General features: G+C 31.9%; 53 protein-coding genes (2 of these 53 cut by a window edge). 31 read left to right on the forward strand and 22 right to left on the reverse strand.

Annotated features, from left to right (window positions below):
* The 17 genes from ACHRVX_RS22925 to ACHRVX_RS23005 form a co-directional block, all read left to right on the forward strand.
* Positions 1–1,153, forward strand: the 3' portion of a protein-coding gene (locus ACHRVX_RS22925; protein ID WP_395336694.1) for a hypothetical protein. The gene continues 683 nt to the left of window position 1, outside the view; the window shows 1,153 of its 1,836 coding nt (coding positions 684–1,836); the start codon falls outside the window, past its left edge; the stop codon is at positions 1,151–1,153.
* Positions 1,154–1,553: 400 nt separating this feature from the next.
* The gene (locus ACHRVX_RS22930; RefSeq protein ID WP_395336697.1) at positions 1,554–2,084 is read left to right on the forward strand and encodes a hypothetical protein; all 531 of its coding nucleotides are present in this window, start codon (positions 1,554–1,556) and stop codon (positions 2,082–2,084) included.
* A gap of 158 nt (positions 2,085–2,242) precedes the next feature.
* On the forward strand, positions 2,243–4,774 hold the full coding sequence (locus ACHRVX_RS22935; protein WP_395336699.1) for a PIG-L family deacetylase: 2,532 nt from the start codon (positions 2,243–2,245) through the stop codon (positions 4,772–4,774).
* 123 nt (positions 4,775–4,897) lie between these two features.
* Positions 4,898–6,622, forward strand: a complete 1,725-nt coding sequence (locus tag ACHRVX_RS22940; RefSeq protein ID WP_395336701.1) for a sodium:solute symporter — start codon at positions 4,898–4,900, stop codon at positions 6,620–6,622.
* Positions 6,623–6,843: 221 nt separating this feature from the next.
* A complete protein-coding gene (locus ACHRVX_RS22945) occupies positions 6,844–7,317 on the forward strand; it encodes a hypothetical protein (RefSeq protein WP_395336704.1) in 474 nt (157 codons plus the stop codon).
* 16 nt (positions 7,318–7,333) lie between these two features.
* Positions 7,334–7,729 (forward strand): type VI secretion system tube protein TssD, encoded by a 396-nt coding sequence (gene tssD, locus ACHRVX_RS22950; RefSeq protein ID WP_395336706.1) that lies wholly within the window; start codon positions 7,334–7,336, stop codon positions 7,727–7,729.
* Between the two features lie 29 nt (positions 7,730–7,758).
* A complete protein-coding gene (locus ACHRVX_RS22955) occupies positions 7,759–9,570 on the forward strand; it encodes a type VI secretion system Vgr family protein (protein WP_395336709.1) in 1,812 nt (603 codons plus the stop codon).
* Between the two features lie 5 nt (positions 9,571–9,575).
* On the forward strand, positions 9,576–11,072 hold the full coding sequence (locus ACHRVX_RS22960; RefSeq protein WP_395336711.1) for a hypothetical protein: 1,497 nt from the start codon (positions 9,576–9,578) through the stop codon (positions 11,070–11,072).
* Positions 11,069–11,662: a hypothetical protein gene (locus tag ACHRVX_RS22965; protein ID WP_395336714.1), complete on the forward strand. Its 594-nt coding sequence runs from the start codon at positions 11,069–11,071 to the stop codon at positions 11,660–11,662. Before ACHRVX_RS22960 ends, ACHRVX_RS22965 begins: the two co-directional genes overlap by 4 nt.
* Before the next feature lie 61 nt (positions 11,663–11,723).
* A complete protein-coding gene (locus ACHRVX_RS22970; protein ID WP_395336716.1) occupies positions 11,724–12,323 on the forward strand; it encodes a hypothetical protein in 600 nt (199 codons plus the stop codon).
* Positions 12,324–12,346: 23 nt separating this feature from the next.
* Positions 12,347–12,928, forward strand: coding sequence for a hypothetical protein (locus ACHRVX_RS22975; RefSeq protein WP_395336718.1), 582 nt, complete (start codon positions 12,347–12,349; stop codon positions 12,926–12,928).
* A gap of 65 nt (positions 12,929–12,993) precedes the next feature.
* Positions 12,994–13,587 (forward strand): hypothetical protein, encoded by a 594-nt coding sequence (locus ACHRVX_RS22980; RefSeq protein WP_395336720.1) that lies wholly within the window; start codon positions 12,994–12,996, stop codon positions 13,585–13,587.
* A 53-nt stretch (positions 13,588–13,640) separates the two neighbouring features.
* The gene (locus ACHRVX_RS22985; protein WP_395336722.1) at positions 13,641–13,904 is read left to right on the forward strand and encodes a hypothetical protein; all 264 of its coding nucleotides are present in this window, start codon (positions 13,641–13,643) and stop codon (positions 13,902–13,904) included.
* Positions 13,861–15,069, forward strand: coding sequence for a DUF2931 family protein (locus ACHRVX_RS22990; RefSeq protein ID WP_395336725.1), 1,209 nt, complete (start codon positions 13,861–13,863; stop codon positions 15,067–15,069). Before ACHRVX_RS22985 ends, ACHRVX_RS22990 begins: the two co-directional genes overlap by 44 nt.
* A 266-nt stretch (positions 15,070–15,335) precedes the next feature.
* Positions 15,336–15,803, forward strand: a complete 468-nt coding sequence (locus ACHRVX_RS22995; protein WP_395336727.1) for a hypothetical protein — start codon at positions 15,336–15,338, stop codon at positions 15,801–15,803.
* 515 nt (positions 15,804–16,318) lie between these two features.
* The gene (locus ACHRVX_RS23000; protein WP_395336729.1) at positions 16,319–16,456 is read left to right on the forward strand and encodes a hypothetical protein; all 138 of its coding nucleotides are present in this window, start codon (positions 16,319–16,321) and stop codon (positions 16,454–16,456) included.
* Between the two features lie 335 nt (positions 16,457–16,791).
* A complete protein-coding gene (locus ACHRVX_RS23005) occupies positions 16,792–17,421 on the forward strand; it encodes a hypothetical protein (RefSeq protein ID WP_395336731.1) in 630 nt (209 codons plus the stop codon).
* 1 nt (position 17,422) lies between these two features.
* On the opposite strand, the gene ACHRVX_RS23010 is transcribed toward ACHRVX_RS23005, so the two are convergent.
* From ACHRVX_RS23010 to ACHRVX_RS23040, 7 genes are all read right to left on the reverse strand, one after another.
* Complete coding sequence (locus ACHRVX_RS23010) at positions 17,423–17,836, reverse strand: DUF1348 family protein (RefSeq protein ID WP_395336733.1); 414 nt, start codon at positions 17,834–17,836, stop codon at positions 17,423–17,425.
* 2 nt (positions 17,837–17,838) lie between these two features.
* Positions 17,839–18,363 (reverse strand): TetR/AcrR family transcriptional regulator, encoded by a 525-nt coding sequence (locus ACHRVX_RS23015; protein WP_395336735.1) that lies wholly within the window; start codon positions 18,361–18,363, stop codon positions 17,839–17,841.
* 204 nt (positions 18,364–18,567) lie between these two features.
* Complete coding sequence (locus ACHRVX_RS23020) at positions 18,568–19,410, reverse strand: DUF2911 domain-containing protein (RefSeq protein ID WP_395336737.1); 843 nt, start codon at positions 19,408–19,410, stop codon at positions 18,568–18,570.
* A gap of 72 nt (positions 19,411–19,482) precedes the next feature.
* Entirely contained in the window at positions 19,483–20,145 is a 663-nt protein-coding gene (locus ACHRVX_RS23025; protein WP_395336739.1) for an HAD family hydrolase, read from the reverse strand.
* Positions 20,146–20,240: 95 nt separating this feature from the next.
* Positions 20,241–20,957 (reverse strand): ThiF family adenylyltransferase, encoded by a 717-nt coding sequence (locus ACHRVX_RS23030; protein ID WP_395336741.1) that lies wholly within the window; start codon positions 20,955–20,957, stop codon positions 20,241–20,243.
* A 73-nt stretch (positions 20,958–21,030) separates the two neighbouring features.
* Entirely contained in the window at positions 21,031–21,678 is a 648-nt protein-coding gene (locus ACHRVX_RS23035) for a TatD family hydrolase (RefSeq protein ID WP_395336743.1), read from the reverse strand.
* Positions 21,678–22,277 (reverse strand): DUF1684 domain-containing protein, encoded by a 600-nt coding sequence (locus ACHRVX_RS23040; RefSeq protein ID WP_395336745.1) that lies wholly within the window; start codon positions 22,275–22,277, stop codon positions 21,678–21,680. Before ACHRVX_RS23040 ends, ACHRVX_RS23035 begins: the two co-directional genes overlap by 1 nt.
* 98 nt (positions 22,278–22,375) lie before the next feature.
* On the opposite strand from ACHRVX_RS23040, the gene ACHRVX_RS23045 reads away from it, so the two are divergent.
* From ACHRVX_RS23045 to ACHRVX_RS23075, 7 genes are all read left to right on the forward strand, one after another.
* Positions 22,376–23,584: an MDR family MFS transporter gene (locus ACHRVX_RS23045; RefSeq protein ID WP_395336747.1), complete on the forward strand. Its 1,209-nt coding sequence runs from the start codon at positions 22,376–22,378 to the stop codon at positions 23,582–23,584.
* A gap of 561 nt (positions 23,585–24,145) precedes the next feature.
* A complete protein-coding gene (locus ACHRVX_RS23050) occupies positions 24,146–24,514 on the forward strand; it encodes a BlaI/MecI/CopY family transcriptional regulator (RefSeq protein WP_395336749.1) in 369 nt (122 codons plus the stop codon).
* Between the two features lie 6 nt (positions 24,515–24,520).
* Positions 24,521–26,101 carry a M56 family metallopeptidase gene (locus ACHRVX_RS23055; protein ID WP_395336752.1) on the forward strand — a complete coding sequence of 527 codons (1,581 nt, stop codon included), beginning with the start codon at positions 24,521–24,523 and terminating at the stop codon, positions 26,099–26,101.
* 121 nt (positions 26,102–26,222) lie between these two features.
* Positions 26,223–28,004, forward strand: a complete 1,782-nt coding sequence (locus tag ACHRVX_RS23060; RefSeq protein WP_395336754.1) for a M56 family metallopeptidase — start codon at positions 26,223–26,225, stop codon at positions 28,002–28,004.
* A gap of 28 nt (positions 28,005–28,032) precedes the next feature.
* Entirely contained in the window at positions 28,033–29,469 is a 1,437-nt protein-coding gene (locus ACHRVX_RS23065; protein ID WP_395336757.1) for a serine hydrolase, read from the forward strand.
* Positions 29,470–29,594: 125 nt separating this feature from the next.
* Positions 29,595–29,735 (forward strand): hypothetical protein, encoded by a 141-nt coding sequence (locus ACHRVX_RS23070; RefSeq protein ID WP_055092010.1) that lies wholly within the window; start codon positions 29,595–29,597, stop codon positions 29,733–29,735.
* A gap of 110 nt (positions 29,736–29,845) precedes the next feature.
* Complete coding sequence (locus tag ACHRVX_RS23075) at positions 29,846–30,691, forward strand: EamA family transporter (RefSeq protein ID WP_395336760.1); 846 nt, start codon at positions 29,846–29,848, stop codon at positions 30,689–30,691.
* A gap of 93 nt (positions 30,692–30,784) precedes the next feature.
* Here the strand turns inward: ACHRVX_RS23075 and ACHRVX_RS23080 are convergent, their stop codons facing one another.
* Positions 30,785–31,339 carry a fasciclin domain-containing protein gene (locus tag ACHRVX_RS23080; RefSeq protein WP_395336762.1) on the reverse strand — a complete coding sequence of 185 codons (555 nt, stop codon included), beginning with the start codon at positions 31,337–31,339 and terminating at the stop codon, positions 30,785–30,787.
* A gap of 210 nt (positions 31,340–31,549) precedes the next feature.
* On the opposite strand from ACHRVX_RS23080, the gene ACHRVX_RS23085 reads away from it, so the two are divergent.
* Together ACHRVX_RS23085 and ACHRVX_RS23090 are read left to right on the forward strand one after the other, a co-directional pair.
* A complete protein-coding gene (locus tag ACHRVX_RS23085; RefSeq protein WP_395336764.1) occupies positions 31,550–32,482 on the forward strand; it encodes a cation diffusion facilitator family transporter in 933 nt (310 codons plus the stop codon).
* Positions 32,483–32,582: 100 nt separating this feature from the next.
* A complete protein-coding gene (locus tag ACHRVX_RS23090; RefSeq protein ID WP_395336766.1) occupies positions 32,583–33,104 on the forward strand; it encodes an ExbD/TolR family protein in 522 nt (173 codons plus the stop codon).
* A gap of 286 nt (positions 33,105–33,390) precedes the next feature.
* Here ACHRVX_RS23090 and rpsA read toward each other — a convergent pair whose 3' ends face one another.
* The 8 genes from rpsA to lon all read right to left on the reverse strand — a co-directional run bounded on the left by rpsA (position 33,391) and on the right by lon (position 43,897).
* Positions 33,391–35,169 (reverse strand): 30S ribosomal protein S1, encoded by a 1,779-nt coding sequence (gene rpsA, locus ACHRVX_RS23095; protein ID WP_395336768.1) that lies wholly within the window; start codon positions 35,167–35,169, stop codon positions 33,391–33,393.
* Between the two features lie 325 nt (positions 35,170–35,494).
* Positions 35,495–36,319 (reverse strand): hypothetical protein, encoded by an 825-nt coding sequence (locus ACHRVX_RS23100; protein ID WP_395336770.1) that lies wholly within the window; start codon positions 36,317–36,319, stop codon positions 35,495–35,497.
* A gap of 352 nt (positions 36,320–36,671) precedes the next feature.
* Positions 36,672–37,391 (reverse strand): hypothetical protein, encoded by a 720-nt coding sequence (locus ACHRVX_RS23105; protein ID WP_395336772.1) that lies wholly within the window; start codon positions 37,389–37,391, stop codon positions 36,672–36,674.
* Between the two features lie 95 nt (positions 37,392–37,486).
* A complete protein-coding gene (locus tag ACHRVX_RS23110; RefSeq protein WP_395336774.1) occupies positions 37,487–38,863 on the reverse strand; it encodes a nucleoside permease in 1,377 nt (458 codons plus the stop codon).
* Positions 38,864–38,930: 67 nt separating this feature from the next.
* A complete protein-coding gene (cmk, locus tag ACHRVX_RS23115) occupies positions 38,931–39,623 on the reverse strand; it encodes a (d)CMP kinase (protein WP_395336776.1) in 693 nt (230 codons plus the stop codon).
* A 45-nt stretch (positions 39,624–39,668) separates the two neighbouring features.
* Positions 39,669–40,268: a murein L,D-transpeptidase catalytic domain-containing protein gene (locus tag ACHRVX_RS23120; RefSeq protein WP_395336778.1), complete on the reverse strand. Its 600-nt coding sequence runs from the start codon at positions 40,266–40,268 to the stop codon at positions 39,669–39,671.
* A 4-nt stretch (positions 40,269–40,272) separates the two neighbouring features.
* Complete coding sequence (gene porQ / locus ACHRVX_RS23125; protein ID WP_395336780.1) at positions 40,273–41,292, reverse strand: type IX secretion system protein PorQ; 1,020 nt, start codon at positions 41,290–41,292, stop codon at positions 40,273–40,275.
* Between the two features lie 151 nt (positions 41,293–41,443).
* Positions 41,444–43,897: an endopeptidase La gene (gene lon / locus ACHRVX_RS23130; RefSeq protein WP_395336782.1), complete on the reverse strand. Its 2,454-nt coding sequence runs from the start codon at positions 43,895–43,897 to the stop codon at positions 41,444–41,446.
* Between the two features lie 285 nt (positions 43,898–44,182).
* Here lon and ACHRVX_RS23135 point away from each other — a divergent pair, with 285 nt between their 5' ends.
* Genes ACHRVX_RS23135 through ACHRVX_RS23150 form a run of 4 tightly spaced genes read left to right on the forward strand, consistent with a single transcriptional unit; the run spans position 44,183 to position 47,097 of the window.
* Positions 44,183–44,737, forward strand: a complete 555-nt coding sequence (locus ACHRVX_RS23135) for an RNA polymerase sigma factor (RefSeq protein WP_395336784.1) — start codon at positions 44,183–44,185, stop codon at positions 44,735–44,737.
* Positions 44,734–45,270 (forward strand): anti-sigma factor, encoded by a 537-nt coding sequence (locus tag ACHRVX_RS23140; RefSeq protein WP_395336786.1) that lies wholly within the window; start codon positions 44,734–44,736, stop codon positions 45,268–45,270. Before ACHRVX_RS23135 ends, ACHRVX_RS23140 begins: the two co-directional genes overlap by 4 nt.
* Entirely contained in the window at positions 45,254–46,315 is a 1,062-nt protein-coding gene (locus tag ACHRVX_RS23145) for a hypothetical protein (RefSeq protein WP_395336788.1), read from the forward strand. Before ACHRVX_RS23140 ends, ACHRVX_RS23145 begins: the two co-directional genes overlap by 17 nt.
* A 47-nt stretch (positions 46,316–46,362) precedes the next feature.
* Positions 46,363–47,097, forward strand: coding sequence for a head GIN domain-containing protein (locus ACHRVX_RS23150; RefSeq protein ID WP_395336790.1), 735 nt, complete (start codon positions 46,363–46,365; stop codon positions 47,095–47,097).
* A gap of 88 nt (positions 47,098–47,185) precedes the next feature.
* On the opposite strand, the gene ACHRVX_RS23155 is transcribed toward ACHRVX_RS23150, so the two are convergent.
* From ACHRVX_RS23155 to ACHRVX_RS23180, 6 genes are all read right to left on the reverse strand, one after another.
* Positions 47,186–48,484: an MFS transporter gene (locus ACHRVX_RS23155; protein WP_395336792.1), complete on the reverse strand. Its 1,299-nt coding sequence runs from the start codon at positions 48,482–48,484 to the stop codon at positions 47,186–47,188.
* Positions 48,485–48,661: 177 nt separating this feature from the next.
* Positions 48,662–49,474: a M48 family metallopeptidase gene (locus tag ACHRVX_RS23160; protein WP_395336795.1), complete on the reverse strand. Its 813-nt coding sequence runs from the start codon at positions 49,472–49,474 to the stop codon at positions 48,662–48,664.
* An 87-nt stretch (positions 49,475–49,561) separates the two neighbouring features.
* Positions 49,562–51,961 carry a glycoside hydrolase family 31 protein gene (locus ACHRVX_RS23165; protein ID WP_395336797.1) on the reverse strand — a complete coding sequence of 800 codons (2,400 nt, stop codon included), beginning with the start codon at positions 51,959–51,961 and terminating at the stop codon, positions 49,562–49,564.
* A gap of 201 nt (positions 51,962–52,162) precedes the next feature.
* On the reverse strand, positions 52,163–54,067 hold the full coding sequence (gene glgB, locus ACHRVX_RS23170; protein ID WP_395336799.1) for a 1,4-alpha-glucan branching protein GlgB: 1,905 nt from the start codon (positions 54,065–54,067) through the stop codon (positions 52,163–52,165).
* Between the two features lie 54 nt (positions 54,068–54,121).
* Positions 54,122–55,402: a glucose-1-phosphate adenylyltransferase gene (locus ACHRVX_RS23175; protein ID WP_395336801.1), complete on the reverse strand. Its 1,281-nt coding sequence runs from the start codon at positions 55,400–55,402 to the stop codon at positions 54,122–54,124.
* Positions 55,392–56,819, reverse strand: coding sequence for a glycogen synthase (locus ACHRVX_RS23180; RefSeq protein ID WP_395336803.1), 1,428 nt, complete (start codon positions 56,817–56,819; stop codon positions 55,392–55,394). Before ACHRVX_RS23180 ends, ACHRVX_RS23175 begins: the two co-directional genes overlap by 11 nt.
* Before the next feature lie 136 nt (positions 56,820–56,955).
* On the opposite strand from ACHRVX_RS23180, the gene ACHRVX_RS23185 reads away from it, so the two are divergent.
* Positions 56,956–57,671: the 5' portion of an alpha/beta hydrolase gene (locus ACHRVX_RS23185; RefSeq protein WP_395336806.1), read on the forward strand. The gene runs 151 nt beyond the window's last position; 716 of the gene's 867 nt are visible here — the first part of the coding sequence; the start codon lies at positions 56,956–56,958; its stop codon lies beyond the right edge, outside the window.

Below are 57,671 nucleotides of genomic sequence, written 5' to 3' on the forward strand. Positions count from 1 at the left end.
TAATTCTAATGAAGTGACTTACACCATTCCTAATCTTACCAATACGTATATAGGAACGACACTATACTATAGAATGGATCTTGATCATAATTATACCAAAAGTGTAAATATCGAAAGGCTCTTTTATTCCCCCTTAACTAAATGGGCAGGTGGAGTTTATGTAGGACAGGTTTTTCGAAGAGATACCTTGCAGGCTCCTGATTTATCGTATGCATTTCAACCATTTAAAAATAATTTTCAGGATTTCTGGGCAGGTCATGCAAGTAAGGTATTTGAAGATCAAAACGGAATCACAAATTTAGTCGCAACGGCAAGGTTTTTAAATGTAGATTTTACAGAATCTCCTACTGCACTTTATGATCCTAATAATTTTTATTCTGATGAAAAAATACTACTTGCCGGAATTGGTCTGAACCGACGTAAATTTATCAAAGACAATTATATTTTCAGGAACGGACAAACGGAAGATGTTCCCATTGGGCGTATTTACGGTATTACTTTAGGCTATCAGTATAAAAATACTTTTTGGCGGCCGTACGTTGGAGGGCAGTTTTCTTTTGGAAATTATTACCGATTAGGATTCTTAAGTATGAATTTTGAGGCCGGGACATTTATTCAGCAATCTAAAACGTATCAAACCGCATTTTCAATCGAAACCAATTACTTTACAAAGCTTTATAAAATAGGAAGATGGAAACTAAGACAATTCGTTAATCCGAAAGTTGTTATTGGTGTAAATCGCGAAAATATTATTGGAGATCAATTGAATATCAATGAACAAAATGGTTTAGCGGGTTTTAATAGCGCCATATACGGAACAGATAAAATGCTTTTATCACTTCAAACACAAACGTACTCCCCTTATTCGTTGTGGGGATTTCGTATGAATCCGTATTTTAATTATACCATTGCCTCACTAGGAAATCCAAATGACGCAATTGCGCGAAATAAAACCTACTCAAAACTTACAATTGGTTTATTAATTAGTAATGACTACTTAGTATTCAGTTCTTTTCAACTTTCGCTGTCTTATTATCCAACAATTCCGTATCAGGGCGATAATGTATTTAAGACTAATACTTTTGAAACTACAGATTATGATGGAATGCAGAATTTTGAACTGGCTAAACCAAGAGTTGTTGATTATAGATAGAGAAATGATCAATCCCAAAATCTCCGGGATATTTTTGTTACTCCGCTAGGAGTTAAATATTGGTAGAACAAAAAGCAACCAGAAAAAATATCACGTAAGGATTATTTTTTTTTTAAGAAAACTTTTTTATTGAATTGCTAAACCATCAACTTGGTTTAAAAACTAATATCTTTTATGTTTTTCCACACCATTTATTTTGATCCTATAGAAAGTGGGTTATATTTTTCAAAATTTTAATAATTTCGGAACTTTTTATAAATCAAATATTTACAAAATAACCTTCTATAAAATACTCGTTAAAAAGTATTTTTTATCCGACGAGATACATTATGTTTTTATTTTTGGCACAGTATATGAATATCCCTAAACAGGAATAACATTAACATTAAAACTAAACAAAATGAAAACAATAAAAATAGCAATCGCAGGTTTATTTCTTTTGGTTGCAAGTGCCACACAAGCTCAGGTTTCAATTAACGTTAATATAGGGACGCCTCCTGCATGGGGACCTGCAGGATATGCTGAAACAGAATATTATTATTTACCCGATATTGAATCATATTATGATGTTAGAGCTTCTCAGTTTATTTATTTTGGAGGAGGAAGATGGATCAGAACAACTTATTTACCAAGACAATACAGAAACTATGATTTATACGGAGGTTATAAAGTATGTTTAAACGATTACCACGGCAGAACTCCTTACAACAATTTTAACCGTCACAGAGTAACGTATTATAAAGGATATCACGGAGCGCCTCAAAGACCTTACAGACCAAGAGCCGTTTACGGTTATAACGAGCCTCGTCACGATCATAAAGACTACAAACGTTATGATAAACAGTATAATAAGCACGACAGAGGTGATAGACATGATAGAGATGACAGACACGACCGCGATGATCATCACGGACACGGTGGAAGAAGATAATTTATCACCATATAAGAGAGTATCAATTTTGATACTCTCTTTTTTTTATTAAATTCCTTAAAAAAGGAAATCAATAACCAAACATTAACATTTCATTTAAATACTCCTCAAAAATATAATTAGTATTTTTGAGCCACTTTCAAACATTTAACTACGCTATGCGAAAAATTCAAATTCAAATTCTTCTCTTTTTTTTAGCAGGAATTTCCATTTCATTTGCACAACAACCACAAAAACCAACTTCTGTCGAAATTTACAATCAAATTAAAAAACTAAACTTTTTAGGTTCGGTTTTGTATTTGGCAGCACATCCGGATGACGAAAATACCCGTTTAATATCTTATATGGCAAACGAAATGAATGCCAGAACCGGTTATTTATCCTTAACCCGCGGTGACGGAGGTCAGAATTTAATAGGTCCCCAATTGCGTGAATTGTTAGGTGTTATAAGAACTCAGGAATTAATTGAAGCCAGAAAAATTGATGGTGGTGAACAGTTTTTTTCACGTGCCAATGATTTTGGTTACTCCAAAAATCCTGATGAAACATTAGATATTTGGGACAAGGATAAAGTTCTTGCTGATGTGGTCTGGACAATTAGAAAATTTCAACCGGATATCATCATCAATAGATTCGATCATCGTTCTCCGGGAACAACGCACGGACATCATACATCATCAGCCATGTTGAGCGTAGAAAGTTTTAAATTGACGAACGATTCAAAAATATATCCTGAACAATTAAAATATGTACAACCGTGGCAGGTAAAACGTCAGTTTTTTAATCCTTCGTGGTGGTTTTATGGAAGTCAGGAAAAATTTGATGCTGCTAATAAAACAAAATTTACCAAATTAGAAACGGGAGTTTATTATACCGGAATTGGAAAATCAAATCAGGAAATTGCTGCTTTAAGCAGAAGCCGTCATCAATCACAAGGTTTTGGAAGTACTGGCGCACGTGGTCAGGAAACAGAATATTTAGAACTTATAAATGGTGATAATCCTAAAGACCGCGATAATTTATTTGATGGAATTGATACTTCATGGAACCGTGTCAAAAATGGAAAACCTATTGGAGATTTAATTACCAATATCATAGCAAAATATGATTTCAGCAATCCTTCAGCAAGTATTCCTGATTTGGTTAAAGCTTATTCTATGATTGAAGCTTTGCAAGATGACCATTGGAAAACATTAAAATCAAATGCAATAAAAAATATAATAGCATCTTGTTCAGGTTTATATCTTGAAGCTGTTGCGAGCGAACAAGAAGCAACACCGGGAAGTACAATAAGACTAAGTCTTGAAGCTATAAACAGGTCTGTTGCCGAAATGCAACTGACCAGCATTACGTCATTACCTGATAATAAAAATACGGTTCAGAATATTGCATTAAAAAACAATAACGATCAAAAAATAAATTTCCAGATTCAGTTGCCTGGTACGGTTGAATATACACAGCCTTATTGGTTAAAAGAAAAAGCAAGTGTAGGAATGTATACCGTTTCAAATCAGGAAAACATTGGTATTCCGGATATTATCAGACAGGTAAAAGTGGTATTTAATATTAAGATAAACGGGGTTGAGATCCCGTTTGAGCGCACCGTTGTTTACAAATATAATGATGGAGTAAAAGGCGAAATGTATAATTTTCTGGATATTGTTCCTGAAGTTACCACATCAATTTTAGAAAAAGTTCTCATTTTTGGAAATACAAAAAGTAAAATGATTCCTGTAAAAGTGCGTGCCGGAAAAGATGCCATAAAAGGAAACCTGCAATTAGACTTACCTAAAAGCTGGAATGTTTCACCTAAGGAAATTGCTTTTAGTTTAGAGAAAAAAGGAACCGAACAAATTTTTTATTTTGAAGTTACACCGCCCGTAAATCCGGAAGAGGCTGTTGCCAAAAGCATAGCAACCGTTGACAATAAACGTTTTGATAAAGACCAGACAATTATTGAATACAGTCATATTACAAAACAAATGGTTTTAAAACCAGCCGAATCGAAATGTATTCGTATTGATTTAAAAACAAACGGAGATACCATTGCTTATATCATGGGAGCCGGCGACGAAGTTCCGGAAAGTTTAGCTCAAATGGGGTATAAAGTGACAATTATAAAACCTGAAGAAATCACACCCGAAAAACTGGATTCTTTTAATGTTGTCATTACCGGAGTTCGTGCCTACAATACCGTAAACGCGCTCGCAAACAAACAAAATATACTTTTTAATTTTGTAAAAAGCGGTAAAAACATGATTGTACAATACAACACTTACGGCAAAACTGTAACAGATCAAATTGCCCCATATCCTTTAAAAATATCAAACGATCGAGTTACCGAAGAAAATGCAAAAGTTACTTTTCTGGCGCCAAATCATCCTATTTTAAATATACCAAATAAAATTAGTACAAAAGATTTTGAAGGCTGGACACAAGAGCAGGGTTTATATTATCCGGATCAATACGATCCTGCCTTTACTCCTATTTTATCCGCACATGACAAAGGCGAATCTCCTAAAAATGGTGCATTATTAGTCGCGCCTTACGGAAAAGGATATTATATTTACACCGGTTTGAGCTTTTTTAGAGAATTACCTGAAGGTGTTTCCGGAGCATATCGATTATTATCTAATATGATTTCGTTGAAACAGCCGGTCGAAGCTCCAAAACAAGAATTAAAGAAATAAAATATTCAAAATATGGAAGCTAAAAAACAAAAAAAATGGAAAAAAAGCTACACGTATGTTTTGGTAGCAAATGCAATTTACATTTTGATTTTTTTCTTAATCATGCAATTATACTCATAACCTATGCAGCTATTTGACTGGATCGTACTTATTGTTACACTTTTATTTATTGTTGGATACGGTTCCTGGAAAACCAAAGGAAGTAAAAATGTCGAGGATTTTATTCTTGGCAATAACGAAACGCCCTGGTACACGGTAGGGCTTTCGGTCATGGCAACACAAGCCAGTGCCATTACATTTCTATCAACTCCGGGACAAGCATATCATGACGGAATGGGTTTTGTGCAGTTCTATTTTGGATTACCAATTGCCATGATTGTCATTTGTGTGACTTTTATTCCGTTATATCATAAAAACAAAGTCTTTACGGCTTATGAGTTTTTAGAGAAACGATTCGATTTAAAAACGCGTTCTCTGGCTGCAATTTTATTTCTGGTTCAAAGAGGTTTGGGAACCGGACTTACCATTTATGCTCCCGCCATTATTTTGTCCGCTCTTTTAGGCTGGAATTTAACCCTGATGAACATCATGATTGGGGTTTTGGTAATTATTTACACTTTTTCCGGTGGAACAAAAGCCGTCAACGTAACACAAAAGCAACAAATGTTTGTGATTATGTCGGGGATGATTATCACGTTTTTCCTTATTTTGCACTATTTACCAAACGATATGACTTTTACAAGCGCCTTGCATATCGCTGGTGCAAATGATAAAATGAATATTGTGGATTTCTCTTTTAATCCTGAAGAAAAGTATACGTTCTGGAGCGGAATCACCGGTGGATTTTTTCTTGCCCTAGCCTATTTTGGAACAGATCAATCTCAGGTTGGACGTTATTTATCCGGAAAATCAATTCGTGAAAGCCAGATGGGTTTAATCATGAACGGAATTTTAAAAGTACCAATGCAATTTTTCATACTATTAACCGGAGTTATGGTTTTTGTGTTTTTTCAGTTCAATCCTGTTCCTTTAAATTTTAATCCGAATAACAAAGCGATTATTGAAAAATCAGCTTATAAAGAAGAATATCACGGTTTAGAAAAAAAACTAAGTACACTTTCTGAAGATAAAAAAGTAATTAATTTATTGTACATCGATCAGTTGAATCAGGATTTCGACAATCCTATTTTGCGAAAAGAATTAGTTACTTTATCAAACAAGGAAAAAGATTTACGCGAACGTGCCAAAGAGATTATTTTAAGAGCCGATCCTAATAGTGAAACCAACGACAAAGATTATGTGTTTTTTCACTTTATACTGAATTATTTACCCAAAGGACTTATTGGTTTATTATTAGCCGTAATTCTTTCAGCAGCAATGTCATCAACGGCTTCGGGATTAAATGCTTTAGCTTCAACAACGGCAATTGATATTTACAAACGAAACCTGAAAACCGAAAAATCAGATACACATTATCTTAATGCAACCAAGTTTTTTACTTTATTCTGGGGAGTTGTAGCGATACTTTTTGCCTGCGTAGGAACTTTGTTCGAGAATTTGATTCAGCTGGTTAATATTATTGGTTCTATTTTTTACGGAACCGTATTAGGAATATTTTTAGTTGGATTCTATCTGCGTCGCGTAAAAGCAAAAGCAATGTTTATAAGTGCTATTATCAGTCAAACCACTATATTTTTCATTTATTACTTTATGATTTACCGTCAGGAAAAATTAGGTTATTTATGGCTGAATTTTATCGGAGCTATTTTGACGATTGTATTGTCGCTGCTTATTCAGCTTATCTTTTTTAGAGGAGAAAAAGACACTGAGGAATTGGTTGTGGAATAATTCGTTCATTCAGAAAATTCAAAAAAAATGCTGTGAGACTTATGTTTTACAGCATTTTTTTTTGAATGTTATGCAAATTAAAAAGACCAAAAATCCTAATGTTCATTTTGTAATAATAAACCTTATTATAATACTCTAATAACTTCTGGAGGCAATTAGCAAAATATGTTTACAATACATTTACTACAACGATTTAGTAGTCAATTAAATTAGATGTAAACATGATACAGACACACAAAAAAGCCATTGAATTAATATCTCAAAAATATTTTTCCCGTATCGTTGCTTTTGGAGACAAGAAACACGCTACACCCCACTCTCTTTTAGACAATAAAACCAGTACACTTTTTAGCATTTCTAACTCGCATTGTACATTCAGGGATCATAATGGTAACCTTTGGATCACTATTCCGGAGACTGTAATGGTCAATAAAAAAAGATATTACCCTGTTATTGGTGATACCTACTCCTGCGATGAAATAACGATTTCTTTTTGTGCTATTGAAACAATCGTCGAGATGGCTGCTAATTATTTCGAAAAATTTATAGACCCTTATTACGGATTCGATTTAAACTGGAATTTAAACTTTTTCTGTGAGGAAACAGAGGGCGAAAAAATCCGGTACCAACTCGTAGAATCAAAATTCAAATCCAGCCAGCATCATGAAATTGATGCCTACATATCATTTAATTAATCACTTAAAAAAAAAAATGAGTTTTTTATCCAAATTACATATTGACGGACAAGAATTTAATGTCCTGGATTTCGACACTCAGTTTACTCAGGGAAAAGATTCTACCGGTAAACCAATGGGCGAACCAAAAGGAGGAACTATTAATGTCGTAATTGAAGCAACCCAAAGTACTGATTTTTTATCATGGATGCTGAACAGCACGTTAACTAAAGATGGCAAAATTGTATTTTATAGAAGAGATGCCATGAGCAAAATGAAGGAACTCAAATTTGTAAAAGGTTTTTGTATCAACTACCGCGAACAATTTACAAGTACAAATGCTGTACCTATGAGGATTACACTGGAAATTGTTGCAAAGGAACTCACCTTTGGTAATGCTAAATTCTCAAACAACTGGATTTCATTAGATTAAAATTATAAGCCACTACTAAAATAAAAATTATGTCACATTTCGCAGAGCAGGTACATATTACAATAGATGAGTTTACACAAAATATTGTGTACTATGATTTAAAATTAACCCAGTCAATGATGGATCATCATCATTTTTCCTTTACATGGCAATATACAGCCTCACCCGTGATTAAACCTGCAGATCAGGCAGCTGCGCTTAGAAAATATGAAGGAAGGGAAGTAATTTTTACCTTTAAAAGTCAGTCAGGGATTCGACTAATGTCTAAAGGAATAATCACTAAGTTAAAATCAGTTGATGTTGACGGAAGTCCTCTTGGTTTGCATGTTACAGGAATAAGCCACACTATTTTATTAGATGATTTGAAAAAGTCAAGAATTTTTTCAGACCGCAGTCTTAAGGAAATAGCGATAAATATTTTTGCTGAAGAAACCGCGGGTGAGTTTTATCAAAGAGACTCGATTGAACCCACTTTTACTAAAATATTTGAACATAAAACACAATATAACGAAACCAGCTTTGAGTTTTTAAAACGCCTTTCGGCAAGACACGGCCAATGGTTTTATTTTGACGGAATGCGCATACAGTTGGGACAAACCAAAACCAGTAAAGTAAAATTAATCAACAAATCATCATTACATAATTTTTGCATAGAAACCAATCTGGTATCGCATAAAGCATCATTTGCCGGTTATGATTATACTAGTGCAACCGGAATGAGAAAATCTGCTCTTGCAACCAATACCGGTAGTGCCGATAGTTTTTCAAGAGTTGTTCTGGACAGACAAGCATCAGTTTCACAGCCTGATTTAAATATTGCATCTTATACCAATCAGGCAAAAAATGCCGATGAAATTTCAGAAATGGTCAAATTGAAAACTGCAGGAAAAGATGCTAATAGTGTTTATTATAGCGGAACTTCTTATTTACCCATTGGAGTTGGACAAGTTTTTAGCATCGAAAACCAAACCGTAGAACATCAACTTATTGCCATTGAAGTTATTCATCACTCAGAAGTACACGGTAATTATACTTGTGAGTTTAAAGCGATTCCTGCCGATGTTACCGCTCCGCATTATACAGATGTAGAAACCTTTAGAAAAGCAGAAACCCAGTCTGCGATAGTAAAAGACAATAACGATCCTGAAAAACTGGGACGTGTAAAAGTAGCATTTTATTGGGCAGGCGGAAATACCGAAAGTGAATGGATTCGTGTAAAACAACAATATGCCGGAGAAGCAAGAGGATCGTATTACACGCCGGAAATTGGCGATGAAGTTCTGGTTGATTTTGAAGGAGGAAATATCGAATGTCCTTATGTTTCAGGATCACATTACAACGGAAAAGCAAAACCTGAATTCTTCGATCCCAAGAATATGATAAAGGGATTCAAATTTAGATTTGGTCAATTATTAAAATTTGTCGAAAAAACAGGTATCTGGCTTTCTGATCCAAGCGGAAATGAATTGCATCTTGATGAAGAGAATAAAAATATGAATTTGACTTCTACCGAAACTATCACATTCAATTGTAAAAATTTTATAGTAAATGCGTCAGAAGGGATTACATATAATGCAGGAACTCATATTGCTGAAACGGCAATTCTAAATAAAACAACAACCATTGGCGGAGGTTTAAATACAAGTGTTACAGGTGATAATTTTTTGAAGGTTGATGGAAGTTCTCACGAATATATCGAGGGTGATTTTAATTCTGAAATCAAAAATGATAAAACTTATATTGTTGCAGGAAAAGCAATTAGTCAAAGTGAAAATGGACATGAGTTTCATTCAGATCAGGAAATAAAAAATAATAGTGGCGAAGGCACAAGACTAAATTAAAAGTTATGACCAAAATAAGATATGTAGGTGGAAACGCAACTTATATTACTAGAGGAAAAACAAAGATTTTTGCAAACGAAATAGAAATTAACTCAAACGGGTTCATTGATTACTATGCTCCTGAATATAGTTATAATGAACCAGACCCCAGACCAGCATCTACAAAACCGGAAATTGCTTTTTCCGGTTGGTGGAGTCCTGATTATGAAGGAATGCGAAATTTAGAGAAAGGTTTAAAAGGACCAAAATCATATTTAGAAAAAAAAGTATATTTTCAACTCACTGTAAATAAAAATATACCTTTAGGAACTGTCATTCAATTTAAACTTTGGGACTACGACACCGGACTATTTCTAGATTGGTTAAATCCGGATGATGATGAGTTTGCTGGAAAAGAAGTTATTAAAACAGGTGTTGTAAGAGAAGTAGACGGAAAACATAGAATTACACTAGAGTTATTTTTAAACCCTGGATGGCATAATGAGATCCGTAAAGATATAGGATTGTTTAAGAATGGCTATTTAGAGTTGTATTGGACATGGTGCTATAATCATAAAAATTGGACATCAGAGCCTAATTTTCTAAATGTACATCCATCAAATATTAAGCTTCGTATAAAACCTGCCTATAATGGAGAAGCTTATGCATTCCCTGAAATATATTCACGAAAAGGATATATTATAACTTTTGCAATTGATCAATTGCCAAATGGGGAGATTCAGAAATTTATTTCTTTAAAAATTCGTTCTACAACCAAATTTCATTTTGAACAAGATATCCAAAAGTTTAAAAAAGAAATTTATTCTGAAACCATTAATATTAAAAAAAACAGGTTAGAAGCTGTAAGTTACGAAGTCGAGGAAATAAGTCATTTTTTTCATGTAAAGGAAAATGTTACGAACATTTTTATTGATGAAAAAATGATAGAGGCTCCTGTTGTCAAAGGATCATCTACTGCCGTGATAAATAATATTAAAAAAAGTGTGAAATTTGCAAAAGAAGCAGCAAATGTATTTACCTATTTTCTAATTTTAGATGAATTTAGAAATATGATACCTGAGCTAAGCAGCAACGGAAAACTTACGACGCCTTCTGTTTCTACAGCATTAGCATTTGTTCCCGGATATCAAATTGCGGCTTTTGGGATATTTCTTTTCGAATGGATGGTTCAGGATTTACTAGAAGAATCAGATGAAGTTTTTAACGAGGAAATGTGGATTACCTGGCAAAACACCAAAACAAAAGGGCTTGATGCTGTATTGTCATTTATAGAATATAATAGCTGGGCAACAAAAAACTTATTTTATTCAATCCCTGTAAACTCAGAAATTATGAATGATTTGTTTACTGGGAAATTCAAAGTAAGGCAAGATATAGTAAACAGTAGATTTACAACAAAAGAGCCACTAACCCATACACTGATAACTTACGAAGTAGAAGATAAAGAACTAGATACGTATTACGATGTAGTTGATTGTATATTTATGAACGAAGAAATATGAAAAAAATAATATTACTTATTAGCACAATACTTTTTGCATTATGCTTTACAAACTGCAAAGAGAAAACCTATTTTAAAGAAATAGTTTCAGAGAAAAATGTAAATATTGCAATGGCTGAGTTTCCTAAAAACAAGGAAGACATAGTAATAAATCTACCGGTTGAATTTAACTTGTATCTAAATAATTTTCCGAATATACGTCGTGTAGGTATTTATTATAAAAAAAATAATCGTTTATGTATGATTGTTGATGATTATGTTATATATGAAAGTCAAACTGATAAAGCAATTTTTTCATTAGACAGATATCAATACCCTAATTATCCAAAGAGTATATATTTAGTGGAACGAAAAATAAAAATATCAACAGAGGAAGCTCAAAAATTTATTGAAAGGTATAACCCAAAAACTGCTGTAGAGAATATAAAAAGCACTAATGATACAATACAACTGATATCTTATAAAAAATTTAAAGAAGATAACCCAAAATTTATTGAGGAGTTACGCAGAATTCCTGATTCTATAACATTTGTTATTAAGAATAGAAAAGGAAAAAAAACAATACAAATAAAGGAAAAAATAAATTGGTAATCGTGAATAGACTACACAGATAGTACGATGTAGTGATTGTATATATTATGAACGAAGAAATATGAAAAAAATAATATTACTTATTAGCACAATACTTTTTGCATTATGTTTTACTAATTGCAAAGAAAAAAAATATTTTGAAGAAATAGTTTCGGAGAAAAACGTAAGTATTACTAAACTTAGATTTCCTAGAGATACAGAAAAAGAAGATTTGGTAATTAACATACCTGTTGAGTTTAACTTGTATCTTAATAATTTTCCGAATATATGGTTTGTGAACATTTATTATGATAAAAATAATCATGGCTGCGTCATTGTTCAAGATTTTCTAATAAATGAGAGTCAAACGGATAAAACAATTTTTACGCTTGATGAATTTCAATACCCTAACTATCCAAAGAGTATATATTTAGTTGAACAAAAAATAAAAATCTCAAAAGAGGAAGCTAAAAAATGGATTGAAAAGTACAATCCAAAAACTGCTGTAGAGAATATAAAAAGTATAGATGACACTATAACACTGGTATCTTATAAAAAATTCAGAGAAGATAACCCCAAATTTATTGAGGAGTTGCGCAGAATTCCTGATTCTATAAAGTTTGTTATTAAGAACCGAAAAGAAAAAAAAACAATACAAATAAAGGAAAAAATAAATTGGTAAATATTATATATGAACGAAGAAATATGAAAAAAATAACTCTCCTTATTAGCATTGCATTATGTTTTACAAACTGCAAAGAGAAAACCTATTTTAAAGAAATAGTTTCAGAAAAAAATGTAAATATTGCAATGGCTGAGTTTCCTAAAGATAAAGAAGGTTTAGTAATTAATGTTCCTTTTGAATTTAATTTGTATTTTAATAATTTTCCAAATATAAGATCTGTAAATATTTATTATAAAAAGGATAATCATTTATGTTCTGAGGTTGATGATTATTTAATGTATGATGCACAAACTGATAAAATGATTTTTACGCTTGATAACTTTGAATGTCCTAATTATCCTAAAGGAATCTATATTATTCAACGAAAAATAAAAATATCAAAAGAAGATGCTCAAAAATTAATTAAAAAGTACAATACAAAAACTTCTGTAGAGAATATAAAAAGCACCAATGATACGATACCACTGGTATCGTATAAAAAATTTAAAGAAGATAACCCGAAATTTATTGAGGAGCTGCGCAAAATTCCTGATACTATAACATTTGTTATTCGTAATGGTAGAGAGAGAAAACCTATATATGCTAAGGCAAGAATAAATTAGTAATCATGAATAGAACTAGATAGATACTACGATATAGCTGATTGTATATATATGAACGAAGAAATATGAAAAAAATAATATTACTTATTAGCACAATACTTTTTGCATTATGTTTTACAAACTGCAAAGAGAAAACCTATTTTAAAGAAATAGTTTCTGAGAAAAATGTAAATATTGCAATGGCTGAGTTTCCAAAAGACAAAGAGGATTTTGTAATTACTATACCTTTTGAATTTAACTTATATCTTAATAATTTCTCTAATATATGGTTTGTAGGTATTTATTATAAAAAAGATAATCGTTTATCTATGATTATTGATGATTATGTTATATATGACAGTCAGACTGATAAAGCAATTTTTTCATTAGATAGATATCAATACCCTAATTATCCAAAGAGTATATATTTAGTGGAACGAAAAATAAAAATATCAAAAGAAGATGCTCAAAAATTAATTGAGAAATATAACCCAAAAACTGCTGTAGAGAATATAAAAAGCACTAATGATACGATACCGCTGGTATCGTATAAAAAATTTAGAGAAGATAATCCTAAATTTATTGAGGAGTTGCGCAGAATTCCTGATTCTATAACATTCGTTATTCAGAAGAGAAAAGAGAAAAAGCCAATACAGGTAAAGGCAAAAATAAACTGGTAAATAGAATATATAATTATTGCCAAAAAGATGATGGTATATATTAATGAAGAAATGTGAAAAGAATAGTATTGCTTGTTAGTTCAACATTTTTTGCATTATGCTTTACAAATTATAAAGAAAAAAAATATTTTGAAGAAATTATTTCTGAAAAATACTTACACTTATCAACTCATTATGATGGTTTAGAGGCATTGTATTCTAAAACAGGAGATCATTCTATTTTAGGAAATCATGGTTTTGTCAATCATCCTGTAGCCTATCAAAAAGACGAAAATGGAAATATTACTCATCAAAGAAAATTTTATGCGAATCGCTAATTATATTTTTTCGTTTTTTGTTTTAATGGCAAGTTGTCAATCTCCAAAAGACAAAGAAAAATTTAAATGGAATGCAGGAATTTCTTCTCCTAAATATTATTCTGCTGTGCCATTTGTAGAATATTTTTACCAAGGAAAAAGTATTGCAGGAGCTTCTACAAGTGTTGGTGTAGGACAAGGTTGGGGAATAACTATGGGGGGATATACAGGAGGAGATATTTTCAAACCAGTTCCTGACAGCGTATTTGTAAAATGGTCATGTGGTGTAGATGATATATTGTATGAAAGAGGATATAAATTGCCTAGAAAAAAAATGATTCAATTATTTCGCAAAGGTGCTGTAAATCCTAACAATGCTAAAATAGACGATTATACGTTGTTGGTTGGAGGTACTGCGCCAGGAGGTAGTGTAACTATTTGGATGAAAGCAGGTCAAGTAATTACTGAAATTGTGAAATTTAAAGCTCACAATAAAGGAATATGGATGAAAGGAAATATAGAGTATCAAAAACTTATGAAAGAAATTAAAAATTCAAAAGAATATATTAATTCTGAAACTAGTATTTATTTGTATTTACATGGAGTTCCCTACTCCGTTTGGGAAAAAGGAGAAAAGAAGTATGATTATGATATTGGATTTAGTAGTGAAGATGGTTTAGTCAAACCTAAAATAGTAACTATTAATTCAACAGATGGTTCTTGGTATCAATCATGGACTAATAAAGCGTCTATTAATTCTATAGATATTTTTAAATGGGAAAATTATAATTATTTAGAAAACAATAATTTAAAAAGACAAGAAAAACTGCCCGTTCAAATTGATTTAAAATGGAAAATAACTAATCAAGATAAAATGATGCATGGAATTTTGGTAATGCCACAAAATCTCGAAGAATTAGTTTCCAAACCTTATATTAATTCAATTTCAAATAAAACTGAATATTACAACCGCATAATTATTATCTCGTATAAAGGTGGAGGTAAGGGTATTTTGTGGCTAACAGGTAAAAATAAAAAAATAAAATTGATGGAGTTTATAATGTTAGATTCTGAAGATAAAAATATAAAATCCTATTATTCTCTTCCAAAAGGTTTTGTTTTTCCTAAGTGGGAAGGCAGAGAACCTTTGAAAACTCCAGAAATTGAATATTGGCAAGAAAAGTAAAAGCAAATTTCATGAAAAAGTTAATTATATTCTTTTACCTTTTGTCATATTTGTAAGCTATCAATCTCCAAAAATCCAAGAGAAATTCAGTTGGAATGCTGGCATGTCAGCACCGAAAAATTATATCGCCACACCTTTTGTTGAATATTTTTATAAAGGAAAAAATATAACAGGAACAATACACTATTAGCAGATTATGGTTTGTAATCATCCTATTGATTATAATACAGATAAAAAAAGTAATATTAATTAGAAGAGAAGAACTTATGAAATCCATTAGCTTTATTATTTTAAAAAATTTATTATTATTTACATCATTAATATTATTTCTGAGTTGCTCCCCTAACAAAATCGATAAAAGTAAAATTATAGGTTCTTGGTATTTTGTGACTTATACCAATAAATCTTTTTCAAAATCAGAATTATACGATTTTGAAAAAGAATTCGGAAATCGTCCAGAAGGTTGGATAACTAATTTCAATTATACCTTTAAAGAAGATAACACTTATGAATATAAAATTTATGACGTTTTAACAAATAAAGGAATATACTCAATTAATCTAGATAATGGAATAATATTATTTGATAAAATTAAATCAAAAAAAGATACTTTGAAGGTAGAGTTTTTAGATGATAAGTTTTTACAAGTCAAAAAAAGTAATAATAAAACAGAAAGAATATCGATGTACTATAAAACGGATTACAAATTTCCTGAAATTGAAGTAAATAATTAAAACATAAAATTCCCCCGCGAGCGTATCGCTCGTGAACGCATAGTTGATATAACAGAATTGAAATCCGTTACTGTGCACGAACGCGACGCTCGCGGCCAGCATAGGAATATTATATAGAATCGAAAGGGCGAAGACATTTTTTTATGAAGTATGGCATAATATAAAATCCTTTTGTTTTATTGATGGCTACAATGGCGGTAAAGATTGTTTTGGAGATTTTAACAATGATGGTTTGCTGGATTATTTGAACTGGGATTTTAATGAATATAAAATTTCTCTCTATTCATTAAAAAATAATGATTTTTCAATCGATAAAAAACATTACATAAAATTAAGGCAATCAAAAGAACAAAAAGAAATGACTAAGGAAATGGGCGTTATAATGCTATATGATTTATTGGACAGAAAAAACTCAAAATGGTTTTATAAACTATAATTGCAAAACAATTTTCTACCCGCTAGCGCTAGCGTAATGTTATTAAGTTAAGGCCTTAATCTGTTTCATTTATTATTTCATGATTTACCTTCAGGAAAAATTAGGTTATTTATGGCTGAATTTTATCGGAGCAATTTTGACAATTGTGTTGTCGTTGCTTATTCAGCTTATCTTTTTTAGAGGAGAAAAAGACACTGAGGAATTGGTTGTGGAATAATTCGTTCCTTCTGAAAATTCAAAAAAAATGCTGTAAGACTTATGTTTTACAGCATTTTTTTTTGAAGTTTTTTATAGTTTGAAAGTTAATTACGAAAATCCGTTTTTATCAGCGTTTTCGATTTATCGAATTAGTAAAATCAGCGTCTAATTCTAAATCGGAGAAAACAGATTTACTTAGTAAAACACGAATAAAAGAAGATTTTATTTTGTAAAAGCTTAACTTAATGACATTGCAACCTTGAACAATATCTAAAAACCAAATATTTTGATTTTACTTCAAAAACTATATCTTTGAGTACTAACTATTTGTAAACCAACAAAAAAAGCTTCAATATGAAAGATTTAAAAAAATACAGCAACAAAACTAAAGCTGCTTTTATTTTACTTATTGTGATGCTTGTCATTTTATTGGGAAATTTTAATACGCTTCAAAATTCAAAAAATGTCAATGAAAATATTAATGCGATTTATAAAGACCGACTTGTTGTCGCGCATTATATTTTTCAATATTATAAACAACTTCACTTTATAAAAACGGAAGCCGAAAAACCGGATTTAAGCGACACTAGTAAAAAAAATGAAATAATTCGCACATTAAACAGTATACACGATATTGATAATTTGTATGCACAGACAGTTTTGACTAATAAGGAAAAACAATATTTTGATGCTTTTTTAAATTCCTGTAGAGAAATCAACAAACAAGTTCTAAACAAAAATTGGAATAAAATTGCCGTTTCAAGCGATGAAGCAATGAAAACCCTGGAAGCATTATCTCAAATTCAGATTCAGGAAGGAAAAGCAAAATTAGCCGGTGCCAACACTATGTACAGCAAAAATAATAGTCTGGGACAATTGCAAATTGCCTTGCTTATCATTTTAGGCGGAATTACGTTTTACTTGCTGATTCTCAAGAAAATAAAACGAAGCATTAAAATTCCTGAACCGCCAAGTTTGAATTGATTTATTTCAGTTTTCTGTCCTCCTCATTTATGGCAAGATCGTTTATGCTGGCAAATCTTTTTTGCATTAAACCATTAGTGTCAAATTCCCAATTTTCGTTTCCGTATGCTCTGAACCAATTTCCGTTAGGATCCTGATATTCATATTCAAACCTAACTGCAATTCTGTTATCAGTATGCGCCCAATATTCTTTTTTTAGTTTATAATGGCTTTCTTTTTGCCATTTTTTAGTCAAAAAGCGAACAATTTCTTCCCTCCCATTTACAAACTGATCCCGATTTCGCCATTCGCTGTCAGTTGTATATGCTCTTGATACACGTTCAGGGTCCTGACTATTCCAGGCATCTTCTGCTAATTGAATTTTTTCTATTGCTGTTTCATATGTGAAAGGTGGCAATGGGAATTTTTGTTCCATTTTTATGAAATTAAAGTTTGAATTATTTTTTTGGACTGCTCAATGAGTTCATTTGATTTGAATAACTGACTTTCTATAATACAGCTTTCAAAAAGCAAATATGCATGATCTGCAATAAGATCATTGGTTAAAATATTTTTAAAATATGTGCGTAAATCAGTTTTGTGGCTTTGAATTACAGCAAGTATTTTTACATTATCCGAAGGAATTTCAGAAAGAATATTCAAAAAACTACAACCTCTGAAGTTTTCATTCTGATTCATAAAAATCAAAAAGTCAAAAGAAGCTAAAATTTTTGATTTTGGATCTTTTTCCTTTACTGTAAACTCCTCTAGTGCATCAAACCAAAAATCATGGCGTTCGTTTAAAAAAGCAGCACATAAATCTTCTTTCGATTTAAAATGCTGATAAAAACTTGCTTTAGCCACTTTTGCTTCTTCAATGATTTGGTTAATGCCTGTTGCATTATATCCTTGTTTATGAAATAAAACAGAAACGGTCTCTAAAATTCGTTCTTTTGGCAACATGATAAAATATTTTAAAGTACAAATGTATATTATTTTTTCAACAAACAGATAGGTCTGTCTGTTTGTTGGAAAAATAAATTAGCATTTATAGTTTTTTGTGATTTAAACCGTTGATCGAAATGAAAAAATTCCAAATTCCAAAACTATATAAGCTTTGGAATTTGGAATTCAAAAAAAATTGTAATTTAATAATTCAAAGAATTATTATCTGCTCCATTCAGCGATACTATCTTTATTCAGTTTTACGTAATCCTGGTTATTAGCAGCTTCTGCAGCAGCAAGTGAAGCTTTTGCAGTTTCAACAGCCCCTTTTTTATCTCCTTGTTTCGCCAGAATTTGCGCTTTTAATCTTAAAATGAAATAAGGTTTTTCGGCACTCATATCTAATGATTTATCTACGTAAGTTCTTGCAGTTTCAATATTTCCGTTGGATTGAAACAAATATGTAGCAGCAGAAAAATAATCTGTAGCAGTTGGTCCGGCCAAAGTTTTATCAATACTAGCAACAGCAACTTTAGCAGTTGGAACTTCAAATTTCAAAGCCACATGAGAATTTTCCCAAGCCATTTCCAGATATCCAAAATTTGGATCTAAACCATTAATACCAATTGTAAATGTCTCAACAGGAGTTGGTAAAGCATCTTCTTTTACAGTAGTTCTTAAAGCAACATATGCCTCATTCCATGTTTCTGGTAATCCCCAATTATCTGTAGAAAGGTAAAATATAACTTCCCAGCTTTCGATTTTAGGAATGGTATAAATTGAATATTTCCCTTTTTTTAATGTTTTACCATCGATTACTACATCATCACTAAAATTAATAATAGTGTTTTCATTAGCTCCGGTTCTCCATAATTTACCAAACGGAACCAGATTTCCAAATACCGCTCTGCCTCTTGCTCCCGGTCTTGAATACGTAACTTCAACATCAGTTAATCCTACCGTTTGTTTAATATATCCCTTAGGACTCGCCTGTGGTGTTTTTATTTGTGCTTCTGTAGCAAAAGGAGCCAAAATAATGGCTAATGCGATAAGTAGTTTTTTCATTTTTTATGAGTTATTTTGTTTTGTTCAAATTTACAAATACAATTAACGAACAAATGTTAAATTTTCTATAATTCAGTCCTTTAACTGTGATATTTTTTGAGCATTTAATTCATAAAACTCATTTATAATAATGTCAGCTTCTGATAAATCCTGTAATTTTGAATGGTGACTATTGTATCCTACGCAAAAAATTCCTGCCGCTTTTGCTGCTCTTACACCATTTGTGCTGTCTTCAATTATGATACAATCTTCTTTTGGCGCAATAGATAAGGAAGCTGCATGTATAAAAATAGCCGGATTGGGTTTTGACTGCGGAAAATCTTCTCCACTTACCACATCTGTAAAATATTGATGTAAATTGAATCTTGTAAACACGCGTTCGATCGTAACTTTTGAAGCTGATGAAGCCAAGATTAATTGTATACCATTCGCATACAAATCTTTAATTAAGTCCTCTACGCCTTCTAATAAATATAGATCTTCCTTAGTGTCAAAGGCATCATTAAAAATGCTTCTTTTTCTCTGAATCAAATCCTCTACTTCATGCTCTATTGTTGGAAAAAATCCCTTCAATGTCTGAAATGTATTTCGAGTAGAAAATCCGGTGAATGAAGTGTACATTTCTTCCGTCACGTCAATATTTAATTCTGTGAATTGTTTGTAATACGCATAACGGTGAACTGGTTCTGTGTCAACAATTACACCATCCATGTCAAAAATTACTGTTTTAATCATTTTTTTTTAAGTTGCTAAGGTTCTGAGTTGCTAAGTTGCTAAGTTTTTCAGCTACATCTTAGTAACTTAAAAGCTTAGCAACTTAGCAACTCTATTTACTCTTTCTTCAACAAATGTCTAATCACGGTTTCGGCGATGTATAAACCAAATAATCCCGGCATATAGCTATTTGTTCCGTAGAAAGATTTTTTGAAGTTTTTTCCGTCGGTTAATTTTAAGCTTTTTTCGTCTTGAATTTCAGAAGAGAAAACCACTTTTAATTTATTGATTTTTTCTGCTTTTAATCGTTTTCTGATCGCTTTGGAAAAATAACAATTGATGGTTTTAGATATATCAGTTACTTTTACTTTTGATGCCAGCATTTTTCCGCCAGCGCCCATGCTGCTTATGATTTTAACTCTTTTACGCTTTGCTGCAATGATTAAATTCAGCTTTGGCGTAATACTGTCAATACAGTCTAAAACATAATCAAATTCTGGAGAAACAATCTCAAAAGCTCTTTCCGGAGATAAAAATTCCTCCACGCGGGTTAGTTTTAATTCCGGATTAATATCCATCAAACGATCGCCTACAATTGTAATTTTTGGCTGTCCTACGGTTGAATGTAAAGCTGGTAATTGTCTGTTAATGTTTGTAATATCTACAACATCTCCGTCAACAATTGTCATACTTCCTACTCCGGCTCTTGCCAAAAACTCAGCTGCAAATGATCCAACTCCTCCTAAACCTACTACTAAAACATGAGAGTTTTGTAAGTTGTGCAATCCTTCTTTGGTAAATAAAAGCTCGGCTCTTTCTGTCCACTCTGCCATTCTATTTTGTTTTTTTAGTTTTTTAAATTCTTTGTTTCAGGTTTCGAGTTCAAAGTTTGCTTGCGTTAAACTTTTACTTCTCAAATACAGTTTTATAATTACTTGAGATAACATCTTGTAATTCTATAACTGTTATATTTTTATATTCTGATGCTAAATGGTAAACCTGTTCAATTCCTTCTTCAATTGTGTCGGTTTCGAGAAAAAATCGATCGTTTGGAATACTTTGAAAAACAGTTTTTAATGCTGGATTTCTGAGTAAATATTTTCCGAAAGAAAGATAAAATCCTGTCGAAATAAGCTGGTTTGCCAATTGTCCGTTTTTTGCGAAACCGTGAATAATCATTGGAACAGAAATCTTTAATTTTTTCCTGATTTCGGTTATTTCCTGAAAAGCAGCGACGCAATGTATGATAACAGGCTTTTTATATTTTTCGGCTAAAGCCAGTTGCTTTTCAAAAACTATAATTTGCTGTTCGAACGAAATCTCGATTCTCTTGTCTAATCCGCATTCGCCAATTGCCAGACAATTTTTAGTTTGTAATTTTTCTTCTATAATTTTCAAATCTGCATCAATTTGGTCTTCCTTAATATACCACGGATGAATTCCGACAGAATAAAACGGAATTGAAGCATCAAATTCATGCGGATATTGATTCACCAATTCCAAAATATGGGGTTGATTCTTAAATTGATGTGTATGACAATTAAAGAATTCCATTAATGAAACGTTTTAACTCCTGCTTTAATGGCTACATTTAAATCATTTTCTAACGGTACAAGCGGACAAGAATATTTGTGATTATAAGCACAATAAGGATTGTAAGCCTGATTAAAATCTACTGCAATGGTGTTTCCTTTTGGAATTTTCAAATCAATATATCTTCCGCCAATGTAACTTTCTTTGCCGGAAGTCAAATCAGAAAAGGGCAAAAACAAATGATCTTTATATTCCTTCTTTTTAGAAAGTTCTATATTTCTATACACATTCAGCTTAAGCGCAACGCCGTCAATAGTAAAATATAATGTTCCGTATTTAATATATTGTGGAGTCCTTGTTCCTGTGGTTTTCATTTCGAAAATCTTCTCATTTTCGGCTTTTTCAAATTTTGCGTTCACAAAATATTTGCCATTTATGGGATAAAAATCTAAAGTTTTAAACGTTTTCAAATCTTCTTCCATCAACGGACTTGTTTTAGCGTCAGCATATTCAGAATTTATTTGCTTCTGAAATTTTTGAGCTTTCTTCAGATCAAATTTATTTTGTGCAAAACAGCAATTAACGAGCAGTAATACTAAAAAAGGAATAACATTTTTCATCTTTTAAATTTTGAACAAAAATAGTTTAAAAGTAACAAAGCAGCAACCGCTGATACGTACAAAGTTTCCTAACTTTGCGGCAATTAACTTTTTTTATAATGCTCAAAACTGCTTTTAGTCACTACATCAATAATTTTAAAGGGTTTTCAAGAGAAATTTGGATACTTACAATTGTTACTTTTATCAATCGTGCGGGAACAATGGTGCTTCCTTTTTTATCAAAATATTTAAAAGAAGATCTTCATTTTACTTATAATCAGGTAGGTTGGATTATGGTTGCCTTTGGTTTAGGATCAATGTTAGGTTCCTGGTTAGGCGGAAAATTATCTGATAAAATTGGGTTTTATAAAATCATGATTTTTAGTTTGTTCACAAGTGGTGTTTCACTTTTCTTTGTACAATATATTACTACTTTCTGGACGCTTTGTGTCGCTATGTTTATTTTAATGACCATTGCTGACATGTTCAGACCTGCAATGTTTGTTTCTCTTGGTGCTTATGCAAAACCCGAAAACAGAACTCGTGCCTTAACTTTAGTGCGTTTGGCAGTAAATTTAGGTTTTGCTGCCGGACCGGCTTTGGGTGGTTTAATTATTATGGGAATTGGATATTCGGGCTTGTTCTGGGTTGATGGTGCTTCTTGTATTATTTCTATTTCGATTTTTGCGCTTTTGGTTAAGGAAAAGAAAAAGGCCGATCACGGGGATAAAATTGAAAGTGCATCAACTAAAAAATCGGTTTTTCAGGATAAAATCTTTTGGGTTTTCTTATTTGTGAGTTTTGTAACGGCTATGATTTTCTTTCAGCTTTTCACAACTTTACCTTTATATCATAGTGAGAAATTTGGTTTAAGTGAATTTCAGACTGGTTTATTAATGACTTTAAACGGACTTTTGATTTTTGCTCTGGAAATGCCTACCGTTGGTTATATGGAAAGAAAAGGCTTTCCGAAAATAAGAATCATTCTTCTTGGGTCGTTTATAATGTCGCTAAGTTTCTTTTTATTGCTGATTAATGTTTGGGCAGGGATATTAGTTATAAGTATGATTTGTATTTCGCTTGGAGAAATTTTAGCGTTTCCGTTTTCGAATGCTTTTGCGTTAAGTCGTGCTCCACGCGGTCAGGAAGGTCGATATATGGCGCTTTATACCATGAGTTTTAGTCTTGCTCATATTATTAGTTCAAAAGTGGGATTCGAAATTATCTCCCGTTTGGGTTATCAGATCAATTGGCTTTTCATGGCTTGTATTGGCATTGTTGCAACGCTTTGTTGTTTTTGGATTAGAAAAGCAGTATTGGTAGAGTAAATTTTTTAAAATCTTATTGATTTAATGTTCGTTAGTAATTTTACCGCAAAGCTCCCAAAGTTTTTTTCAATGTATGGTTTTTAAAAACACAAAGTTCGCAAAGCATTATGTTTGTTTACTAAAACAGTAATCTGAATTTCAAATACTTATAAATTTTTTACTGCAAAGCACGCAAGGTTTTTTCAATGCAGGATTTTTAAAAACACAAAGTTCGCAAAGCTTTATGTTTGTTTACTGAAAAAATAATAATCTGAATTTAAACCACTTAGATAATTTTACCGCAAAGCACGCAAAATTTTTTAAATGCATTGTTTTATAAAAACGCAAAGTTCGCAAAGCTTTATATATACAAAGCTTTGCGAACTTTGTGTTTGTCAACATTATTAAATATAAAAGCTTTGCGCGCTTTGCGGTAAAATTTTTTCTCATTCCAACAACGCAATAAAATCGCCCTATTTACCTCGCATCAAAAGCAATCAAACGTATTTTTTAGTTAAATAACTATATTTATAGTTGTGTAACTAAAAAAATAGTTGTAGGTTTGAATTAAAATTAGAAAACATGCAAAAGCTAACGAACAAAGAAGAGGAAATCATGCACATTTTATGGAAGCTTAAAAAAGCATTTGTAAAAGAAGTTCAGGCAGAAATTACTGAAGATCAACCGCATTACAACACTTTATCTACCATTGTGCGCAATCTTGAGGAAAAAGGTTTTGTGGGACATAATGCTTTTGGAAACACACATCAATATTATCCTATTATTACTTTAGAAGCCTACAGTAAAAAGTATATGAATACGGCAATTGACAACTATTTTAATAGTTCGTATAAAAATATGGTTTCATTTTTTGCTAAAGAAGAAAAAATTTCGGCAGCAGAATTACGTGAAATTCTTGCGATGATTGAAACTCCAAAAGAAGAAAAATAATCAGTTATGGAAGCACTAATCACATATATAATTAAATCAGGCGGATTGTTGCTATTATTTTATTGTGCTTATTATTTTTTATTGCGCAAAGAAACTTTTTTCAATAACAACAGATGGTTTTTATTAGCCGGGTTATTTACATCGGTTATTTTGCCTTTGATTGTTTTTACAAAAGTTGTTTTGGTTGAGGCTGATCCAATTTCAAATGTAAATAATAATCAAATTAATACGCTCGATACTATTTCGGATAGCGCCTTTGAGATCAATTTGAATCTGGTTTTAATCGGGCTTTACAGTCTTGGTTTCTTAGCACTTTTAATAAAATTTGCGATTGATTTTTACAGTTTAAATTCGGTTTTAAAAGGTAAAAAAGTACAGCAACAAGCTGATTTTAAATTTATAGATGTTAACGAAAGTATTGCTCCTTTCTCCTATTTTGATTATATCGTTTACAATTCATCCATGTTTACTGCATCAGAATTAGAGAGTATTATTGAACATGAAAAAGTGCATAGTGAGCAAAATCATACTATTGATGTTTTAGTTTCAAGAATATTTTGTGTGCTGTTTTGGTTCAATCCAATAATGTGGCTGTACAAAAAAGCAATTCTCCAAAATCTTGAATTCATTGCTGATAGTGAAGCTGCTCAAAAAATATCTGACAAAAAAGCGTATCAGTACACGCTTTTAAAATTAACAACACATGAAAACTGTGTTGCCATCACCAATCATTTTTATCAATCATTAATCAAAAAACGAATCATTATGTTAAACAAAAATCAATCAAAAAAGAAAAGTTTATGGAAATTTTGCTTTGTAATTCCGGCACTTGTCGCATTTGTACTTTTATTTCAAATTAAAATAGAAGCTAAAGAAAAACAGCAGGTTGTAAAAGAACTTTCAGGCGAAATAAAATCTGTTGATGTTTATAAAATTAGTAAAAATTCTACAGATTCGGAATTAGAAGAAATTAAAGAAAAATTAAAAGATCTCCATAATATTGACTTTAAAACTTCTCAAATAAAAAGAAACGCTGAAAACGATTTAATTTCAATTAAAATTGAGATCAGCAATGGCAATCAGCAAACTCAATCTATTCAAACAGGAGGAATTCAAACTATCAAAGATTTCGGAATCATTGTTACAACAGACAAAAACGGCAGCAAAAAAGTAGGTATTCAAACTGCTGATGAAACAAGTAAAGATTCAAAAATCACTACAGAAAAAAAACAAAAAACTAAACTGCAAGCCAATGATAACAATAATTCTGCTATTAGTACAAAAACTAACAGTACTACTAGCGCAAATACTGAAACTACTATAACAACAGACTCAGATACTAATACTACAAAAATTACAACAAGCAACGGAGGTTCTAAAATTATCATTTCAAATCCAGGTAAAAATGATTCTAACGGAAAAAAACTTGTAATTATTGACGGTGTTGAAATGCCTTCAACTTTTAACTTTGAGGACTATAAGTCCGGTGATATAAAAACTATGAATGTTTTAAAAGGAGAAATGGCAACAGCTAAATATGGTGATAAAGGAAAAAACGGTGTCATTATAATTGAAACCCATAAATAAAATTTCTTTCAATTTCAAATTAGAAAACGCAAACCTAACCAATAAAAAGAAGAAATTTCGGCAGCTTAATGACGCAGAATACTGACTCTGATTGAAACCCAAAAGAAAAAAAATAATTATTATGGAAGCACTTTTTATTTTTATCGCAAAATCAAGCGGATTGTTAGTATTGTTTTACTGCGCGTATTATTTTTTGTTGCGTAAGGAAACTTTCTTCAATAGCAGCAGATGGTTTTTATTGGCTGGTTTAGTTACCTCTGTAGTTTTACCTTTTTTAGTTTATACTCAAATTGTATGGATTGAGCCCGCTCCCGTCCAAACAGAGATTACCAATACAATTTCGGCTTTAAATTATACTCCGGTTTCTTCGCAAAATATAGAAAAAGAAACTTTTGAAATCAATTGGAACTATGTTGCACTTGCTGTTTACGGCATCGGTTTTCTGGCTTTACTTATAAAATTTGCCATTGACTTTTATAGTTTGAGTTCGATTTTAAAAGGTAAAGAAGTACAACAACAAGCTGATTTCAAATTTGTAGATATAAACGAAAATATTGCTCCATTTTCTTATTTTGATTATATCGTTTACAACTCATCAATGTTTACGGCATCAGAATTAGAAAATATTATTGAACACGAAAAAGTACACAGCGACCAGAATCATACTTTAGATGTATTGATTTCGAGAGTTTTTTGTGTCTTGTTTTGGTTCAATCCAATTATTTGGCTGTACAAAAAAGCGATTCTTCAAAATCTTGAATTTATTGCAGATAACGAAGCAGCTAAAAAAATATCCGATAAAAAGGCGTACCAATACACGCTTTTAAAAATAACAACACATGAAAGTTGTGTTGCAATCACCAATCATTTTTATCAATCATTAATCAAAAAACGAATTGTCATGTTAAACAAAAATCAATCAAAAAAACGAAATTATCTAAAGTATTACGCCATAATTCCGGCACTTGTAGCATTTGTATTTTTATTTCAGATTAAAACAATCGCACAGGAAAAGGAACGAAAAGAACAAAATGATCTTGAAGTAAATAAAAAAACAGATCCCATCTATGTTTTCAAAATCCACAAAAACACTACAGATCAGGAATTAAAAGAAATGGCTGAAAAGCTAAAGAAAAACCATGATATTGATGTTGTAATATCTGATGTAAAAAGAAATAATAAAAAGGAATTAACCGCTATTAAGGTTGATATTCAAAAAGGAACGGGAGAAGCACAAAGCATGCAGGTTGAAGGTGATGAAGCCATCAAAACTTGTGGTATTGTGATTACATTGGAAAGTAATGGTTCTAAAAAAATTGGTTTGACAACTGATGGAGCAATTGATAAACCAATGGTTGTTGGGAATCACGTTGTAGAAATTAGTGGGGAAAATGTTACTGATATTAATACAGGAGATTTGACACCTCCTACTCCACCAATTCCTCCGGTTTTCCCTACCGGACCAATGCCTCAGGCACCGACTGTTGATATGTCAAAAATGCCAAAACCTCCTGTAGCTCCTGCAGATCATAAAGACAAAGTAGCAATGGCTAAATTCGAAAAAGAATTAGCTGAATTTGAAAAGAAAATGGAATCTTGGGAGCCTGATATGTCAGCTTTTGAAAAACAAGTTGACGAAATAATGTCTCAAAGAGAAGCTATTTTTGAAAAAGAAATGGCAAAATATGAAATTGCAATGGAGAAATTTAATATCGACATGGACAAATTTACTCAGGACGTAGAACAAAAATACGGCAAGGATTCTAAATTGTACGAAGTCAATATGAAGCAGTATGATAAGGATATGAGACAATATGAAATAGAAATGAAGCAACATCAAAAAGAGATGAAGCAACATGAAAAGGAATTAAAGAGAATGGAAAAAGAAAGTAGAAAGTCTTAAGTAAGAGATTTAATTCTAAAACTCATAAATGAAAAAACTAATTTTTATTTTATCGCTGTTATTCCACTTTAATTTTGGATTCGCACAAAAAGAAACTGAGCAAAAAATAGATCATTATATAAAAGAAGTAATTCAAATTAACGAAATTCCAGGTGTTGCTTTGGCCGTTGTTAAAGATGGGAAAGTTATTTATCAGAAATATTTTGGAAAAGCTTCTTTAGAAGAAAATAAAGCAGTGGATAAAAACACTGCTTTTAAGATTTTTTCTACAACAAAATTAATTACAAATGTAGGCGTATTTCAACTTATCGAAAAAGGAAAATTATCATTAGATGATCCTATTTCTAAATATATAGATCATCTTCCTATAGAGTGGCAAAGTGTAAAAGTACGGAATTTACTGTCTCACTCTTCTGGTTTGCCCAATATTGTTATGTTCCGGGATATCACGAATAATTTGCCTTTTGATAAAAAAATGGAGATATTATCGACAAAACCAATGGAATTTGTAACGGGAAATGAATACAGATACAATCAAACAAATTATTTATTTCTCACCAGGATTATTGAAAAAATTACAGGCTCAGGTTTTGATGATTATATTTTACAAAATCAATTTCCATCCATACAATCAGGAGTTTATTTTTCATCAAACTTTGGCGAAACTTTTCCTAATAGTGCGTTTAGATATAACTATAGCACTGAAAATAAAACGTATATAAAAAGTACATCTGATTTTGGTACAGATGCACATTCGGCAAATGGTTTAAATATTTCATTGGAAAATTTCATTCTATGGAATCAAAATCTGGATGAAAATGTGTATCTCAAAAAAGAAACCAAATATTCAATGTGGAAACCGTTTCTGTTTGCTAACAATACAGATCGTTTTGCTTACGGCTGGGAAATTATTCCGGTAAATAAAATACTTTCATACGGCTTTACCGGAGGTAATGAAACCGCTTTTAGAAAATTCCCTGATAATGATTTAACGATTATCTTTTTATCTAATGGACATAAATATTCTAATTTATATGTTCAGAGTCAGGTCATCAATCATGTAGCTGCTATTGTTGATAAAACTTTGGTTGATGACTTTTTACTTGCAGGTGAAAAAATGAATCAGGATTTTTTGAAGTTAGAGATTACAAAAGCAAAGGAAAATTATTTAACTGTAAAAAGGAATCATCCGGATTGGGATTTTGAATACCGATTAAATATTATTGGTTATACTTTAATGAATTACGGCAGAATAAATGATGCTATTAAAGTTTTTGAATTGAATGCCAAGGAAAATCCAAAATCAGCCAATGCATTTAATAGCCTTGCCGAAAGTTATTTCAATAACAAAGAGTTGGAAAATTCAAAACTAAATTATAAAAAATCATTAGAACTAGCTCCTGATAATGCAAATAGTAAGGAAATGCTGAAGAAAATTAATACGCTTCTAGAGAAGAAATCATAGTTAATGGATAGAGAAATCTGCTTCAAGAATAAAATATTTTCTTTTACTACTACATAAAATCACACTAAAAGACTTTGCCCGACCGCAAGGTCTTTTTTTATATCTTTGAGAAAAATTAACCTGCCATGTATAAAATTTTAGCCAAAATAAATAAACTTCTTTTACCCAGTTTCACCAAACAAGGGCTGGACATTTCGAAAGCAAAAAAATGGCAAATGGCTATTATTGGTTATCGTGCTTACGTTACAAAACGTGCTTTAGAGTAATTTATAAAATACCCTAAACAAAATAGTTGAACTTATTTCAACGCTACTTTCAAAAATGGAAAATGTATTTCTAAATACATTTTCTTATTTTTTCATTCTACAAATTTCTTATGAAAAATAAAGAATTCAACATCCCTCCTATTTACGCAGTACTTTTAGCTATTATAAGTGTTCAATGTGGAGCCGCGATTGCTAAAAGTTTATTTCCTACAATTGGAGCCGCCGGAACTGCGTCGATTAGAATTGGTGTTTCGGCAATAATTTTACTGATAGCTTACAGACCAAATTTAAAAGCAATTACTCGGGAGCAATGGAAAATTGTAGTCCCTTATGGTCTGTCATTAGGCGCGATGAACTTAATTTTTTATTTGGCTATTGAAAGAATCCCAATTGGACTTGCCGTTACATTAGAATTTATAGGTCCTTTATTAGTTGCTATTGTTGGTTCAAAACGATTAATAGATTATTGCTGGGTTTTATTGGCTGCGATAGGAATCGCTTTAATTGCTCCCTGGACAAATAATCGCGTTGATATAATAGGAGTTGCATTTGCGCTTCTTGCAGGTGCACTTTGGGCAGCGTATATAATTTTAGGCGGAAAAATTTCTAAAATCATGAACGGTGGTGAAGCGGTGTCAACCGGAATGTTGTTTGCTGCACTTTTAATTCTGCCTTTTGGTTTTTATGAAAACGGATTAGCCAATCTTACTCCTAAACTTTTTGGTATGGGTATCGCATTGGCACTTTTATCAAGTGCAATTCCGTTTACGCTTGAAATGAAAGCTTTAGGACAACTTCCTCCAAGAACTTTTAGTATTTTAATGAGTCTGGAACCTGCTGCAGCTTCTATTTGCGCTTTTATCTTTTTACAGGAACATTTGAGTTTTTATGAAATATTGGCGGTAGTTTGTGTTGTCATTGCTTCTGCGGGATCAACATTAACCGCTAAAAAGTAAAACCTAAATGATTAAAAATCAAAAATTCCAAATACCAATTTAAAAGTTGGGATTTGGAATTTTTAATTATTGCAATTTTTATTAAAACAGCTATTATTTTTTTGGTAATAATACTGTATCTACTACATGAATTACACCATTAGATTGATTTACATCTGCAATCGTAACTTTAGCTTTGCTTCCGCTTTCGTCACTGATGTATAAATCTTTTCCATCCATCCATGCAGTTAAAGTTCCACCGCTAACCGTTTTAAGAGTAGCTTTTCCTTTTCCTGCTTTAATTGCTTTAGCAATATCCGAAGCATTCATTTTTCCTGCAACAACATGATAAGTCAGGATTGTTTGCAACATTTTTTTGTTTTCCGGTTTTAATAATGTCTCAACAGTTCCTGCTGGCAATTTATCAAACGCGGCATTTGTTGGGGCAAAAACGGTGAATGGTCCTTTACCTTGTAATGTTTCTACTAAACCTGCAGCTTTTACAGCAGCAACTAATGTAGTATGGTCTTTTGAGTTTACAGCATTTTCAATGATGTTTTTGTTTGGGTACATTGCAGCTCCACCAACCATTACAGTTTTTTGTGCAAATGATGTAAATCCAAATCCTAATGCTAAGATTGCTACGGCTAAAAATTTTCTAGTTTTCATAATTAATATTTTAAGTTATAAGCTCATTTACGCGGTAATAATCGTTTTGGTTTTATTAAAAATTCAAAAAAGATCAAAATAAATTAAAACATTCTTAAAAAACGCTGTAAAACAAGCCTTTAAAGCATAAAATAATTTTCATTTATTTTTAAAATTAGATAGACTTTACTCTTTTAATTATTAGTAAATTTAAGTATAAAATCAATTTTAATGGAAAATCAAACACCATCCGATCAAGGAACAAAACATATAATTCAAAGCTTATTAGTAAATGTGGCTATTGCAGTATCCAAAGGATTTGCTGCATTTATGACCGGATCCGGCGCAATGTTAGCCGAAACTATTCACTCAACCGCAGATTGTGCGAATCAGCTTTTACTTTTACTTGGAGTAAAACAGTCAAAAAAAGATGCTGATGATGAGCATCCGTTCGGATACGGAAAATCAGTTTATTTCTGGTCGTTTATGGTCGCAATGCTGCTGTTTTCTATTGGTGGAATGTTTTCAATTTATGAAGGTGTCCACAAATACAACAATCCTGAACCGGTTCATAATATTGGCTGGGCGATTGGAATTATCCTTTTTTCTATTGCGATGGAGGGTTATGCAATGATTTCAAATATTATTGAACTTAGAAAACGTAAAAAAGCAATTCCGTTTTTTCGATACTTACATGTTACAAAAGACAGTGATTTGATTATTATTTTTGGCGAAAATTCTGCTGCTGTTTTAGGACTTTTTCTAGCTTTAATTGCGCTTTTAGTGTCACATTATACCGGTGATAGCCGTTATGATGCGATAGGTTCTCTCTGTATAGGAATTGTTTTGATTGCCGTTGCAATTTTTCTTGCTATTGAAGTAAAATCATTATTGATTGGAGAAAGTGCTGATCCTGAAATTTTAGATACTATTCAGGAAATTGCCAAAGGAGAAAGCAAAATCACTGAAGTTTTAAATTGCAGAACCGTTCAGCAAGGTCCGGCAGAAGTCTTGGTTTGCATCAAAATAAAAATCATTCCGGATCTTACTACTCAGGATATTAGCTTATTGATTAATACTTTTGAAAATCAACTTCGCACAAGACGTCCTGAAGTAAAATGGCTTTATATTGAGCCTGATTTTCAGGAATGGAAAACATTTTAAAAATAATTTCTACTTACTATCTTTTATTTATTATATTTATTTAACATTTTTACAATAAATAATCTTACTCTATTCTTAATTTATTTAAAACTTAATTTATATGATACCAAATAAAATTAGAAGTAAAAAGTTAAGTACGAGAGTCGATTTAACCGCAATGGTAAGTGTTTCTTTTTTATTGATTATCTTTTTTATGGTCACCATTGAGTTGGCTAAGCCAAAAGTTGTTGATTTAAGTTTGCCGGATAATGATTATTATTATTCGACTGGTACTCATTGCTATGGAGAAAATCGCTCCATGACGATATTGATGGGAGAGAATAATAAATTAATATCATATATGGGAATTCTAGCGAATCCTATAGTTTCTCCCACAGAAATGAATTATAGCAAAAAAGGAATCCGTCAGGAATTGCTAAAAAGAAACAAAAACATGCTTGAGTATTCAGCACAACTAGGAAGATATGGCAGAGGAATTACAGTAATTATAAAACCAAGTAAAAAATGTAATTATAAAAACCTGGTTGATATTCTTGATGAAATGGCAATTGCTAAAATTGATACTTATGCCATTGTGAATGAATTTAGTCCTGAAGAATCAAAGTTATTGGCTTCGAAATAAATACCTAATTACTAATAATAAAGTTTCTTATAAAAACATATGCCCTAGCCCAGATAGAAGGGAAAATCCTTTTGTGACGCTTCTTTAGCGGAACAAAAGATTGGAATGACAGCTGGAAATAGCTCCTAAAGAAGAACTTTAAATTATTAAATTCCAAATTCCAATAGAACGCGCTTCGACTTCGCTCAGCGTGACAACTTGAAACAAAGAAAACTTGAAACAAAAAATTGCATAAAAAAAGTCCCACATTGCTGTGGGACTTTCTATATCTAGAAAAACGTAAGAATTATTTTTTCTCAGTTTTTTCCATTTTAGCTTTCAATGCAGCTAATACATCATTGTTATCTCCTAAAGTTGCAGCTGGTGCATTTGTAGATGAGTTAGATGAAGTATTTTCTGTTTGAGTTTTCACATTTTTCTCTTCTTCTTCACGGAAGATAGCAGTGTGAGAAGCAACTACTCTTTTGAATTCTTTGTTAAATTCGATTACTTTGAAATCAGCAGTATCACCTTTTTTCAATTTCTTTCCGTCTTCTTTTTCAAGGTGACGAGTAGGAATGAAAGCAACGATATCATCTCCAAATTCTACAGTAGCTCCTTTGTCAACGATTTCAGAAATTTCACCATTGTGGATAGTTCCTACAGCGAAAGAATCTTCGTATTGATCCCAAGGATTAGCAGTAGTTTGTTTGTGACCTAAAGATAATTTACGTCCCTCAACATCTAATTCTAATACAACTACATCAAGTTTCTCACCAACATTTACAAATTCAGATGGGTGTTTGATTTTCTTAGTCCAAGATAAGTCAGAGATGTAAATTAATCCATCAATTCCTTCTTCTAATTCTACGAAAATACCAAAGTTTGTAAAGTTTCTAACAATACCTGTATGTTTAGAACCTACTGGGTATTTAGAAGTAATGTCAGTCCATGGATCTTGAGTCAATTGTTTGATACCTAATGACATTTTACGGTCATCTCTATCTAAAGTTAAGATAACAGCTTCAACAACATCTCCAACTTTTACGAAATCCTGAGCAGAACGTAAATGAGTAGACCATGACATTTCAGAAACGTGAATTAAACCTTCAACACCTTCAGCAACTTCAATAAATGCACCGTAATCAGCGATTACAACTACTTTACCTTTTACTTTATCACCAATAGTTAAATTAGCATCTAAAGCATCCCATGGGTGAGCGTTTAATTGTTTCAATCCTAATTGAATTCTTGTTTTCTCATCATCGAAATCAAGGATTACAACATTTAATTTTTGGTCTAATTCAAGAACTTCACTTGGGTGGTTAATACGACTCCAAGAAAGGTCAGTAATGTGAATTAATCCGTCAACACCACCTAAGTCAATGAACACACCATAAGAAGTAATGTTTTTAACAACACCTTCTAATACTTGTCCTTTTTGTAATTGACCGATGATTTCTTTTTTCTGTACTTCGATATCAGCTTCGATAAGCGCTTTATGAGATACAACAACGTTTTTGAATTCGTGGTTAATTTTTACCACTTTGAATTCCATCATTTTGTTTACATATACATCGTAGTCTCTAATTGGCTTAACGTCAATTTGAGAACCAGGTAAGAAAGCTTCAATTCCAAAAACGTCAACGATCATACCACCTTTAGTTCTGCATTTTACAAAACCATTAACGATTTCTCCTGTTTCGTTTGCAGAAATAACTCTATCCCATGATTTAATAGTACGTGCTTTTCTGTGAGATAATACTAATTGACCTGTTTTGTCCTCACGGATGTCGATTAATACTTCTACTTTGTCACCAACTTTTAAGTTTGGGTTGTAACGGAATTCGTTTAAAGAAATAACACCTTCCGATTTTGCGTTGATATCAACGATAACGTCTCTATCTGTAATTCTAACAACTACACCTTCAACTACTTCTTCTTGATCTGTAGCGATGAAAGTTTTTGATACTAAGTCTTCGAATTCTTGTAAGTTTTTCTCATCTACTGCATCGATACCTTCTTCGAAGTTATGCCAGTTAAAATTTGCTAAAAACTCTTCTTGTGATTTTAATTGTTCAGACATGCTGATAAAAAATTTGTATTCTGCTTTTCTTGAGTTTCATAAAGCGATAGAAAAAACAGAAGTTGTTTTACATAAATAGTTGATACCTAATGGAAACTCTTCTCTGCCAAAAGGTTTGCAAAATTAATACATTTATTTGTAATAGCAAAACAATTCTATATGATTATCAGTGTATTGTTCAGGAGCAGCAAATTTAAGTGTTTTCAAGACCTCAAGTCCCGCTTTCACTCCTATCTTTTATGGTGAACCCCACCATAAAAGGATATCTGTTCTATCGGGGCTAGATTAGAAATAAGGTAGTTTTTAGAATTTTTAAATTTTCTTTTTAAAACAGATCATGAAAAACTTTCTCAAGAGCCACTCTTTGGAAAGGGGAATGTGGATAATCTATAGCTACTAAATACAACAAATAAGCACTAATTGCTAAAATAAGCACAAAAATAAAACCAAAAATAATTTTCCAAAAAGTAGTATTGGGATAAAACGTATAATCTTTCCCATCAATAGAATTTGTAATAAAAATCCAAGGATTTATAGTAAGATCCGGTCTATAATGAGCCAATCCTAATAAAAAAGCACGAATCAGATCTTTTCGATTAATATAAGGACTATTTAAAAGATAACTGGTGTTAAAAAAATCAGTATGAATATATTCTTTTTCATTTACCGCAACTTTCCAAAAATACTTAACGATTCCTACTCCATTTGACTTTCTGCCTCTGGAATCATATGAAATACAATCTATATCAAATTCGGCTGTAAGAAGTCCCGTTTTTTTCCCTAAGTCACTTCTAACAAAATTATCCCATAAAATCTCATTTACAACAGTATTATTAAACCTATTGAAATAGTGTATCCCTTTTTCGTCAATTATTGTGGTAGTAAAACGTTCTTTTCTTGTATAAATAATTTTATATATCATCAAAGTCAAAATAATAGAAAATATTATTATGAAAATAATAGTGCCTGGAATGTCTTTTCTGTTTTCGGCAGCTGCTTGAAATAATTCATTTATCAAATAAATTATAATCCCTGCTAATAGTATTATAACAGTTATAACACTAAATCCCACAATAAAATCCCAAGTCCTATTTGTAGTTGAACGTACAGCACGAAACGGAGGAAGAGAATTCTTATTACGGGATAACATATTGCAATTTTAGAAACAAATGTACAATGTTTAAACTGTAAATAAAAACTTATAAAAATGATTTACAAATATAAATGTAAATTTATCTCAAAATAAAAATCCTTACATTTTAACTTATTTCAATAACTTAATTACTTATTTATCTTATAACTATGACACTCGACGAAATGAATTTTCATATTCAGTTTCCGCAAATTCCTGAAATATCAAACTTTCATAAAAAAATTTTCGCTAATAAGGGACTTGAATAGTACAACCGAATGGGAGAAGGTTCCGAACTCCAACAAAAATATACTCATCAAAAAAAACAAGTCGAGAATTTAATCGCTACTTTAAAATAACTTTACTTCTATTAATCTACAAAGTAATAAATAAGCCCTAAAATCAAAATGCAAAATACAGCAGACAAAATCCTGATACGTTGCTGTTGCCTATAATCAATATTGTAGTTTTCCGGATCAATATAATGATTGGAGAAAATAATGGGATCTACCGTAATGTCAGGTCTATAATGAGCAACTCCTAATAAAAACGCTCTTATCAATTCTAATCGATTTGCATAAAACATCATAAAAAAATGTTTACCGGTAAAAGCATCACTATGAATTGCTGCTTTCTTATTTACTAAAACTGGCCAATAAAACTGGTCAAAAAAGGATTTCATTGGCGTACTTGCCACAATGTCGAATTTTGGGGATTGAAAAACATGTGCAAGTTTTTCTCTTTTTGCAAAACTGCTCCAGGGTAAATCTTTTACAACCTTATTATTAAATTTATTTACATAACGAATCCCTTTTTCGTCAATTATAGTAGTGGTGAACATTTTTTTTCTCGAATACATCACGAACGCAACTATCGCCGATATACCAGCAAGCATTATAAGAAAAAATGCAACAGCAGCGATTTCATCAAAACCTGTTTCTTCAGAAGAACTTGTTAATATAAAAACTATTCCTCCTATAAAAACGAGAACAAAAAATATCCAAAATAAACCAAAAATACAATTCAAAAATACCATTGGTTTTGATTCAATAGACTTGAAATAGGGAAGTGATTTTTGTTGGTTTTGCATTACTGTTCTAAATATAAATAATCAAATATAAAGATAAAATAAAAACCCGTTTTCAATAAATCGAAAACGGGTTTTTAAAATATATCAAAAGTCAGTTAATGACTTAATTTTTCTATTTCTTTGGGATCGTGTTTATGTTTAAACAAAACTGCAAAAGCAATTGCAATTACTAAAGCATACGCTGCAAAAGACAACCAGATTGTGTGCCAGTCTTTCATTAAAATTGGATTTGTAAAAATTCCGTCTGTAGAAATGGTATTTCCTTGTCCTTTTACAAAATCCAACATTTTAGAGTTTGTAGTTTCTGTTTGCAAAAATCCTGCTAATTCAGTTGTATTAGTAAATGATTTTGTAAAGAAACGATCGATTGCCCAACCTGAAGTTAAACTTCCTAAAACAGCTCCTACTCCATTTGTCATCATCATAAATAATCCTTGTGCCGATGAACGTATTTTAGAATCAGTATTGCTTTCTACAAATAACGAACCTGAGATATTAAAGAAATCAAATGCCATTCCGTACACAATACAAGACATAATAATCATCCATAAACCACCTACAGGATCTCCAAAGGCAAATAATCCGAAACGTAAAACCCAAGCCAACATACTAATCAACATTACTTGTTTGATCCCAAAACGTCTCAAGAAAAACGGAATTGCCAGAATAAACAAGGTCTCAGAAACCTGAGAAATCGACATAATAATAGTCGAATATTTAATTACGAATGAATCTGCATATTTAGGGAAATGTTTAAATTCATCTAGAAACACATCTCCGTACGCATTTGTTAATTGCAATGCACCTCCTAAAAACATAGAAAACACAAAAAACAAAGCCATTTTATAATTTCCAAATAGTTTAAAAGCCTCTAATCCTAAAGTTTCAACTAATGTAGCATCTTCTTTAGTCAATCGCTGTGGCTGACATTTTGGTAATGTAAAAGCGTAAATTCCAAGAATTAAGGCACCAACTCCCGCAATATAAAACTGATATTCCGTCGCTTTACTTCCGCTTAAATTAGTAATCCACATGGCAGCAATAAAGCCAATAGTTCCCCAAACACGAATGGGCGGAAAATCTTTTACGATATTTTTGTTATTTAATTTAAGCGAAGTATAGGATATTGAATTACTCAAAGCAATCGTTGGCATATAGCAACACATTGCAGCAAACATTACATATATAAAATTATCCGGCGTGGTAACTTGTGCAATGCCAAATAAAACGACTGCATAAAGTATATGCAAAAAGCCATATAATTTTTCAGCATTTACCCATCTGTCGGCAATAATACCGGTTAATGTGGGCATAAATAAAGAAGCAATTCCCATGGTTCCAAAAACAAGACCAAACTGAGTTCCTTCCCAGTTTTTAGTTCCAAACCAATAATTTCCAATTGTTATAAGCCAGGCTCCCCAAACAAAAAATTGAAGAAAGCTCATTATAATCAACCTGTTTTTAATTCCCATATGATGAAATTGTCTTTAAAATAAATGAAGCGGTAAAACTACCATTAAAAATGAAATCTGCAAAAAATTAAACTGTTTTAACAACATCATTTATTAATTCTAAAACAGCTGTAAATTGTTCCTCTCTGTTTAAGTAGGAATTATCTATTTCTATTGCATCATCTGCGATAACAAGAGGTGAATCTGCGCGATGTGTATCAATATAATCTCTTTCGACTACATTTTTTAAAACATCTTCATAAGATACGTCATCGCCTTTTTGCTGTAGTTCATCAAAACGTCTTTGTGCGCGTGTTTCGGCACTTGCAGTCATGAAGATTTTAAGTTCTGCGTCAGGAAAAACAACGGTACCTATATCTCTACCGTCCATAACTATAGCTTTGTTTTTTCCCATTTCCTGCTGTTGTTCTACTAATTTAGAACGCACTTCAGAAACTTCTGCTACTTTGCTTACAAAATTAGAAACCTCAATAGTTCTGATTTGCTTTTCGACGTTTTCATCATTCAGATACATTTCACCAAAACCTAAACCAGCATTGAATTTAAATTCCAGCTGAATTTTTGGCAAAGCCTGTATCAAAACATCTTTATTAAAAAAATCAGTTCCTATAAGCTGATTCTGCATGGCATAATACGCCACAGCGCGGTACATTGCTCCTGTATCTACATAAACATATTCCAGCTCTTTAGCCAATTGTTTTGCCAAAGTACTTTTTCCTGTTGATGAAAACCCATCAATAGCAACGGTAATTTTTTTCAAAATGGTAATTTTAGATTTTATTGTTTTTTTATTTTCTGAAGTTTTTTAATAATAGACATCTAAGATAATCTTAGATTTAGAAGTATCTATTATTTTTTCGATTCTTTTAAAGAATTGTTCGCTCACCATCGGGCAACCATGGCTCATACTAATATAATAATCTTGTTCTTCGTATGGAACGGCTGAATAATAGTGTAAAACGATAGCTCTTTTTAAAGCATTATTATTGGTTTCGTCTAAACCATTTAATTTATATGCTTTACCAAATCCGCCTTTATAGCATTTTTCTATAGAATATCTGCCTAATGCGGTGCAATTTGAATTTGGAGTATTACTAAATTTAAGGGCTCCTTTTATTCCGGTTTCAGATCCGGAGCCATGCGCCACAAGACCCTGATCAAGAATTTTATTATTTTCTAAGTCATAAACAAAAAAACGATTTTTACCCGAAGGTATTCTCATGTCTACAAAAAAGGCAATTTTAGTATTGTATTTAGGATTAATACTAATCATGTTTCTTATTTCGCTTATTCTGGTATTCATTCTTTCTACTTCTACAGTAGTAATAGTTTCTTTTTTATAGTAGTGTTTTGTACCTGTTAAAACCCCTACAGTCATAAACAAAAATAAACTGAATATCTTCATATAATTACTGGAAATTTAAAATTAGACCAAAAAGACTTGTATTAGCTGCCAATGTATATCTTGAATATGAATAATTAAACTTTAACTTATTCATTCTTAATCCAAACCCTAAAGATACCCCTGAAAAATTACGTTGTTCATCAACTCTTAATTCTTCCCCTCTTCTAAAATTATATCCTAAACGTAAATTAAATGCTTTTTTTGGAAAAAGTTCTAATCCCATAACAACATGTCGCAAAGCATTATTTACAAACGAAACTTTTTCATCACTTGTTGATCCGTCAATGTTGGTTTCTCCACGAACAGGATTTGAAAAAGAAATATTCCATTGTTGCAAATTTTCCAAGGACAAATGCCAACGAATCGGTACATGTTCTAATTCTTGTGAAACACCGGCAATAATTTCAAATGGCAATTTTTCCTGTATTCCTGAATAGGTTGTAAACTGTGTTCCAATGTTACGAACTACAAGACCCAAATTTATATCATTTTTTTCAATTATATACAAAAAACCCAAATCCACCGCACCACCAATAGAGTTATAAGTTTCTAAAGTTGAAGTTATTAACTTTACATTTGCACCAACATGGATATCTGTGTAAGGAATATTATAAGCATACCCTAATGAAAGCGCGCCTTCACTACCGGTAAAATCTGAAGTTGCCTCACCATTTTCGTCATAACCTTCAAACGAACCATAATTAACATAACTTACGCCGGCATAAAATGTTTGTACATGCCTGTCATAAGTATAGGCGTACGAAGCAGTTCCGTAAGAAGCTTCTCCATAATAATTACCATAATTCATTGCCAGATGATTGTCCATATCTTCGTTTAAAGCTGCGGGATTAGACATTACCTGATTGACATCTTCATCATAAATGGTTATATTTTTCCCTCCTAACGCTGCCTGCCTTGGAGAAGTTGTTAAATTAAGAAATTGATAGGTGTAGCGTCCTCCAATTTGTCCGAAAGAAACCGAACAAACCAACAACAATAAAAATAAAACAAGTTGTTTCAACATGCATTTAAGGCGTTCCTATATGGGAATAACGCAATTGCGAAGATAAAATTATATAACGTATAAAAAAATAAAAAAATGAAATTCCAACTTCAAAAAACTACAACTGTAGAATTGGAATTTGGAATCTCATTTTTGGAGTTTCTTTTGAAATTTATTTCAGTGTTTTTGCATTTTTAGCATTTTGATCTGTCAAAGCCAAAGCTAAAACTTCACTCATTTCTTTTACATAATGAAAAGTTAGTCCTTCCAGATATTCTGCTTTAATTTCATCAATGTCACTTTTGTTTTCATGACATAAAATGATTTCTTTAATATTAGCTCTTTTTGCCGCTAAGATTTTTTCTTTGATTCCGCCCACAGGTAAAACTTTACCACGTAACGTAATCTCTCCCGTCATTGCCAGACTTTTCTTTACTTTCTTTTGAGTCAATAATGAAACTAAGGAAGTTAACATCGCAATACCGGCACTTGGTCCGTCTTTTGGCGTAGCACCTTCAGGAACGTGTAAATGAATATTATATTTTTGGAATAACTCAACACCCAATCCTAATTTTTTAGCATTTGCCTTGATATATTCTAAAGCAATTGTAGCCGATTCTTTCATGACATTACCAAGATTTCCTGTAATAGTCAGGGAACCTTTTCCTTCGGATATTAATGATTCTATGAATAAAATATCACCACCAACGCTTGTCCAGGCTAAACCTGTTACAACTCCGGCAACATCATTATTTTCGTATTTATCTCGTTCTAACCTTGGTACACCTAAAACTTTCAGAATATCTTCGTCAGTTACTTTTTTGTTGTACTCCTCTTCCATCGCAACTGATTTTGCAGCATTACGAATTACCTGAGCAATTTTAGTTTCCAGATTACGAACTCCTGATTCACGTGTATAACCTTCAACAATTTTCTCTAATTGTTTTTTGCCAATCGTTAAGTCTTTAGCTGTTAATCCGTGTGCTTCTAATTGTTTTGGAAAAAGGTGTCTTTTAGCGATTTCAACTTTCTCTTCAATAGTATAACCAGACATTTTAATTACTTCCATTCTGTCACGCAATGCCGGCTGAATTGAAGACATATTATTTGAAGTGGCAATAAACATTACTTTAGATAAATCATAACCCATTTCAAGGAAATTATCATAAAAAGCATTGTTTTGTTCCGGATCTAAAACTTCTAATAAGGCAGAAGACGGATCGCCGCTGTTTCCGCTTGAAAGTTTATCTATTTCATCCAAAATAAAAACAGGATTTGATGTTCCTGCTTTTTTCAAACTTTGAATAATTCTTCCCGGCATCGCACCAATATAGGTTTTTCTGTGTCCGCGAATCTCTGCTTCATCACGTAAACCACCTAATGAAATACGTACATATTCACGTCCTAAAGCTTCAGCAACTGAACGTCCAATTGATGTTTTACCAACTCCCGGAGGTCCTGTCAAACAAATAATAGGCGACTTCATATCGTTACGAAGTTTTAAAACCGCTAAATGTTCAATCATTCTTTTCTTAACTTCTTCAAGTCCAAAATGATCTTTGTCTAATATTTTCTGAGCGTGTTTTAAATCAAATTTATCTTTAGAAAATTCACCCCACGGCAATTCTAAAAACAACTCTAAATAGTTACGCTGAATTCCAAAATCAGGAGATTGCGGATTCATTCTACGCATTTTAGACAATTCTTTTTCGAAATGTTTTTGCGTTTTTTCGTCCCACTTTTTAGTTTTCGCTTTCAGACTCATTTCGTCCATTTCCTCTTCTTGCGAAACGCCTCCCAATTCTTCCTGAATGGTTTTCATTTGCTGATGAAGAAAATATTCACGTTGCTGCTGATCTAAATCAAAACGAACTTTTGACTGAATGTCATTTTTCAATTCTAATTTTTGCAACTCAACGTTCATATAACGTAACGTTTCAAGCGCTCTGTCTTTTAATCCGTTTATCGAAAGTAAATCTTGCTTTTCCTTTACCGATAAATTCATATTTGAAGAAACAAAATTGATTAAAAACGATTGGCTTTCAATATTTTTAATTGCAAAAGTAGCTTCTGAAGGAATGTTTGGACTTTCCTTTATAATTTGAATCGCTAATTCTTTAACAGAATCTAAAATTGCTGTAAATTCAGTATCGTTTTCATCAGGACGCTCTTCAACCACTTCTTTGATAGTCGCAGTAATATATGGATCTTCAGAAGTAACCTGGTCTATTTCAAAACGTTTTTTACCTTGCAAAATTACCGTAACATTTCCGTCAGGCATTTTTAAAACACGTAAAATTCTTGCTACCGTTCCTACTTTATGAATATCATCTTTAGACGGATCTTCATCTTCTTCATTTATTTGAGAAACTACTCCAATGATTTTTCCGCCTGCATTCGCATCGTTTATCAATTTGATAGATTTATCTCTACCGGCAGAAATTGGGATAACTACTCCGGGAAATAAAACAGTATTACGTAAAGGCAATATTGGTAACGAAAGCGGAAGCTCCTCATTGTTCATTTCCTCTTCGTCTTCAGGAGTTAATAATGGAATCAATTCTGCTTCTGAATCAAATTCTTGAAGTGACAGATTGTCAATGGTAAGTATTTTATGGTCTGACATAATATTATATAAGTCTTTTTGTCATTAAATTGTAATTCTAACCTCAAATCTAACCTCAGATATAGTGCTTTTTAACAAAACTACACTAAGTGTTTTATTTATAAGATAGGCGGTAAAAATAGACAATCATTATGCCAAAAGCAAAAAAGAAAGTTTTGAAATTTAATAACTAAAATCAATTAATACCGGAAACGGAGACATTTTAAAAAAAATTACATTTATTTTTATCAAAAGTGTAACAAACCAAAAAAAGTTAGGTCATTATAAAAAACTAGCAACCATTACTTGAGTATAACAAACCAAAATATCGAAGAATTAATCACACTTTGTAAAGAGAACAACCAAAAGGCTCAATTCGAAGTTTACAATCGTTATTGTAAAGCAATGTACAATGTGGCGTACCGTATTGTTAAAGATGAACATTTTGCACAAGACGTCATGCAGGAAGGATTTCTTAAAGCTTTTACAAAAATAAACGATTATAAACAGGAAGTAGCTTTTGGAGCGTGGTTAAAAAAAATAATTATCAATTATAGTATTGATTTTTATAAAAAGAATAATGCTTTTCAAGTCGAGGATTTGAGCAAAACATTATATAAAATAGAAGAAAATGACAGTTTTTTTTCTGAAAATATAGATTTGAATTCGCTTAAAGTCAAGCAGGTTCTGGATACAATTTTAAGTTTAAAAGACAATTACCGGATGGTTTTGACGCTCTTTTATATTGAAGGTTATGATCAGGAAGAGATTAGCGAAATTTTGAATATTAGTTATGCCAATTGCCGAACTACATTGAGTAGAGCAAAAGAAAGTTTACGAAAAAAATTAGAGGAAATATGAAAAAGGAAAATGAAGGTTTAGATCAATTATTTGAAAAATTTGAGAATCAGTGGGATATAAAAAGAATGAACGCCGATCATCAGGTTGATTTCTTAAACAAATTAAACAAAAAACAGCCAAAGAAAAAAAATCATGCTGTCTGGGCAATTGCTGCTTCTATTCTTGTACTGCTTGGCGTTTCTCTATTTTATAATACTGCTGAAAAGCCAAAGGAATTCAAATTCGCATCAAAAGAAACCAAAAGAACTGATTCTATTTTTAGTATTTTAATTGATAATGAACTAGTTAAATTAAAAGAAAAAAGTTCACCGGAAAATCAGCAAATCATAAATGATGCTTTAAAACAAATGAAGGTTTTTGATTCGGATTATGAAAAAATATTGAAAGAAGTTCAAAAAAATGGTGAGAACAAACAAATTATTTATGCTATGATTAGCAATCTGCAAACCCGAATTTCATTTTTACAAACGGTATTACAGAGAATTGAAGAAAACGAAAAATTTAAAAACAGTACTGATGAAAAAACATTATAACATACTAATCTTATTGCTTTTGATTCCTTTATTAGGATTTTCAAATGACGATACTTTTGTTTCAAAACAAAAAAATATAAAAAAAACGTATATCGTAAATTCCAGTGCGGGAATTGATATTGACAATAAATATGGGAATATCACTGTAAGTACCTGGGACGAAGATAAAATTGATCTTGATATTACAATTAAGGTTTCGGGCGGAAATGAAGATTGGGTAAATGAAAAATTAAATAGCATTGATATCAATATTACAGCCCTTAAATCTTTAGTTTCTGCAGTTACAACTATTGGAAATTCTTCATTAAAAAGTAAAGGAAGCGGGAATAGCTTCGAAATTAACTATGTGATAAAAATTCCGAAAAATGGAAGTGTAAAACTGAATAATAAATACGGAAATATTACAACATTCAACCTGGAATCAACAACTGATATTGCCTGTAAATACGGTAAAATAATACTGGGCAAACTTAATGGTGACAGTAACAGAATCGAAATTGGCTATAGCCAAAATTCCAGTATCGACTACATCAAAAGCGGAAATATTGAAGCACGTTATTCAGGAATAAAAATAAATGAAGCCGGAAATTTAAATCTTGATGCTAATTACACTGATGTTTCCTTACAGGAAGGTCAAAATATTAAATGCAAAGGAAATTATGGCACATTTAAATTTCAAAAAATAAATTCACTCGTTGGCAGCAGTAATTATGTAACAATCGCTATTGCAGAGATTTCCAGCAACCTGAATATTGATGCTACTTATTCTAAAATAAATGTAGAATCGCTAAACGAAAAATCAAAAAACGTAAATATCAATACCGGATATACAAACGTATCGCTAGGATACAATACAAATTTTGCTTTTGACTTTGATATTAACACAAGATACGGAAACATTAAAAATGATAATTCTTTAGATATTTCGGTCAGCGAAAGCAAAAGCAGTTCTAAAAAATTAAGTGGTTTTAATAAGAAGAAAGGTCAAAATAAAGTGATTGTAAATTCTAATTACGGAAATGTAATACTTATCAAAAAACAATAATTATCAAAATCAATCAAAAATAGCAACATCATAAATCAATCAAAACAATGAAAAAATCAATTCAATTATTAGTTTGCAGCGCTTTTTTAGTAAGCTCGATCGCCAATGCTCAATGGTCATCAAATGAGAAAATAACAGGTAACGGCAAAGTTACAACAGACACAAGAACAACTGCTGATTATGATGCAATAAAAGTCTCCGGCTCTTTTGATGTAGATCTAGTAGCAGGTAAAGAAGGAAAAATAACGATCAAAGGCGAGGAAAATTTGATGTTGTATGTAAAAGTTGAAGTAGAAGATAATGTTTTAAAAATTTACAATCAAAAAGGCTCCAAGATCCGACCAAGCGGAGGTAAAAAAATTCAGGTTACAATTCCGTTTGAGAAAATATCCGAATTAAATCTTTCGGGTTCAGGAAATATTAAATCGATAGATACAATCAAAAACGATAAATTTCTTGCAAAATTATCCGGTTCAGGCAATTTTACTTTAGCATTTGATACTACTAATTTAGAATTAAATCTAAGTGGTTCAGGAAATGCACATTTAAAAGGAAATACTGATAAATTCACCAGTAAACTTTCAGGATCAGGAAATATTGATGCAGTAAATTTAAAAACTAAAAACGTTGATGCAAACGTTACTGGTTCAGGAAATAGCCGCGTAAATTGTAATGAAAATCTAGTAGCAAGAGTTTCGGGTTCCGGAGATATAAAATATACAGGAAGTCCTGAAAAACGTGATGTAAAAGTCTCCGGTTCAGGAAATATTTCAAAAGCATAATTATCAGAAAAAAAACTGTCATCAATCAAATTATCAGGTTTGTCAAACTCTATGACAACTTAAATCCCCGAAAAGGCACTTTATTAATTTAAAGTGCCTTTTTTGGTATTCTGCGTAACAATAATACTCCAACTGCAAAAAACAAGGCTAAAATTACAATGGCAAATCTTGGGCTTCCTGTAATTTGGTCAATTATTCCATAAACACACATACCAATTACGATTCCTATTTTTTCTGAAACATCATAAAAACTAAAAAAAGAGGCAGTATCTTCTGTTTCAGGTAGTAATTTAGAATATGTAGAACGTGATAATGCCTGAATTCCTCCCATTACAAAACCAATTAAAGTCGCCATTATATAAAAATGAATAGGTAATGTTATGAAATAAGCCATAATACAAAGAACAACCCATATACAATTGATAACAATTAATGTGGGGATGTTTCCGAATTTTGCAGAAGCACGAGATGTTAAAAAAGCGCCAAGAATAGCTACTAATTGTATTAATAAGATACAGGTAATTAAACCTGTAGTACTTTCACTCTCAGAACTCCATTTAATTTCTTGTGCCCCAAAATAAGTTGCAACAATCATAACAGTTTGAACTGCCATACTGTAAACGAAAAAACTGCCTAAATATCGTTTCAATGAAATATTTTGCTCAAGTAATTTCCAAACTTTCTTTAATTCTGAAAAACCATTAAAAAGGACATTTTTGGTTACTTTTTGATTCTTATTATTATTTCCTTTTGGCAGATAATAATACGTATATTGACTAAAAAGAATCCACCAGATTCCAACCATTAAAAATGAATATCGCATTGCTGCCATTTTAGCCTCACCACCTTCGGCACCCATAATCATTACAAGATTAATGACCATTAAAATAACACTTCCTACATATCCCAGAGAATATCCTTTGGCACTTAATTTATCTTGTTGTTCAGGAAAAGCAATATCCGGTAAATAGGAATTATAAAAAACCAAACTCCCCCAAAAACCAATTAATCCTAAAAAATAAAAAAGTAAGCCAACATATATATTTTCGAGGTTAAACCAATATAAACCCATACAGGACAAAGCGCCCATATAGCAGAAGAATTTCATAAATGCCTTTTTATTTCCAACATAATCGGCAATACCTGATAATAATGGCGAAATAAAAGCAACTACTAAAAAAGCAGAAGCAGTAATAAAACTGATTAAAGCAGAATTTTTAAGATTCATTCCAAAAACATCTATGTAATGATCTCTTTTTGAAAATAATGCTTCATAAAAAATGGGGAAAACGGCTGATGAAATTACTAACGGATAAACCGAATTTGCCCAATCGTAAAATGCCCATGCGTTTAATAATTTTTTATCTCCCTTTTGTAAATCTTTCATAGAAATGGTTTTGTTAACAGGCTACGAATTTATCCATTTTTAATCATAATCAAATAGAAAATTGACAAATCGTATATTAATAAATTATAAACTTTTTAAATGGTGATTTTACATAAAAAAAGCTACTCTAAAATTTAGAATAGCTTATAATTATTACTGAATAACTAAATATTTACTTTATCTGATTACGCCTACTTTTGATGCCATAGCTCTGGCTTCTGGAATTAACGATTTTAAATTTGCAATTCTTGAAGCATCAGATGGGTGCGTACTCATAAATTCCGGAGTTCCTGCCGCCCCTGATTTAGCCGACATTCTTGTCCAGAATGAGATTGCATCATCCGGGTTGTAACCTGCAATTGCCATAAGTGTCAAACCTATTTTATCCGCTTCGGTTTCATTGCTTCTGCTAAACGGAAGCATTACTCCTACTTCAGATCCAAGTCCGTAAGCCTGAGCAAAAATTTGTTGCGTTGATTCAGATTTTCCGCTTGTGGCTGCTCCCAAAGCTGCTCCGCCTATTTGCTGTAACTGTGCTGCGCTCATTCTTTGTGCACCGTGATTTGCTAATGCATGCGAAACTTCATGTCCCATAACAGTCGCTAAACCGGCTTCGTTTTGAGTAACTGGTAATATTCCTGAATAAACAACTATTTTACCACCTGGCATACACCATGCGTTAACTTCTTTATTGTCTACTAATTTGTATTCCCATCTGTAATCACTTAAATATTGTGCCTGACCTAAATAAGTCAAATATTTTTCGGCCGCGCTTTTAATTCTCGCTCCTACTGCTTCTACCCTTTTTGCATCTGCAGTTCCAGTAATTACCTTATTTTCTGCTATAAAAGCATTATATTGTTGAAAAGACGAAGGAAATAATTCACTGTTTGAAACAAAATTTAAATTTTTCTTTCCTGTAACAGGATTTGTTGCACAACCACCTATTATAATAGCTGTAAAAATTCCTAATATTAAATGTTTTTTCATGATTTTTATATTTTTTAACACTCACAAAAATACAATTAATAATATCTCATATTTTATATAATTTTTTAAAATAGTATCAGAATTTCCTTATTCGCCAACAATATGAAGCTCATTGAACTCTTTATCAACAATTAAGAAGTTATTTTCTTCAAAAGAAAATCTGTCAAAACTTATTTTCTCGTTATCAATTTCAATCTCTGTTACTTTAAAAGGCAATCCAATTAAATTGATTTTATATTTTGTGTAAGGCGTATCGAATTTTCCTTCTTTATGAAGTTGAACAATAAGCTCTTTTTCCTTACCGATAGTTCTAAACGACAAAAAGCTGTAACGTCCTTTTTTATAATCATAACCGTCCTGAGCATCTTCGTAAACTACTGATTTCTCTTTTCCGTTTTTAAAGTACAAATCCAGCGTTAATTCATCAAATTCAAGTTCACCCACATATTGTTGAACCGGATATTTTGGAATTACTGCACCCGCTTTTATAAAAACAGGAATTTCATCAAATTTAGTATCAATCCATACTTCTCTTCCGCCTGTTGTAAATTCATTTGTCCAGTAGTTATACCATTCACCTCTTGGAATATACATACGTCTGCCTACAGCATTAGGTTCAAGTATAGGACATACTAATATTTGATTTCCAAAGATGAATTCATCATTGCGATAATGCGTTTGTGTATCATCCTGATCATAATAAACCAAAGGTTTTAACATTGGGATTCCTTCTTCAATATATTGCCAGAACATGGTATACAAATAGGGTAATAACTGATAACGCAGACTCACAAATTTTCTGGTAATATTAATTACTTCTTCATCAAAAGCCCAAGGTTCCTGATTGCCGTGATCTCCTGAAGAATGCGTTCTGCAAAATGGATGAAAAACACCTAACTGAATCCATCTGGCGTATAATTCGCCAGTTGGCTGTTCAGCAAAACCTCCAATATCTGAACCTGTAAATCCCATTCCGGAAATATTCATTCTTTGTACCTGAATATTGGCAAGCCATAAATGTTCCCAGGTCGCTACATTATCTCCCGTCCACGATGATGTATAACGCTGTGCTCCTGAATAAGCAGATCTTGTAATTACAAAAGGACGTTTAGGATACGTAAATCGTTTTACACCATGATACGTCGCCCTTGCCATTTGAGTTCCGTAAATATTATGTGCTTTTCTATGACTGCAGGGATTTCCATCATAAACATGACGAACATCCATTGGAAAAGTTTTATTAGGAACTTCCATAACCGCAGGTTCATTCATATCATTCCAAACTCCCTTGACACCAATATCTGAAATTAATTCTTTAAATAATCCTGCCCACCATTCTCTGACTGCGGGATTTGTATAATCAGGAAAATTGCATTCCCCCGGCCAGACTTTACCTTTCATATAAGGTCCATCAGCTCTTTTACAGAAGTAATCTTTTTCTAAAGCTTCCTGATAAACCCAATAATCTTTGTCAATTTTGATTCCGGGATCTATAATTACAATAGTTTTGAAGCCGTCTTCGGCTAATTCTGCAACCATTCTTTTTGGATCCGGGAAATAATCCTTATTCCATGTAAAACATCGAAAGCCTTCCATATAATCGATATCCAGATAAATGGCATCGCAGGGAATTTTTAATTCTCTAAATTTTGAAGTAATTTCTTTAACTTTACTTTCCGGATAATAACTCCATTTACATTGATGATATCCTAAAACCCAAAGCGGTGGTAACTCAGGCTTACCTGTTAAATCAGTGTATGTTGTTACCACATCCTGCATTTGCGGACCATAAATGAAGTAGTAATTCATTTCACCGCCTTCTGCCCAAAAACTGGCAACGTTTCGTCTTTCCTGACAAAAATCAAAGAAAGTTCTAAAAGTATTGTCAAAGAAAATTCCGTAAGATTGTTTATTTTGTAAACCAATATAAAACGGAACTACCTTATATAATGGATCTTGTTCTTTTTGATAAGCATATTGATCTGTAGCAAAATTTTCAAGTCTTTTGCCTTTTAAATTCATTTGAGTCGCTTTGTCGCCAAGACCGTAAAAACATTCCCCATCCTTAGATGATTTACTCATTTTTACAATGTTGCCGCCATATTCGTAACTTTCTTCCCAATGAAACCCTAGTTCATCTTCCAGAATCAAAAGATCATTTAAATCGTAAATAGACAAACGAAGATCTATTTTCTGAATATTGCATTTTACTTTACTGGTTCTGATCTGGAAATAAGTTTCTTCTTCTGTAAGTTCTAAAAAGTTATATCCGTGTAACTGCGTTTTATCGATAGCATAGGAAAAATCATTACTAAAATATCCTTTCGTAGTAAAACGAAATCGGATTAAACTATCTCTGAGTATGGTAACTTTTAAGATGACTTTATTAGCAGTATGAAAAAAAATTGTATCACCTTCATGTTCATACGAAACAATTTTTGATGGATATAAATCGCCCTTGTATTCTAATGATGTATTTGTAATCATAACGCTAATGAATTAATTAATCGAATATTATCTCAATTCCAAACATACAAAAAAACCGTTTAAACCACTATCAATATAAGGTTTATTCACGAAAACGTTATTTCTGAAAGGGTTCCAAATTCAGGCTCGAAAAATAAACAATTTGATAATTTAAAAACAATAAATTGATAAATTAATACTTTAAAAAACAGCCTTTATTTTTTAAACGAAAGAAAAAACGGTTACACTTAAAGGTGGTAATATTAATTCAACAGAATAGTCTCTGCCATCATAAGATATGTTATCGATTTTTAGGTGTTTAGAATTTCCAAGGCCGCTTCCGCCATAAATCACAGCGTCACTATTAAAAATCTCTTCTAATTTTCCTTTTTGTGGAATTCCAATTCTATAATTCTCGCGAACTACCTGAGTGAAATTACAAACTACAATTACATTTTCATTAGCATTATTTCCTTTTCGAATATAGGATAAAACCGCATTTTGATGATCTGAATAATTGATCCATTCAAAACCTTCTCCGCTAAATTGTTTTTCATACAAAGCAGGTCGCGATTTATAGAGTTGATTCAAATCTGTAATAATCTTTTTAATTCCTGAATGATAATCGTATTGCAATAAATGCCAATCTAAACTTTTTTCAAAATTCCATTCATCGCTTTGCCCAAACTCAGATCCCATAAAAAGTAATTTGGTTCCGGGATGCGTAAACATATAACCATACAATAATCTTAAGTTGGCAAATTTCTGCCATTCGTCACCAGGCATTTTATTGGCAACAGATTTTTTTCCGTAAACAACTTCATCATGTGAAAACGGAAGCATGAAATTTTCGGTAAAAGCATAAGTCATTGAAAACGTCAAATCATTTTGATGGTATTTTCGATAAACAGTTTCTTTCTGAAAGTACTTCAAAGTATCGTGCATCCAGCCCATCATCCATTTCATTCCAAAACCTAAACCGCCAGTAAAAGTTGGTCTGGAAACCATCGGAAAAGAGGTACTTTCTTCTGCAATAGTTTGAACTCCATCAAAATTAGCATAGATTACTTCATTGAATTCTTTAAGAAAACTAATTGTGTCCAAATTTTCTCTTCCGCCATAAATATTAGGTTCCCACTCGCCTTCTTTTCTGGAATAATCAAGATATAACATCGAAGCTACTGCATCAACGCGTAAACCATCAACATGATAATGCTGTAACCAAAAAACAGCATTACTAATTAAAAATGCCCTAACTTCATTTCGCCCGTAATTAAATACAAGACTTTTCCAATCCGGATGATATCCTTTTTTGCGATCCGGATGTTCATACAAATGAGAACCATCAAAGAATCCCAAACCATGTGCATCATCAGGAAAATGCGATGGAACCCAGTCTAAAATTACGCCAATTCCGGCTTGATGTAATTTATCTACTAAAACCATAAAATCCTGAGGTTTCCCAAAACGTGAAGTCGGAGCAAAATATCCTGTCAATTGATATCCCCACGACGGATCATAAGGATATTCCATTACAGGCATAAATTCAACATGGGTAAAACCAGTTTCTTTTACATAATTTACCAAATCATCCGCAAACTCTAAATAAGTTAAAAACCGATTATTTTCACCACGTTTCCAGGAACCCAGATGCACTTCATAAACTGAATAAGGTTTGTCTAGACCATTCTTTTCCTGACGAACTTGCATCCAGTTTTCATCCTTCCAGTTATACTCTAAATCCCAAACAACTGAAGCAGTATGAGGCGGCTTTTCACAATATAACGAGAATGGATCTGCTTTTTCAGTAACAAGACCATTAATGCTCGATTCAATTTTATATTTATAAAGTGATCCTTTTGCAAGATCTGGAATAAAACCTTCCCAAATTCCGGAAGAATCCCAGCGCACTTGCAATAAGTGTTCACTTTGTGTCCAATAATTGAAATCACCAACAACTGAAACAGATTGAGCCGTTGGAGCCCAAACAGCAAAATAAACACCTTTTACTCCATTAACTTCAACTAAATGCGCTCCTAATTTTTCGTATAATTTGAAGTGTTTTCCTGCTTTGAATAAATCAATATCAAAATCAGTAAATAGAGAATGCGTGATAACTTTATTCATATTTGTTTTTTCTAATTGGAATTTGGGATTTTATTACTGGATTTTTTAAAAAACTTATTCAATTCTAAAGTTATCAGAGAGAACCGCGCCTTTTTTAATCACGACAATCCCATCTTTAATGCTATATAATTCGTTAGCGAAATTATCAAGATGCTTTCCTCCGTTAATATGAACATTGTTTCCTATTCTGACATTTTTATCAATCAAAGCATTGTTTATAAAACAATTTTCACCAATTCCAACATGAATTTTATTAATGGTACTTTCATTATTCATTTCATCCAGATCCTGATAAAAATCGTTACCCATTACGTAACAATTTTCAAGCACAGTTCCTACACCTATTCTGGAACGAATACCTATTACAGAACTTTTAATTTCTTTGGCATTAATAATACATCCTTCTGAAATCAAAGATTGATTGATAATGGAATTTCTAAATTTTGATGGCGGTAATAGTCTTGGTCTTGTGAAAATTTTGTTATCATTATCAAACAAATTAAACTCAGGAATATCTGCCGTTAAACCAATATTAGCTTCAAAAAAGGATTCTATATTTCCGATATCTGTCCAATATCCTTCATATTGATAACTTAGTATTTTATGTTTTCCCACTGCGTGCGGAATAATTTCTTTTCCAAAATCTTTCGTATGAGGATCAGACATTAAATCTTCCAGCAATTGACGGTTAAAAATATAAATTCCCATCGATGCCAAATACTTTTTCCCTTTTTCCTGCATGTGCTCGCTTACCTCAGATTCCCATTCAGGCAATAATGATGCATCTGGTTTTTCTATAAAAGCTTCTACACAACTTTCATGATTGGTTTTAAGAATTCCAAATTCAGGTGCATCTTTAGCATTTACCGGTAAAGTTGCAATCGAAATCTCTGCATTTGCTGCAATATGTGCTTCCAGCATTTCGTTAAAATCCATTTGATACAATTGATCCCCTGATAAAATCAAGGCATGATCAAATTCATGTTTCAAAAAGTGCGACATACATTGACGAACAGCATCTGCAGTTCCCTGAAACCATGTTGGATTATCCGGAGTTTGCTCTGCCGCTAAAATATCAACGAATGACTGACTAAAAATACTAAAATTAAAAGTGTTTTTAATATGCGCATTTAAAGATGCTGAGTTAAACTGCGTCAAAACAAATATTTTAAAAATATCAGAATTAATACAATTTGAAATAGGAATATCTACTAATCTATATTTTCCACCAATTGGAACTGCCGGTTTTGATCTGGTTTCTGTTAATGGGAACAAACGCGATCCTTGTCCTCCTCCTAAAATAATAGCAACAACATTTTTCTTTTTAAATTTCATTTTTCTCAATTATTAAGGTGTATATGTCAATGTATTCTTTGCAAACTCTTTCCCAGGAATGGTCAATAGCCATTCCTCTTTTTCTTATTTCATTAAAACTTATCTTATCATCATACAATTTCACGGCACGATTTATAGAATAGCAAATATCTCCAACCGAAGCCTGATCATGGCAAATTCCGTTTCCGTTATCTCCAAAATCAATTACTGTATCACGCAATCCTCCTGTTCGCCTAACGATTGGAACAGTGCCGTAACGCAAAGCATACATCTGATTCAAACCGCAAGGTTCTACTCTTGAGGGCATTAAAATATAATCTGATCCGGCATAAATCAAATGTGCTAATTCTTCATTGTACCCAATAAATACATTGTAATTGCCATTATAGTCATTTCTCAACTGAATTAATTGTGCTTCAATAGCAGCATTTCCTGATCCTAAAATTAGAATATTGATATTTTCAAAATTTTCAGACAATGCCAGTGCTGAAGCATGAGGTAATAAATCACCGCCTTTTTCCTCAAATAAGCGCCCGATAAAACTAAATAATGGCTTTGTAGAATCTAATTCAAATTGTTCACAAAGTTTTTCTTTGTTCTTTTGCTTTCCTGTTTCAATAGTATCAATACTATAATTCTCCACAATCATTTGATCTTTTGCAGGATTCCAGACTTCAAAATCAATCCCGTTTAAAATCCCTTTTGATTTACTACGAACCGAATTAAATAAAGATTCTAAACCATTAGCAGAGATATTTATTTCGTTAAGATAACTCGGCGAAACAGTCGTTACCGCATGAGCACATTTAATTCCGACCGCTAGGGAATTTAATGAATTATCCCATTCCAGAAAGCCAACGTGAATCAAATCAAATTCCGGCAAATAATGCAATTTGTCAAAACCAAACCAGCCCTGATATAAACCATTATGAATTGTTATAACCGTTTTTATAGTTCTTAAACCTTCATATTTATAAGCATATTTAACTAAAAACGGAATTATACCCGTATGGTGATCGTGACAATTAATAATATCCGGCACTGTTTTGCGTGCTAAAATCCAATCTAAAGCTGCAATTTGAAATGATAAAAATCGCTCAATATCATCTTCATAACCATATACATTTGGGCGATTAAACAATTCATTAATTTCTATTAGATACAATTCATATCCAAGTTTATCTGTTGTTTCCTTTAAAACACTAAACGGAAAATTAAAATTACCCAGTTTCACATTACCCCAATGAACGCATTCAAAATCATTTTCATTTCTAAACTTTGTATCATAACACGGAACAACAACCCGAACATGATGACCAGCTTTTTTTTGATATTTTGGTAAAGCCCCTACAACATCTGCAAGACCACCAACTTTTGCCATAGGATAACATTCTGCACTTATATGAAATATTTCCATGTAGAAATTTAAGTAATTATTAAAACTAATTTGATGATTGTTTTTTTTAGCAGACATTTATTAATGTGCTACTTTTATGTTTCCTAAATTTAGGAAAAAATAAATAAAATCAAGACTTAAGAAAAAATTTATTGATATGGCAAAAAATAATACTAATCCTACTCAATCTTTAAAAATTCCGCGAATAATTATATTATCCAGTAAAATACTTGCTTTTATTTCCCCTAAATTAGTAACTACATTTGCTGCAAAACTTTTTACAAGCCCAATAAAACATAACGTTCCCAAACGAGAGTTTGAAATGGATCGTAAAAGTGTTAAAAATAAAATTTTTATACCGGCAATTAATAAAAGCATTATAACATACCAATACGGAAAAAGTAAACATAAAATATTATTAATTCACGGTTGGTCAGGACGTGGAACTCAATTATTTAAAATAGCTGATGAACTTCTGCAAAACGGATATTCAGTGGTAAGTTTTGATGCTCCGGCACATGGTAAATCGGAAGGAAAGACAACTATAATGTCTGAATTTATAGCTTCTATATTAGAAATTGAAAAACAATTTGGTCCATTTCAAAGTGCAATTGGTCATTCATTAGGCGGAATGTCTGTTCTCAATGCAATCAAAGACGGCTTAAAGATCGACAAAGCAATTATTATTGGCAGTGGAGATATTGTGCAGGATATTTTAGAAGAATTTATTTCCAAATTAGGTTTAAAAAGAGAAATCAGTGAACGATTACGTGATCGCTTTGAGGACAAATACAAAGTCAAAATGGATGATTTTTCAGCTTACAGAGCAGCGCAAAAAATTCAAATTCCTGTATTAGTAATTCATGATAATGA

The sequence above is a fragment of the Flavobacterium sp. FlaQc-47 genome, assembly GCF_044006475.1.
Lineage (GTDB): Bacteria > Bacteroidota > Bacteroidia > Flavobacteriales > Flavobacteriaceae > Flavobacterium.

Coding starts and splice junctions, on each gene's coding strand:
- ACHRVX_RS22940 (WP_395336701.1), top strand. CDS start 4,898: ATGCAGCTATTTGACTGGATCGTACTTATTGTTACACTTTTATTTATT.
- ACHRVX_RS23180 (WP_395336803.1), bottom strand. CDS start 56,819: ATGGAAATATTTCATATAAGTGCAGAATGTTATCCTATGGCAAAAGTT.
- ACHRVX_RS23175 (WP_395336801.1), bottom strand. CDS start 55,402: ATGAAATTTAAAAAGAAAAATGTTGTTGCTATTATTTTAGGAGGAGGA.
- ACHRVX_RS23055 (WP_395336752.1), top strand. CDS start 24,521: ATGGAAGCACTAATCACATATATAATTAAATCAGGCGGATTGTTGCTA.
- ACHRVX_RS22930 (WP_395336697.1), top strand. CDS start 1,554: ATGAAAACAATAAAAATAGCAATCGCAGGTTTATTTCTTTTGGTTGCA.
- ACHRVX_RS23070 (WP_055092010.1), top strand. CDS start 29,595: ATGTATAAAATTTTAGCCAAAATAAATAAACTTCTTTTACCCAGTTTC.
- ACHRVX_RS23065 (WP_395336757.1), top strand. CDS start 28,033: ATGAAAAAACTAATTTTTATTTTATCGCTGTTATTCCACTTTAATTTT.
- ACHRVX_RS22960 (WP_395336711.1), top strand. CDS start 9,576: ATGACCAAAATAAGATATGTAGGTGGAAACGCAACTTATATTACTAGA.
- ACHRVX_RS23145 (WP_395336788.1), top strand. CDS start 45,254: ATGAAAAAACATTATAACATACTAATCTTATTGCTTTTGATTCCTTTA.
- ACHRVX_RS23140 (WP_395336786.1), top strand. CDS start 44,734: ATGAAAAAGGAAAATGAAGGTTTAGATCAATTATTTGAAAAATTTGAG.
- rpsA (WP_395336768.1), bottom strand. CDS start 35,169: ATGTCTGAACAATTAAAATCACAAGAAGAGTTTTTAGCAAATTTTAAC.
- ACHRVX_RS22995 (WP_395336727.1), top strand. CDS start 15,336: ATGAAATCCATTAGCTTTATTATTTTAAAAAATTTATTATTATTTACA.
- ACHRVX_RS22965 (WP_395336714.1), top strand. CDS start 11,069: ATGAAAAAAATAATATTACTTATTAGCACAATACTTTTTGCATTATGC.
- tssD (WP_395336706.1), top strand. CDS start 7,334: ATGAGTTTTTTATCCAAATTACATATTGACGGACAAGAATTTAATGTC.
- ACHRVX_RS22935 (WP_395336699.1), top strand. CDS start 2,243: ATGCGAAAAATTCAAATTCAAATTCTTCTCTTTTTTTTAGCAGGAATT.
- ACHRVX_RS23120 (WP_395336778.1), bottom strand. CDS start 40,268: ATGAAGATATTCAGTTTATTTTTGTTTATGACTGTAGGGGTTTTAACA.
- ACHRVX_RS22990 (WP_395336725.1), top strand. CDS start 13,861: ATGGAAATATTACTCATCAAAGAAAATTTTATGCGAATCGCTAATTAT.
- ACHRVX_RS23035 (WP_395336743.1), bottom strand. CDS start 21,678: ATGGAATTCTTTAATTGTCATACACATCAATTTAAGAATCAACCCCAT.
- ACHRVX_RS23025 (WP_395336739.1), bottom strand. CDS start 20,145: ATGATTAAAACAGTAATTTTTGACATGGATGGTGTAATTGTTGACACA.
- ACHRVX_RS22955 (WP_395336709.1), top strand. CDS start 7,759: ATGTCACATTTCGCAGAGCAGGTACATATTACAATAGATGAGTTTACA.
- ACHRVX_RS23005 (WP_395336731.1), top strand. CDS start 16,792: ATGAAAGATTTAAAAAAATACAGCAACAAAACTAAAGCTGCTTTTATT.
- ACHRVX_RS23155 (WP_395336792.1), bottom strand. CDS start 48,484: ATGAAAGATTTACAAAAGGGAGATAAAAAATTATTAAACGCATGGGCA.
- ACHRVX_RS22980 (WP_395336720.1), top strand. CDS start 12,994: ATGAAAAAAATAATATTACTTATTAGCACAATACTTTTTGCATTATGT.
- ACHRVX_RS22970 (WP_395336716.1), top strand. CDS start 11,724: ATGAAAAAAATAATATTACTTATTAGCACAATACTTTTTGCATTATGT.
- ACHRVX_RS23080 (WP_395336762.1), bottom strand. CDS start 31,339: ATGAAAACTAGAAAATTTTTAGCCGTAGCAATCTTAGCATTAGGATTT.
- lon (WP_395336782.1), bottom strand. CDS start 43,897: ATGTCAGACCATAAAATACTTACCATTGACAATCTGTCACTTCAAGAA.
- ACHRVX_RS23165 (WP_395336797.1), bottom strand. CDS start 51,961: ATGATTACAAATACATCATTAGAATACAAGGGCGATTTATATCCATCA.
- ACHRVX_RS23100 (WP_395336770.1), bottom strand. CDS start 36,319: ATGTTATCCCGTAATAAGAATTCTCTTCCTCCGTTTCGTGCTGTACGT.
- ACHRVX_RS23105 (WP_395336772.1), bottom strand. CDS start 37,391: ATGCAAAACCAACAAAAATCACTTCCCTATTTCAAGTCTATTGAATCA.
- ACHRVX_RS23110 (WP_395336774.1), bottom strand. CDS start 38,863: ATGGGAATTAAAAACAGGTTGATTATAATGAGCTTTCTTCAATTTTTT.
- ACHRVX_RS23160 (WP_395336795.1), bottom strand. CDS start 49,474: ATGAAAAAACATTTAATATTAGGAATTTTTACAGCTATTATAATAGGT.
- ACHRVX_RS23000 (WP_395336729.1), top strand. CDS start 16,319: ATGATTTACCTTCAGGAAAAATTAGGTTATTTATGGCTGAATTTTATC.
- ACHRVX_RS22945 (WP_395336704.1), top strand. CDS start 6,844: ATGATACAGACACACAAAAAAGCCATTGAATTAATATCTCAAAAATAT.
- ACHRVX_RS23045 (WP_395336747.1), top strand. CDS start 22,376: ATGCTCAAAACTGCTTTTAGTCACTACATCAATAATTTTAAAGGGTTT.
- ACHRVX_RS23010 (WP_395336733.1), bottom strand. CDS start 17,836: ATGGAACAAAAATTCCCATTGCCACCTTTCACATATGAAACAGCAATA.
- ACHRVX_RS23015 (WP_395336735.1), bottom strand. CDS start 18,363: ATGTTGCCAAAAGAACGAATTTTAGAGACCGTTTCTGTTTTATTTCAT.
- ACHRVX_RS23060 (WP_395336754.1), top strand. CDS start 26,223: ATGGAAGCACTTTTTATTTTTATCGCAAAATCAAGCGGATTGTTAGTA.
- porQ (WP_395336780.1), bottom strand. CDS start 41,292: ATGTTGAAACAACTTGTTTTATTTTTATTGTTGTTGGTTTGTTCGGTT.
- ACHRVX_RS23075 (WP_395336760.1), top strand. CDS start 29,846: ATGAAAAATAAAGAATTCAACATCCCTCCTATTTACGCAGTACTTTTA.
- ACHRVX_RS23020 (WP_395336737.1), bottom strand. CDS start 19,410: ATGAAAAAACTACTTATCGCATTAGCCATTATTTTGGCTCCTTTTGCT.
- glgB (WP_395336799.1), bottom strand. CDS start 54,067: ATGAATAAAGTTATCACGCATTCTCTATTTACTGATTTTGATATTGAT.
- ACHRVX_RS23090 (WP_395336766.1), top strand. CDS start 32,583: ATGATACCAAATAAAATTAGAAGTAAAAAGTTAAGTACGAGAGTCGAT.
- ACHRVX_RS23085 (WP_395336764.1), top strand. CDS start 31,550: ATGGAAAATCAAACACCATCCGATCAAGGAACAAAACATATAATTCAA.
- ACHRVX_RS23150 (WP_395336790.1), top strand. CDS start 46,363: ATGAAAAAATCAATTCAATTATTAGTTTGCAGCGCTTTTTTAGTAAGC.
- ACHRVX_RS22975 (WP_395336718.1), top strand. CDS start 12,347: ATGAAAAAAATAACTCTCCTTATTAGCATTGCATTATGTTTTACAAAC.
- ACHRVX_RS23040 (WP_395336745.1), bottom strand. CDS start 22,277: ATGAAAAATGTTATTCCTTTTTTAGTATTACTGCTCGTTAATTGCTGT.
- ACHRVX_RS23030 (WP_395336741.1), bottom strand. CDS start 20,957: ATGGCAGAGTGGACAGAAAGAGCCGAGCTTTTATTTACCAAAGAAGGA.
- ACHRVX_RS23050 (WP_395336749.1), top strand. CDS start 24,146: ATGCAAAAGCTAACGAACAAAGAAGAGGAAATCATGCACATTTTATGG.